This is a genomic window from Flavobacterium mesophilum (assembly GCF_039581405.1).
Taxonomy (GTDB): domain Bacteria; phylum Bacteroidota; class Bacteroidia; order Flavobacteriales; family Flavobacteriaceae; genus Flavobacterium.
Genome location: NZ_JBCPXZ010000004.1, coordinates 345,393 through 403,063, shown reverse-complemented (window position 1 = coordinate 403,063; position 57,671 = coordinate 345,393). Strand labels below are relative to the sequence as shown.

Annotated in this window: 55 protein-coding genes (2 of these 55 cut by a window edge); all 55 read left to right on the top strand. The window is 30.2% G+C overall.

The features are described from left to right. On the top strand, window positions 1-1,102 hold the 3' portion of the coding sequence (locus AAYQ19_RS15005; protein WP_343537325.1) for a UDP-glucose 6-dehydrogenase. The gene continues 290 nt to the left of window position 1, outside the view; 1,102 of the gene's 1,392 nt are visible here — the last part of the coding sequence; its start codon lies off the left edge, out of view; it ends in the stop codon at window positions 1,100-1,102. A gap of 85 nt (window positions 1,103-1,187) precedes the next feature. Beyond that, the gene (locus AAYQ19_RS15000; protein WP_343537324.1) at window positions 1,188-1,652 is read left to right on the top strand and encodes a UpxY family transcription antiterminator; all 465 of its coding nucleotides are present in this window, start codon (window positions 1,188-1,190) and stop codon (window positions 1,650-1,652) included. A 288-nt stretch (window positions 1,653-1,940) separates the two neighbouring features. Continuing rightward, window positions 1,941-3,224, top strand: a complete 1,284-nt coding sequence (locus tag AAYQ19_RS14995) for a nucleotide sugar dehydrogenase (RefSeq protein WP_343537322.1) — start codon at window positions 1,941-1,943, stop codon at window positions 3,222-3,224. A gap of 30 nt (window positions 3,225-3,254) precedes the next feature. After that, window positions 3,255-4,262 (top strand): mannose-1-phosphate guanylyltransferase, encoded by a 1,008-nt coding sequence (locus AAYQ19_RS14990; RefSeq protein ID WP_343537321.1) that lies wholly within the window; start codon window positions 3,255-3,257, stop codon window positions 4,260-4,262. A 14-nt stretch (window positions 4,263-4,276) separates the two neighbouring features. Continuing rightward, on the top strand, window positions 4,277-5,323 hold the full coding sequence (gene rfbB, locus AAYQ19_RS14985; protein ID WP_343537320.1) for a dTDP-glucose 4,6-dehydratase: 1,047 nt from the start codon (window positions 4,277-4,279) through the stop codon (window positions 5,321-5,323). Window positions 5,324-5,360: 37 nt separating this feature from the next. Continuing rightward, window positions 5,361-7,811 (top strand): SLBB domain-containing protein, encoded by a 2,451-nt coding sequence (locus AAYQ19_RS14980; RefSeq protein ID WP_343537319.1) that lies wholly within the window; start codon window positions 5,361-5,363, stop codon window positions 7,809-7,811. Between the two features lie 8 nt (window positions 7,812-7,819). Beyond that, window positions 7,820-8,893, top strand: coding sequence for a Wzz/FepE/Etk N-terminal domain-containing protein (locus tag AAYQ19_RS14975; protein ID WP_343537317.1), 1,074 nt, complete (start codon window positions 7,820-7,822; stop codon window positions 8,891-8,893). Next, the gene (locus AAYQ19_RS14970) at window positions 8,887-9,855 is read left to right on the top strand and encodes an SDR family oxidoreductase (RefSeq protein ID WP_343537316.1); all 969 of its coding nucleotides are present in this window, start codon (window positions 8,887-8,889) and stop codon (window positions 9,853-9,855) included. The genes AAYQ19_RS14975 and AAYQ19_RS14970 overlap by 7 nt, the downstream gene beginning before the upstream one ends. A 47-nt stretch (window positions 9,856-9,902) precedes the next feature. Beyond that, window positions 9,903-11,177 (top strand): nucleotide sugar dehydrogenase, encoded by a 1,275-nt coding sequence (locus tag AAYQ19_RS14965; protein ID WP_343537314.1) that lies wholly within the window; start codon window positions 9,903-9,905, stop codon window positions 11,175-11,177. Window positions 11,178-11,205: 28 nt separating this feature from the next. Next, entirely contained in the window at window positions 11,206-12,210 is a 1,005-nt protein-coding gene (locus AAYQ19_RS14960; protein ID WP_343537312.1) for a polysaccharide biosynthesis protein, read from the top strand. After that, window positions 12,203-12,613, top strand: a complete 411-nt coding sequence (locus tag AAYQ19_RS14955; RefSeq protein WP_343537310.1) for a WxcM-like domain-containing protein — start codon at window positions 12,203-12,205, stop codon at window positions 12,611-12,613. The genes AAYQ19_RS14960 and AAYQ19_RS14955 overlap by 8 nt, the downstream gene beginning before the upstream one ends. Continuing rightward, window positions 12,604-13,737 carry a non-hydrolyzing UDP-N-acetylglucosamine 2-epimerase gene (wecB, locus tag AAYQ19_RS14950; RefSeq protein WP_343537308.1) on the top strand — a complete coding sequence of 378 codons (1,134 nt, stop codon included), beginning with the start codon at window positions 12,604-12,606 and terminating at the stop codon, window positions 13,735-13,737. Before AAYQ19_RS14955 ends, wecB begins: the two co-directional genes overlap by 10 nt. 8 nt (window positions 13,738-13,745) lie before the next feature. Next, window positions 13,746-14,612: a sugar nucleotide-binding protein gene (locus tag AAYQ19_RS14945; protein WP_343537306.1), complete on the top strand. Its 867-nt coding sequence runs from the start codon at window positions 13,746-13,748 to the stop codon at window positions 14,610-14,612. A gap of 3 nt (window positions 14,613-14,615) precedes the next feature. Continuing rightward, window positions 14,616-15,509 (top strand): glycosyltransferase family 2 protein, encoded by an 894-nt coding sequence (locus AAYQ19_RS14940; protein ID WP_343537304.1) that lies wholly within the window; start codon window positions 14,616-14,618, stop codon window positions 15,507-15,509. A 13-nt stretch (window positions 15,510-15,522) separates the two neighbouring features. Next, window positions 15,523-16,833 carry a flippase gene (locus AAYQ19_RS14935; RefSeq protein ID WP_343537303.1) on the top strand — a complete coding sequence of 437 codons (1,311 nt, stop codon included), beginning with the start codon at window positions 15,523-15,525 and terminating at the stop codon, window positions 16,831-16,833. A 104-nt stretch (window positions 16,834-16,937) separates the two neighbouring features. After that, window positions 16,938-17,996 carry a glycosyltransferase family protein gene (locus AAYQ19_RS14930; protein ID WP_343537302.1) on the top strand — a complete coding sequence of 353 codons (1,059 nt, stop codon included), beginning with the start codon at window positions 16,938-16,940 and terminating at the stop codon, window positions 17,994-17,996. An 86-nt stretch (window positions 17,997-18,082) separates the two neighbouring features. After that, window positions 18,083-19,138 carry an EpsG family protein gene (locus AAYQ19_RS14925; protein ID WP_343537301.1) on the top strand — a complete coding sequence of 352 codons (1,056 nt, stop codon included), beginning with the start codon at window positions 18,083-18,085 and terminating at the stop codon, window positions 19,136-19,138. Next, entirely contained in the window at window positions 19,135-20,178 is a 1,044-nt protein-coding gene (locus tag AAYQ19_RS14920) for a glycosyltransferase family 4 protein (RefSeq protein ID WP_343537299.1), read from the top strand. Before AAYQ19_RS14925 ends, AAYQ19_RS14920 begins: the two co-directional genes overlap by 4 nt. Further along, complete coding sequence (locus AAYQ19_RS14915) at window positions 20,171-21,067, top strand: glycosyltransferase family 2 protein (RefSeq protein WP_343537297.1); 897 nt, start codon at window positions 20,171-20,173, stop codon at window positions 21,065-21,067. The genes AAYQ19_RS14920 and AAYQ19_RS14915 overlap by 8 nt, the downstream gene beginning before the upstream one ends. A gap of 7 nt (window positions 21,068-21,074) precedes the next feature. Further along, window positions 21,075-22,949 (top strand): asparagine synthase (glutamine-hydrolyzing), encoded by a 1,875-nt coding sequence (asnB, locus tag AAYQ19_RS14910; RefSeq protein WP_343537296.1) that lies wholly within the window; start codon window positions 21,075-21,077, stop codon window positions 22,947-22,949. Then, a complete protein-coding gene (locus AAYQ19_RS14905) occupies window positions 22,942-24,105 on the top strand; it encodes a glycosyltransferase family 4 protein (protein WP_343537295.1) in 1,164 nt (387 codons plus the stop codon). Before asnB ends, AAYQ19_RS14905 begins: the two co-directional genes overlap by 8 nt. Then, the gene (locus AAYQ19_RS14900) at window positions 24,098-24,703 is read left to right on the top strand and encodes a sugar transferase (RefSeq protein ID WP_343537294.1); all 606 of its coding nucleotides are present in this window, start codon (window positions 24,098-24,100) and stop codon (window positions 24,701-24,703) included. The genes AAYQ19_RS14905 and AAYQ19_RS14900 overlap by 8 nt, the downstream gene beginning before the upstream one ends. After that, entirely contained in the window at window positions 24,690-25,307 is a 618-nt protein-coding gene (locus AAYQ19_RS14895; RefSeq protein WP_343537293.1) for an acetyltransferase, read from the top strand. The genes AAYQ19_RS14900 and AAYQ19_RS14895 overlap by 14 nt, the downstream gene beginning before the upstream one ends. After that, complete coding sequence (locus tag AAYQ19_RS14890) at window positions 25,300-26,442, top strand: DegT/DnrJ/EryC1/StrS family aminotransferase (RefSeq protein ID WP_343537291.1); 1,143 nt, start codon at window positions 25,300-25,302, stop codon at window positions 26,440-26,442. Before AAYQ19_RS14895 ends, AAYQ19_RS14890 begins: the two co-directional genes overlap by 8 nt. A gap of 11 nt (window positions 26,443-26,453) precedes the next feature. Further along, window positions 26,454-27,002 carry a dTDP-4-dehydrorhamnose 3,5-epimerase gene (rfbC, locus tag AAYQ19_RS14885; RefSeq protein ID WP_343537289.1) on the top strand — a complete coding sequence of 183 codons (549 nt, stop codon included), beginning with the start codon at window positions 26,454-26,456 and terminating at the stop codon, window positions 27,000-27,002. Then, window positions 27,002-27,847, top strand: coding sequence for a dTDP-4-dehydrorhamnose reductase (rfbD, locus tag AAYQ19_RS14880; RefSeq protein ID WP_343537287.1), 846 nt, complete (start codon window positions 27,002-27,004; stop codon window positions 27,845-27,847). The genes rfbC and rfbD overlap by 1 nt, the downstream gene beginning before the upstream one ends. Window positions 27,848-27,874: 27 nt before the next feature. Continuing rightward, a complete protein-coding gene (gene rfbA, locus AAYQ19_RS14875; protein ID WP_343537286.1) occupies window positions 27,875-28,759 on the top strand; it encodes a glucose-1-phosphate thymidylyltransferase RfbA in 885 nt (294 codons plus the stop codon). A gap of 84 nt (window positions 28,760-28,843) precedes the next feature. Beyond that, window positions 28,844-30,811 carry a polysaccharide biosynthesis protein gene (locus AAYQ19_RS14870; RefSeq protein ID WP_343537285.1) on the top strand — a complete coding sequence of 656 codons (1,968 nt, stop codon included), beginning with the start codon at window positions 28,844-28,846 and terminating at the stop codon, window positions 30,809-30,811. A 229-nt stretch (window positions 30,812-31,040) separates the two neighbouring features. Next, entirely contained in the window at window positions 31,041-31,886 is an 846-nt protein-coding gene (locus AAYQ19_RS14865; protein ID WP_343537283.1) for an ABC transporter permease, read from the top strand. 2 nt (window positions 31,887-31,888) lie between these two features. Then, a complete protein-coding gene (locus AAYQ19_RS14860) occupies window positions 31,889-33,088 on the top strand; it encodes an ABC transporter ATP-binding protein (RefSeq protein WP_343537281.1) in 1,200 nt (399 codons plus the stop codon). Between the two features lie 17 nt (window positions 33,089-33,105). Next, the gene (locus AAYQ19_RS14855; RefSeq protein ID WP_343537280.1) at window positions 33,106-33,852 is read left to right on the top strand and encodes a cytidylyltransferase domain-containing protein; all 747 of its coding nucleotides are present in this window, start codon (window positions 33,106-33,108) and stop codon (window positions 33,850-33,852) included. After that, window positions 33,849-34,883, top strand: a complete 1,035-nt coding sequence (locus AAYQ19_RS14850) for an N-acetylneuraminate synthase family protein (protein ID WP_343537279.1) — start codon at window positions 33,849-33,851, stop codon at window positions 34,881-34,883. Before AAYQ19_RS14855 ends, AAYQ19_RS14850 begins: the two co-directional genes overlap by 4 nt. Window positions 34,884-34,947: 64 nt before the next feature. Continuing rightward, window positions 34,948-35,436 carry a 3-deoxy-D-glycero-D-galacto-nonulopyranosonate 9-phosphatase gene (locus tag AAYQ19_RS14845; RefSeq protein ID WP_343537278.1) on the top strand — a complete coding sequence of 163 codons (489 nt, stop codon included), beginning with the start codon at window positions 34,948-34,950 and terminating at the stop codon, window positions 35,434-35,436. Then, complete coding sequence (locus AAYQ19_RS14840) at window positions 35,430-36,809, top strand: hypothetical protein (RefSeq protein ID WP_343537277.1); 1,380 nt, start codon at window positions 35,430-35,432, stop codon at window positions 36,807-36,809. The genes AAYQ19_RS14845 and AAYQ19_RS14840 overlap by 7 nt, the downstream gene beginning before the upstream one ends. Then, window positions 36,810-37,517, top strand: a complete 708-nt coding sequence (locus AAYQ19_RS22045) for a CatB-related O-acetyltransferase (RefSeq protein WP_445709697.1) — start codon at window positions 36,810-36,812, stop codon at window positions 37,515-37,517. Further along, window positions 37,514-38,647 (top strand): glycosyltransferase family 4 protein, encoded by a 1,134-nt coding sequence (locus AAYQ19_RS14830; RefSeq protein WP_343537275.1) that lies wholly within the window; start codon window positions 37,514-37,516, stop codon window positions 38,645-38,647. The genes AAYQ19_RS22045 and AAYQ19_RS14830 overlap by 4 nt, the downstream gene beginning before the upstream one ends. After that, the gene (locus AAYQ19_RS14825) at window positions 38,647-39,741 is read left to right on the top strand and encodes a glycosyltransferase WbsX family protein (RefSeq protein WP_343537273.1); all 1,095 of its coding nucleotides are present in this window, start codon (window positions 38,647-38,649) and stop codon (window positions 39,739-39,741) included. Before AAYQ19_RS14830 ends, AAYQ19_RS14825 begins: the two co-directional genes overlap by 1 nt. Then, complete coding sequence (locus AAYQ19_RS14820; RefSeq protein WP_343537272.1) at window positions 39,738-40,655, top strand: glycosyltransferase family 2 protein; 918 nt, start codon at window positions 39,738-39,740, stop codon at window positions 40,653-40,655. Before AAYQ19_RS14825 ends, AAYQ19_RS14820 begins: the two co-directional genes overlap by 4 nt. Window positions 40,656-40,666: 11 nt before the next feature. Then, window positions 40,667-41,584: a glycosyltransferase family 2 protein gene (locus tag AAYQ19_RS14815; protein ID WP_343537270.1), complete on the top strand. Its 918-nt coding sequence runs from the start codon at window positions 40,667-40,669 to the stop codon at window positions 41,582-41,584. Between the two features lie 25 nt (window positions 41,585-41,609). After that, a complete protein-coding gene (locus AAYQ19_RS14810) occupies window positions 41,610-42,530 on the top strand; it encodes a glycosyltransferase family 2 protein (protein WP_343537268.1) in 921 nt (306 codons plus the stop codon). Between the two features lie 14 nt (window positions 42,531-42,544). Further along, window positions 42,545-43,438, top strand: a complete 894-nt coding sequence (locus tag AAYQ19_RS14805) for a glycosyltransferase (protein WP_343537267.1) — start codon at window positions 42,545-42,547, stop codon at window positions 43,436-43,438. Next, window positions 43,435-44,631 (top strand): hypothetical protein, encoded by a 1,197-nt coding sequence (locus AAYQ19_RS14800; protein ID WP_343537266.1) that lies wholly within the window; start codon window positions 43,435-43,437, stop codon window positions 44,629-44,631. The genes AAYQ19_RS14805 and AAYQ19_RS14800 overlap by 4 nt, the downstream gene beginning before the upstream one ends. Window positions 44,632-44,670: 39 nt before the next feature. Continuing rightward, window positions 44,671-45,675: a glycosyltransferase family A protein gene (locus AAYQ19_RS14795; protein WP_343537265.1), complete on the top strand. Its 1,005-nt coding sequence runs from the start codon at window positions 44,671-44,673 to the stop codon at window positions 45,673-45,675. Next, window positions 45,662-46,573, top strand: coding sequence for a glycosyltransferase family 2 protein (locus AAYQ19_RS14790; protein WP_343537264.1), 912 nt, complete (start codon window positions 45,662-45,664; stop codon window positions 46,571-46,573). The genes AAYQ19_RS14795 and AAYQ19_RS14790 overlap by 14 nt, the downstream gene beginning before the upstream one ends. A gap of 10 nt (window positions 46,574-46,583) precedes the next feature. Next, window positions 46,584-47,405 (top strand): glycosyltransferase family 2 protein, encoded by an 822-nt coding sequence (locus AAYQ19_RS14785; RefSeq protein WP_343537263.1) that lies wholly within the window; start codon window positions 46,584-46,586, stop codon window positions 47,403-47,405. 18 nt (window positions 47,406-47,423) lie between these two features. Further along, on the top strand, window positions 47,424-48,092 hold the full coding sequence (locus tag AAYQ19_RS14780; protein WP_343537509.1) for an acylneuraminate cytidylyltransferase family protein: 669 nt from the start codon (window positions 47,424-47,426) through the stop codon (window positions 48,090-48,092). 15 nt (window positions 48,093-48,107) lie between these two features. Then, the gene (neuB, locus tag AAYQ19_RS14775) at window positions 48,108-49,148 is read left to right on the top strand and encodes an N-acetylneuraminate synthase (RefSeq protein WP_343537262.1); all 1,041 of its coding nucleotides are present in this window, start codon (window positions 48,108-48,110) and stop codon (window positions 49,146-49,148) included. Further along, on the top strand, window positions 49,141-50,274 hold the full coding sequence (gene neuC / locus AAYQ19_RS14770) for a UDP-N-acetylglucosamine 2-epimerase (RefSeq protein WP_343537261.1): 1,134 nt from the start codon (window positions 49,141-49,143) through the stop codon (window positions 50,272-50,274). The genes neuB and neuC overlap by 8 nt, the downstream gene beginning before the upstream one ends. A gap of 14 nt (window positions 50,275-50,288) precedes the next feature. Next, window positions 50,289-51,188: an alpha-1,2-fucosyltransferase gene (locus tag AAYQ19_RS14765; protein WP_343537260.1), complete on the top strand. Its 900-nt coding sequence runs from the start codon at window positions 50,289-50,291 to the stop codon at window positions 51,186-51,188. Next, entirely contained in the window at window positions 51,189-52,586 is a 1,398-nt protein-coding gene (locus AAYQ19_RS14760; protein WP_343537258.1) for a CDP-glycerol glycerophosphotransferase family protein, read from the top strand. It begins immediately after the preceding gene. Then, window positions 52,579-53,664 (top strand): glycosyltransferase family 4 protein, encoded by a 1,086-nt coding sequence (locus AAYQ19_RS14755; protein WP_343537257.1) that lies wholly within the window; start codon window positions 52,579-52,581, stop codon window positions 53,662-53,664. The genes AAYQ19_RS14760 and AAYQ19_RS14755 overlap by 8 nt, the downstream gene beginning before the upstream one ends. 18 nt (window positions 53,665-53,682) lie before the next feature. Beyond that, the gene (locus tag AAYQ19_RS14750; protein WP_343537256.1) at window positions 53,683-55,116 is read left to right on the top strand and encodes an MBOAT family O-acyltransferase; all 1,434 of its coding nucleotides are present in this window, start codon (window positions 53,683-53,685) and stop codon (window positions 55,114-55,116) included. Then, window positions 55,116-55,997: a hypothetical protein gene (locus tag AAYQ19_RS14745; protein ID WP_343537254.1), complete on the top strand. Its 882-nt coding sequence runs from the start codon at window positions 55,116-55,118 to the stop codon at window positions 55,995-55,997. Before AAYQ19_RS14750 ends, AAYQ19_RS14745 begins: the two co-directional genes overlap by 1 nt. A gap of 4 nt (window positions 55,998-56,001) precedes the next feature. Then, entirely contained in the window at window positions 56,002-57,153 is a 1,152-nt protein-coding gene (locus AAYQ19_RS14740) for a glycosyltransferase family 4 protein (protein WP_343537252.1), read from the top strand. After that, window positions 57,150-57,671: the beginning of a glycosyltransferase family 2 protein gene (locus AAYQ19_RS14735; protein WP_343537250.1), read on the top strand. 1,020 nt of this gene lie beyond the right edge of the window; the window shows 522 of its 1,542 coding nt (coding positions 1-522); its start codon is at window positions 57,150-57,152; its stop codon lies off the right edge, out of view. The genes AAYQ19_RS14740 and AAYQ19_RS14735 overlap by 4 nt, the downstream gene beginning before the upstream one ends.

The following is a 57,671-nucleotide window of genomic DNA, read 5'->3' as shown; positions in this document are numbered from 1 at the left end:
TTACGGTAAGGGAAAAGGTATGGCGGCTGATTTAAAATATATCGAATTGTGCGCGAGACAAATCGCAAAAGTTTCAAAAGAAAACAAGATAGTTGTAGAGAAATCTACCTTGCCTGTAAGGACAGCGGAAGCTATTAAGAGTATTTTGGACAATACTGGAAATGGTGTTCAATTTCAAATTTTATCAAATCCAGAATTCTTGGCAGAAGGAACAGCAGTGACTGACCTGTTGAATCCAGATCGTATTTTGATTGGAGGAGACACAACACCAGAAGGAGAGAGTGCTATTAAAGCTTTGGTTGATGTTTATGCAAATTGGGTTGATAAAGATAAAATTTTGACAACAAATGTATGGTCATCAGAATTGTCTAAACTTACAGCAAATGCATTTTTGGCGCAACGTATTTCATCAATCAATGCAATGTCTGAGTTGTGTGAAAAGACTGGAGCCAATGTGAATGAAGTAGCAAAAGCAATAGGAATGGACAGTCGAATAGGAGCAAAATTTTTAAAAGCTTCAGTAGGTTTCGGAGGTTCTTGTTTTCAAAAAGATATTTTGAATTTAGTATATATCGCGAAATCTTACGGATTGAATGAAGTAGCTGATTATTGGGAACAAGTAATCATAATGAATGATCATCAAAAAAGAAGATTCTCTAATAAAATTGTTCAAACTTTATACAATACTGTTGCAGATAAGAAAATCACATTTTTAGGATGGGCTTTCAAAAAAGATACAAATGATACAAGGGAGTCGGCAGCGATATATGTTGCAGATGATTTAATTAATGAACAAGCGAATGTTTCAGTATATGATCCTAAAGTTTCACAAAGCAAAATGTTAAGTGATTTGGACTATTTGCAAACGCGATCAAGTGAAGAAAATAGCAAAGCAATAACTGTATACAATGATCCTTATGAGGCTTGTAGAGGCTCACATGCAATTTCAATTCTAACAGAATGGGACGAATTTATTACATATGATTGGCAAAAAATATACGATTCAATGCATAAACCCGCGTTTTTATTTGATGGACGAAATATATTAAATGGAAAAGAACTTGAGTCTATTGGGTTCATTTATAAAGGAATTGGTTCTTAATCAATAATTTATATTGGAGTGAAATTTAATGCAAAGTTAATAATGGAGATAATGTTGGGGATTTTATTTCAATAAATTAGAGTTTATGAATTGGTACGTGCTTTATACGAAACCCAAATGGGAAAAAAAGGTTGCAGAAAGATTGACGCAAATTGGTATTGAATGCTATTGCCCATTAATTACTCAAGTTAAACAATGGTCAGATAGAAAAAAAAAGGTCGAATTGCCTCTTTTTAATTCTTATGTATTTGTGCAACTAGCAGAAATAGACAGAAATTCTGTTTTTAATATTCCCGGGGTCGTAAGATATTTATTTTGGCTCGGAAAACCTGCAATAGTTCGTGATGAAGAAATAAATATAATTAAATCAAGTTTACAAGCTTCGAATGTTAGTGACATTTCGGTATCTTCGATACAAGTAGGGGACAAGATAAAATTGGAGTCTGGAGTATTTAGTAATCAAGATGCAATTGTGCAAGAAGTTTCAAATACACATTATATTTTGGTCCTAGAATCTTTGGGATGTGTATTAAAGATAAAATACAAGTAATTTTGTTTACAGAGAATATAAACAGAAGATAAAAATGCTCAATTTTGAGGTTTTTGTTTTCTGTTTTTTTTATAATGATTTTTTTTACATGCTGATAAATAGTTAGTTGGGTTTTTAAAAATTTTCTTATTTTTTTGTTTTAATAGTATTACGGGAAACCGTATTGAATAAATTGAGTTATTATCTTATATTTGCCGTGAATACACTTTTTTTAGTAAACCGAGCAATTAAATGGGACTTGGAATGGCGAAGCCATGTGTTGTTATGATTAATGCTAATATTTTTTAAATGAACGAAAACATAAAAATAGCTGTTATAGGTTTGGGTTATGTTGGTCTTCCTTTAGCACGTTTATTTGCTACAAAATATCAAGTTATTGGATTTGATATTAACAAATCGAGAGTTGCGAGTTTAAAATCTGGAATAGATTCGACTCTGGAAGTTGATCAAGAAACTTTGCAAAAAGTATTAATTGATAATCCTGAAAAAGAATCAGGGTTGTACTGTACAAATTTTTCTGAGGATATTGCAGATTGTAATTATTTCATTATTACAGTCCCAACACCTGTTGATAAAAATAATCGTCCTGATTTGACACCGCTTTATAAATCTAGTGAAACTGTTGGTGCTGTTTTAAAAAAAGGAGATATAGTTATCTATGAATCAACAGTATATCCAGGTGTGACAGAAGAACAATGCGTACCGGTTTTAGAACGAATTTCAGGACTTGAATTTAATGTTGATTTTTACGCAGGATATTCTCCTGAGCGTATCAATCCTGGAGATAAAGAACATACTGTTGAGAAAATTTTAAAAGTAACTTCCGGTTCTACTCCAGAAATTGGTTTAAGAGTAGATGCTTTATACAAATCTGTAATTACTGCAGGAACACATTTGGCACCTACAATTAAAGTTGCTGAAGCTGCCAAAGTGATAGAAAATTCTCAGAGAGACATTAATATTGCTTTTGTAAATGAGCTAGCCAAGATATTCAATTTGATGAATATTGATACTCAAGAAGTATTAGCGGCAGCAGCCACAAAATGGAATTTTTTGCCATTCAAACCTGGATTGGTAGGTGGGCATTGTATTGGGGTTGACCCATATTATTTGGCACAACGAGCTCAAGAGTTCGGATATCATCCTGAAATAATTTTAGCAGGACGACGTTTGAATGATAGTATGGGCGAATATGTAGCTTCGCAGATCGTGAAGTTAATGATAAAAAAAGGTATTTCTGTTAATGGAGCTGAATTGTTAATGCTTGGAATTACTTTCAAGGAGAATTGCCCTGACGTCAGGAATACTAAAATTGTTGATGTTGTAAAAGCTTTAAAAGAATATGGCATCTTAGTTACAGTATTCGATCCGCTTGCAAATGCAGATGATGTAATAAAAGAATATAATTTAATAACATTAAACACTATTCCAAGCAATAAATTTGATGCAATAGTTCTAGGAGTTTCACATGTTGAGTTTTTAGAGTTAGATTTTTCAAGCTTGCAGAAAGAAAAAAGTTTAATTTATGATATAAAAGGAGTTTTGGGTGCTATAGCTGACAATAGATTATAGTTTCCAAAATTCTTTTTTTTATTTAGAAATATGGGTACAAAAAAATTAATTACGCATGTAATTTTGACTGGTGGAGTAGGAAGCAGATTGTGGCCTCTTTCTCGTAAAAGTCAGCCGAAACAATATTTAGAAATATTTGAAGGGAAATCTTTATTTGAAATGACAGTCAATCGTAATAGTCATTTGGCAAATAAAGTTATGGTGGTAGGAAATGTTGACAATCATCATTTAAGTGGAAAAGTGATGGAAAAGGCTTCAACATTATATACAAATATTGTTGAAGCAACTCCTAGAAATACAGCTGCCGCGATTGCTTTTGCGGCATTTGCTTCAGATCCTGAAGATATCTTGATTATAACGCCATCAGATCATATTATTGATTTAATGGATAACTACAATAGTGCCATTAATGAAGCTATTTCAAAAGCAAATGATGGCTATATAGTAACATTTGGAGTAATTCCAACGAAACCTGAAACAGGATACGGCTATATCGAATCAAAAGGAGATACTGTAATATCGTTCCGTGAAAAACCAAATGAAACGACTGCAAAAGAATTTATTGCGAGAGGTAATTTTTTATGGAATAGTGGGATGTTTTGTTTTAAAGCTGGTGTTCTTTTAGAGGAACTAAAGCAATTTCAGCCTGATGTTTATGAAAAATCAAAAGCTGTTTGGGAAGCAAATAAAGATGGTTTTCTGGATCTGGATTTATCATTAGAAATACCTTCAATCAGTATTGATTATGCAGTAATGGAGCGTAGTAAAAAAATTAAAGTCGTGCCTGCTTCATTTTCTTGGTCAGATTTAGGATCGTTTGAATCGGTTTATGATTATTTAATTTCAAAAGGACATCCAGTTGATAAAAATGGAAATATGGTAATTGGATGTGATTTGCATACTACTTTTTTAGGATTAAAAAATACAATTTTTGTTCACACAGCTTCTGCTAATTTAATTCTGCAAAAAGAAAATTCACAAGATGTAAAAGATATTTACAGCGAGTTAGAAAAACAGAACTCAGAATTATTAAACTAAATCTAAATTTAAAAATGAAAAAAATACTTATAACTGGCGGTGCTGGTTTTATTGGGTCACATGTTGTAAGACGTTTTGTTAATAAATATCCAGAATATCAAATTTTTAATTTGGATGCTTTAACTTATGCTGGAAATCTTGAAAATATTAAAGATATTGAAAATCAACCTAATTATACTTTTGTAAAAGGTGATATAGTTGATGCAAATTTTATCGATAAACTTTTTTCTGAACATAATTTTGATGGTGTTTTGCATTTAGCTGCAGAATCTCACGTTGATCGTTCAATTGAAGATCCGCTTGCATTTGTGAAAACAAATGTTATTGGAACAATGAATTTGTTAAATGCTGCAAAAAATCAATGGAAAGGAAATTTTGATGGTAAAAGATTTTACCACATTAGTACAGATGAAGTATATGGCTCTCTTGGTGCTGATGGTTTATTTACAGAAACAACTCCTTATGATCCTAATTCTCCTTATTCTGCATCTAAAGCGAGTTCAGATCACTTTGTAAGAGCATATGGAGAAACTTATGGTTTGCCTTATGTTTTGACAAACTGTTCAAATAATTATGGATCATACCATTTTCCTGAAAAATTAATTCCGCTTTTTATAAACAATATCATAAACAATAAACCTCTGCCAGTTTATGGTGATGGTAATTATACGCGCGATTGGCTTTTTGTTGAAGATCATGCGATAGCGATTGATTTGGTATTTCATGAAGGTAAAAATCATGAAACTTATAATATTGGAGGTTTCAATGAGTGGAAGAACATTGATTTGGTAAAATTACTTTGCCATATTATGGATAATAAATTAGGAAGGGAAACTGGAACATCTGAAAAATTAATTACCTACGTAAAAGATAGACCTGGGCATGATTTGCGTTATGCGATTGATGCGTCAAAAATCAATAAAGAATTAGGTTGGAAGCCATCTGTGACTTTTGAAGAAGGTTTGGAAAGAACAATTAATTGGTATTTGGATAACGAGGAGTGGCTGAAAAATGTTACTTCAGGGGCTTATAAAGAGTATTATCAGAAGCAATACTCATAAATTACTAAATAATTTAAGATTATATAATTTATTCTATATGAAGAAAATAACTTACGTTCTTACTCTATTATTTGTTTTTGCATTTTCATTTAGTGTTCATGCGCAAGACTTGTTAAAATCAAAAGACTTAAGCACAGTAAAAGTTGACTATTTGTCAGATGATGACTTGGCTAAAATTAGCGCCCAATTAAAAAGTAATAATGCAACTCTTGATCAAGTTGAGCCAATGGCTTTATCAAAAGGTATGAGTCAAACTGAGTTTAATAAATTAAGAATTAAACTTGCAGAATACGAAAAGAAAATCGCTAAAGATTCTGATAAGAATAAAGATTCAGAGAAAGAAAATAAGTTAAAGAAAACTGATAAAGATTCTGAGTTTGGTCGAAAACAGGAAAAAATCAAAAATGATAAGGTAAAAGATTCATTAAATGCTTTGATTTTTGGTTCGGAATTATTTGATAATCCAACATTAAATTTTGAGCCAGATTTAAAATTAGCAACACCAATGAATTATGTTTTAGGTCCTGGTGATGAATTACAAGTTAGTGTCTATGGAGTTCAGGAGTATAATGCTAGTATTCCAGTAAGTGTTGAAGGCAGAATAACAATTGATTATGTTGGTCAAATTGCGGTTTCTGGAATGACAATAGAAGCAGCTACTCAAAAGATCAAAGCAGCAATTGCAAGAGTATATAGCACAGTAAGATCTGGACAATCGCAAGTTAGTGTTAGTTTGAGCGGCATTAGAACTATTAAAGTTACTATTGTCGGCGGAAAACAACCTGGGAATTATTCAATTTCATCACTAGCGACTGTTTACAATGCATTGCATTTAGCTGGTGGTCCAGGAAAAAATGGAAGTTATCGAAATATTGAGTTGCTAAGAAATAATAAAGTTTATAGAAATATTGATATTTATAAATTTTTAGTAAAAGGAGATCAATCTGATAACGTAACATTAAAAGATAATGATGTCATTAGAATTCCTTCTTATACAGATAGAGTTGTAGTTGAAGGAGAAGTAAAGCGCCCTGGAATTTTCGAAATGAAAAAAGGCGAAAAATTCTCTGATTTATTAAATTTTGCTTCAGGATTTAATGAGTTCGCCTATACGGCTTCTGTAAATGTTTTGCAAAAAACAGGAAAAGAATTTAAAGTTCATGACATTAACGAAAGCGAATATGGCCAGTATATTCCACAATCAGGAGATGTCTTTAAGGTTACTAAGATTTTAAATCGTTTTGAAAATCGTATTAAAATTGAAGGAGCAGTTTTTAGACCAGATTATTACTCTTATAATGAAGGAATGAGAATTTCTGATCTGATTACCAGAGCAGAAGGACTTAAGGAAGATGCATACACAAAAAGAGCAAGAATTATTCGATTAAAAACAGATTTAACTACTGAAATTGTAAATGTAGATTTAGCAGGTGCATTATCAGGAGATCTAAATTCGGATATTGAATTAAAGAGAGAAGATATTGTAACGGTATATTCTATTCTAGAGTTCAGAGAAGAATATAAAGTAACAATTGACGGCGAAGTAAAAAATCCTGGTGAATATGAGTATTTTGAAAATTTGACTTTAAACGATTTAGTAGTTCAAGTAGGTGGTCTTACCGGTTCAGCATCAAAAAGGGTTGAAATTGCTAGAATGGTAAAGTCTGATGTTATTGATGATGCCGATCCAAAACGCGTTGAATTAGTTGAACTTGAAATTACAGCAGATAACAATGAACAAGTTAAAAACTTTCTTCTAAAACCTTTTGATGTAATTAACATTCGTAAAATGGCTGTATATGAAAAACCACAGATGGTTTTAGTTTCAGGAGCAGTTGGATATCCGGGTAAATATGTTTTGGCCAATAAAAAAGAAACGGTTTATAATGTTGTTATGAGGGCAGGAGGTTTGACATCGATAGCAAATTTGGATGGAATGAAAATTAAGAGACCCATCAAACAAGAACAGATTGAAAAAATTGAAAGTATAGATTTGAATTTATCTAAAAATGATACTTTAAAGGAAAAGTTGACCAAAAAATTAAAGGAAGATTTGAAATATGCAACAATTCCAGTGAACTGGGAAAAAATTGTAAAAGATAAAAATCATTATTCAAATGTCACGTTATTTCCAGGTGATGAAATTGAAGTTTCGATTTACAATGAAGGAGTTAAAGTCACAGGAAATGTATTGTTAACTTCTGAAATTCCTTATCGAAACGGTAAAGGGTTCAAATATTATATAGATGCAGTTGGCGGCGTGGATCATAAAGGATGGAAGAAAAAAGCATATATAATTTATCCTAACGGAAAAGCATCAGTTACAAAATCATTTTTATTTTTTAGGTCTTATCCTACTGTTCAGCCAGATTCTCAAATTGTTGTTCCTGAAAAACCAGAAACTAAAAAGATGAGTACGGGTGAATGGGTTAGTATCGGTAGCGTACTTACAAGCTTGGCGTTATTAATAGTAACTGCTTTTAAATAATTTTCTTTATGGAAAAAAGAATTACAGAAAATAATGAAATTTCGATAAAGGAATTGATTAACAAAGGAAAAGAATGGTATACTTATTTGCTTTCTAAATGGAAAATTATTGCATGTGCAGGAATTATAGGAGCAACATTAGGATTAACATATTCACTTTTTAAAAAACCAATTTATACTGCAACGCTTTCTTTTGCATTAGAAGATGATAAATCTGGCGGAGCTAATATAGGAGGAGCTTTAGGTTTAGCAAGTTCTTTTGGTTTAGATTTAGGAGGAAGTGGTGGTGGAATATTTACGGGTTCTAATTTAGCAGAATTGTTCAAATCGCGAACTATGGTAGAGAAAACATTATTGTCTCCTGTTAAGTTGAATGGGAAAGATATTTCTATCGCTGAATTATATATTCAAAATAATAATTGGCGTGAATCTTGGAATAACAACCCATCTTTAAATAAGATCCAGTTTTCACCATTTGCAGATCGAAAAAACTTTACAAGGGTTCAGGATAGTATTTTGGGAATAATGTATAATAATTTATCGAAATCAGGTTTGTCAGTCTATCAAAAAGATAAGAAAATTTCGATTATAACTATGGATGTTAGTTCTACTAATGAATTTTTTGCAAAAATATTTTGTGAAACATTGGCTAAGCAAGTAGGTAAATTTTATATAGAAACTAAAAGCAAAAAAGCTCGAATGAATATGGCTATTTTAGAGCATCAGGTTGATTCTATACGTAGTGAGCTTAATAGTGCCATTAGTGGGGTAGCTATCGCCAATGATAATACTTTTAATTTGAACCCTGCACTCAATATCCGTAGAGCCCCATCAGTTAAAAGACAAGTTGATGTTCAGGCAAATACTGCAATTTTGACGGAATTAGTCAAGCAAGCAGAATTAGCTAAAGTAACTTTGCGTAAAGAAACTCCTTTAATTCAAGTTATTGACAGGCCTATTTTACCGTTGTCAAAAGAGCGTGTAGGTATGGCAAAAGGTATGTTCTTTGGAGGTCTTGTTGCGGCAGTTCTAACTCTGTTGTATTTAGTGGTTAGAAGAATTTTAAAAAATATAGAATGTTGAGAATACTTATTACAGGAGGTGCTGGTTTTATAGGATCTAATTTATCAGAATACTTTTTAAACAAAGGATATAAAGTAACTTGTCTTGATAATTTTTCGACAGGACATAGGCATAACATTTTGTCTTTCTTAGAAAATCCTAATTACAATTTGATTGAGGGGGATATTCGTAATTTATCAGATTGTGAAAAGGCCGTTGAAGGAGTTGATTATGTATTGCATCAAGCAGCTTTAGGGTCTGTCCCACGTTCAATCAATGATCCAATTACAACCAACGATGTAAATGTTTCAGGTTTTTTAAATATGCTCACTTCTGCTCGTGATGCTAAAGTTAAACGTTTCATATATGCTGCTAGCTCCTCTACTTATGGAGATTCTAAAGAATTGCCAAAAATTGAAGATGTAATTGGGAAACCGCTTTCTCCATATGCAGTAACTAAATATGTTAACGAATTATATGCTAATATTTTTAGTAGCACTTATGGTTTGGAAGTTATCGGACTGCGTTACTTTAACGTATTTGGAAGGAAACAAGATCCTAAAGGTGCTTATGCCGCAGTTATACCGAAGTTTGTTATGCAATTTATGAATTACGAAAGTCCTGTTATTAATGGTGATGGAAATTATTCAAGAGATTTTACATATATTGATAATGTGATTCAAATGAATGAGCTAGCGATAGAAACGAAAAACCCTGAAGCTATTAATACAGTTTACAATACTGCTTTTGGCGACCGTACAACATTATTGGAGTTGGTTGGTTATATAAAAAAATATTTATCTGATTTTGATAGTAAAATTGATAATGTTGAAGTTTTACATGGACCGGACAGAATTGGAGATATTCCTCACTCATTAGCCAGCATTGAAAAGGCAAAAAAATTATTAGGATACGAACCAAAGTTTTCTATTCAAGAAGGATTGAAAGAGGCTGTAACTTGGTATTATAATAATTTAAAATAAAATAAAATTAATCTTTTTAGGGATTATTTAATACTTAAATTTTTAAAATGAAAAAAATTGCCATTATAGGGCTAGGTTACGTAGGACTTCCTTTAGCTAGATTATTTGCAACTAAATATCCTACTGTGGGATTTGATATAAATAAGACTAGAATCGGAGAATTAAATACTGGATACGATAGTACTTTTGAAGTTGATTCTAATGAGTTAAAAGAGGTTTTGATGACTGAATCTTCTAATGAAAAAGGACTTTTTTGCACAGACGATTTATCAATTTTAAAAGAATGCAACATATATATAGTTACTGTTCCTACTCCAGTAGATAAGAATAACAGACCAGATTTAACTCCATTATATAAAGCTAGCGAAACTGTTGGAGCTGTTTTGAAAAAAGGAGATATTGTAATATATGAATCTACTGTATATCCAGGTGTAACAGAAGAAGAATGTGTACCTGTCCTTGAAAAAGTATCTGGATTGAAATTTAATATTGATTTTTTTGCAGGATATTCTCCAGAAAGGATTAATCCTGGAGATAAAGAACATACTGTCGAAAAAATTTTAAAAGTTACTGCAGGTTCCAATCCTGAAATTGGAATTGTTGTAGACGAGTTGTATAAAAGTGTTATTACTGCGGGTACGCATTTAGCACCCAGTATTAAAGTAGCTGAAGCAGCTAAAGTTATCGAAAATTCCCAACGTGATATTAATATAGCATTTGTCAATGAGTTAGCCAAGATATTTAACTTAATGAATATTGATACGCATGCAGTTCTTGAGGCAGCGAAAACAAAATGGAATTTTTTACCTTTTCAACCTGGACTAGTTGGTGGACATTGCATTGGAGTTGATCCGTATTATTTAGCACAACGTGCTCAGGAGTTTGGATATCATCCAGAAATAATATTAGCAGGTCGAAGGCTAAATGATAGTATGGGAGAATATATTGCGTCAAGGGTTGTTAAGTTGATGATAAAGAAAGGTATAACAGTAAATGGTGCAAATCTTTTAATGCTTGGAATTACTTTTAAAGAAAATTGCCCTGATGTACGTAATACCAAAATTGTAGATATGGTTGGTGCTTTGGAAGATTATGGAATTGCTCTTACTATATATGACCCTTGGGCTAGCCCCGCTGAAGTAAAGCATGAATACAATATTGTAAGTACACAGTCATTGCCTGACCAACAATTTGATGCTGTCGTTTTGGGCGTTGCTCATAAAGAATTTCAAAATCTTAATATTAGTAAGCTTCAGAAAAAAACAGCTGTTGTTTATGATGTAAAAGGGATTTTAAAGGAACAAGTTGATGGACGGTTGTAAGTTTAATTAATATATTTAAAAGATATAGATGTTTAAAGATAAAGTTTTATTGATTACAGGAGGTACTGGTTCATTTGGTAGTGCTGTTTTAGATCGTTTTTTACATACTGATCATTTTAGAGAAATTCGCATATTTTCTCGCGACGAAAAAAAACAAGATGATATGCGTAATTTTTATAAAAATGATAAAATTAAATATTTTATAGGCGATGTTAGAGATTATGATAGTATAGAATATGCAATGAGGAATGTTGATTATGTTTTTCATGCAGCAGCCTTAAAACAAGTCCCGTCTTGTGAGTTTTTCCCTATGCAAGCAGTAAAGACCAATGTGGAAGGAACTCATAATGTAATTCGTGCAGCTTCTTCGAATAAAGTAAATAAAGTTATATGTTTATCAACTGATAAGGCTGCTTATCCTATTAATGCTATGGGGATCTCTAAAGCAATGATGGAAAAGGTAGCTATTGCAGAGGCGCGAAATTTGGTAGACACCACGGTTTGTTTAACCCGTTATGGAAATGTAATGGCATCAAGAGGCTCTGTAATTCCATTGTTTTTATCTCAAATCGAAAAGGGAGAAGTGTTAACCTTAACTGATCCAAATATGACACGTTTCTTGATGTCCTTGGAAGAAGCTGTTGAGTTAGTTTTATTTGCATTTGAACATGGTAACGCTGGTGATTTATTTGTTAATAAAGCTCCCGCCGCGACAATCGGAGATTTAGCAGAAGCGATTTGTCAATTGAAAAATGTAAAAAATCAGATTAAAATTATTGGTACAAGGCATGGCGAAAAGCTGTACGAAACCTTATGTACTCGTGAAGAAATGATGAAAGCAGAAGACATGGGAAATTTTTATCGTATACCTGCAGACAATAGAGATCTCAATTATGCTAAATATTTTTCTGAAGGAAAGGAAATTCAAGCTGAAATTGAAGATTATAACTCTCATAATACAAAACGGGAAAACGTTGAAGGAGTGAAAATTTTGTTGAATAAACTAGAAATATTTAAGAATAAAAATGTTTAGTAAAATAATTGGGGATTTTTATTCAGATGAAAGAGGAAAATTACTATTCAATAATGAACTCAATCTTTCCGAAGTAAAACGAATGTATGTTATCGAGAATAAAGATTTGGAGACAAAGAGAGCTTGGCAGGGGCATCAAATTGAAAAACGATGGTTTGTTGCAGTTAGTGGTAAATTCTTAATTAAATTAGTTAAAATTGATGATTTTGAAAATCCGCCTGTAAATGCAAAAATTATGTCCTTCGAAATTGATTCAATTAACTTAGAAGCATTAACTATTGATGCTGGACATGCAAGCTCTATTCAAGCTTTAGAGGAAAATTCTAAATTACTTGTTTTCTCAGATTATATGATAGGAGAATCAAATGATAATTATAAATTTAATTCAACAAAATGGGAATAAACAATAATCAAAAACTAAAAGTTGTTACAATTTTAGGAACTCGTCCCGAAATTATCCGTTTAGCTGAATGTATAAAAAAATGCGATACGTATTTTAATCATATTTTAATTCATACTGGTCAAAATTATGATTATGAATTAAATGAGATTTTTTTTGAAGATTTAGATTTACGAAAACCGGATTATTTTCTAAATGTAGTTGGAAATCATTTAGGAGAAACGATAGGGAATGTAATTTCAAAATCATATGAAATTTTGTCTGAAATATCTCCAGACGCTTTGCTAGTACTAGGTGATACAAATAGTGTTTTAAGCACTATTGCCGCAAAACGTCTTAAAATTCCAATTTTTCATATGGAAGCTGGTAACAGATGCTTTGATCAAAATGTTCCAGAAGAAATTAATCGTAAAATTTCGGACCATATTAGTGATATTAATCTGACTTATACTGAAAATAGCCGTCGATATTTGCTAAGTGAGGGTTTTAGAAAAGATCATGTCTTTGTGACAGGATCGCCTTTAAAGGAAGTATTGCTAAAGTACAATGATGAAATTGTTAATAGCGATGTTGTTTCTCGTTTAAATCTAGAAGATTACAAATATATTGTAGTAAGCGCTCATCGTGAAGAAAATATTGATTTGGCTAATCACTTTGAAATTTTGGTGGAATCTCTAAATCAAGTAGCTGAAAAATATAATATGCCAATAATTTTTTCGACTCATCCTAGGACTAAAAACCGCATTGAGAAAAATAATATAAAATTCCATCCATTAATTTTAAACGTTCCCCCATTGGGCTTTTTTGATTATGTCAATCTTCAAAAAAAAGCTTTTATTGTACTCTCAGATAGTGGTACAATTAGCGAAGAATCTGCCATGATGGGATTTCCAGCAGTAAGTATTAGAACAAGTACAGAAAGACCAGAAGCAATTGATGCAGGAACAATTGTTCTAGGAGGAATAAGGCCTCAACAAGTTTTAAATTCTATTGAAATAGCAAAAGGGCTATTTGATTTTGATATTGAATTACCAAAAGAGTATTTAGTTAGTAATACATCTGATCGTGTAGTCAAAGCAATTCAAAGTTATACTTCAATTATTAATAAAGTTATTTGGGATAAATAATTTATCATATGAAAAAAATATTAGTTATAGGTATTAAAGGGATGGCTGGTCACATGATTTATCATTTTTTTTCTGAAAACAAAGGATACGATGTTTATGGTTTGGCTAGAAATGTAGAATCTAAAGCAAAATTATTTGATATTGACGTTAGTGATACAATGACATTATCTTCTCTTTTAAAAGAGCATAATTTTGATTATGTTATCAATTGTATCGGAATATTAAATAAGGATGCCGAGGATAATCCTGCAAAAGCAGTTTGGTTCAATAGTTTTTTTCCTCATTATTTAGAAGAAATTACAAAAGAGTCTCAAACTAAAGTAATTCATATAAGTACTGATTGTGTCTTTTCTGGAAAAAAAGGAGCTTATACTGAAAATGATTTTAAAGATGGTAAAGGATTCTACGCACAGTCTAAATCTTTAGGAGAATTAGATAATCAAAAAGACGTAACTATTCGAACATCTATTATAGGGCCTGAAATAAATCAAAACGGTATTGGCTTGTTCCATTGGTTCATGAGTCAAAAAGATGATTTGATATTAAAGGGATTTACGAATGCTTTTTGGACAGGTCTAACAACTTTGGAATTATCAAAGGTGATTCATGAAATTATTGAACAAAAAATTACAGGTTTGATTCAAGTCGTTCCAACTTATAAAATTGACAAATACAGCCTAATATCGTTGTTTAATTCTATTTACAAAAACAATAGTATTACAATAGAACCCAATGGTGATTATTTTGTCGATAAAAGTTTATTGAGTTTAAGATCAGATTTTGACTATGATGTTCCAAATTATGATGTAATGTTAGAAAACCAGAAAAAATGGATTTTAAGTCATTCTAATCTATATTCTCAATATATAAGGTAATTTATGATTTCAATTGTAACAGCGTATTATAATCGAAGACCATTATTTATTCGAAGCTTAAATAGTATAAAAGAATATCAAAATAATATTGATTTTGAGGTTATCGTGGTTGACGATGGTAGCGATGAAGAAGAACGATTAGAAGATTTACAGGAAATTTTTTCCTTTTTAAAAGTTATTCGTTTAGAAAAAAAAGATAAATGGTATAGTAATCCATGTATCCCTTTTAATATTGGATTTGAAGCTGCAACTGGAGATAAAATAATTTTGCAGAATCCAGAATGTTATCATTTTGATAATATTATTAATCATGTGGATAAACATCTGAAGTCGAACGATTATTTAAGTTTTGGATGTTTTTCTTTAGATAAAAAAAATACAGATGATGACAGTCTTTTTTTCGACAGAAATAACATCTCTTCCTTAATGGAGGAGAATAAACATGGTGTAAAAACTGACGGTGGTTTAGGGTGGTATAATCATTCAAAATACCGTCCAGGAGCTTACCATTTTTGTACAGCTTTAATGACGAAAGATTTAGTAGATTTAGGAGGCTTTGATCCTCGTTATGCTCTGGGACATGGCTATGATGATGATGAATTTGTTTTTAGAGTTAAACAAAAAGGCATGAACATTAAATTTATAGATGATCTTAAGATAATTCACCAGAATCATTATATTGAACAAATTTCTGTTGACGAGCAAAAAGAGAAATATATTAATCAGCGCGCTTTACGAAACAAAAGTATATTTGACAGTATAACAAAAAATTCGTCTAATTATAGAGCTAATTTTATTACGATTGCAGGTCATAACCAAAATGATAGGCTTGATTTTTTACAAGGGATTAAAAATTTCTGGTTAAACTTTAAATATAAAATTATTAGAAAATTTTAAAATCATCTTTTTTATGTCGTCTAAAAATAGAACACTTCTAAAGAATATAGCCTCTTTAGGTGTTGTTCAAGTGGTGAATTACATTTTTCCCTTACTTACCATACCTTACCTTTCAAGAATAATCGGCCCTGATGGTTTTGGCATTATAAATTACATTACCGCTTTTGTTAGTTACTTTGTTTTAGTAATTAATTATGGTTTTGATTTCACTGCTACAAGAAAAATAGCTGTTGATCCAGACAGTTTTGAAGTCCGTTCTAAAGTTTTTTCTGAAGTGACTTGCGCAAGATTTTTGCTGCTATTGGTTTCTTTAATATCGTTTCTGGTTTTTATTAGTTTTATACCACTTCTTAATAAAAACATAGAGCTTTCTTTGATATTATTTTTAAATGTTTTTTCAGCACTTTTGACTCCTCAGTATGTCTTTCAAGGCTTGCAGAAATTACCTGTTTTAAGTATAACAAATCTACTAAAAGGCATAATAAATACAATACTAATATTTATGCTTATCTCAAAAAAAGGGGATTTAATATTATATGCTAGTATAGGTGTTTTTAGTAATTTTATAATTAGTTTAATTTCACTCTTATATGTAATTTTTGTTATAAAAATTAAATTTGCTTTTTATTCGATTAAGCATTCTCTTAAACTCCTGAATGAAGCAAAATCAGTTTTTTTTTCTTCGATAGTATTCTCGTTATATACAACTACTAATATTATTATTTTAGGTTTGTTTGAACAAACAAAGACCATAGGGTATTATACAACAGCCGTTAGTTTTATAATTATTATCCAAAGTGTAGTTAATATTCCTCTTTCATCATCGCTTTATCCATATATTGGAAGAGCATTTTCAGAAAGCCAAGAAGATGGTGTAAATAAGTTAAGAAGAATTGTTCCATTAATTTTTTATTTCACAGGCTTTATATGTTTTGGCATTTTAATATTAGCACCTTTTATTATAGTACTAATTTATGGTGATAAATTTGCTGGTTCAATCATTAGTGCACAGATTTTAAGTTTTCTGCCTTTAATTTCAGCAATGAGCAGTTTAATGGGAATTCAAACAATGCTCAACTTAAAAATGGATAATTTGTTTTTGAAAATTACTAGTGTTGGAGCTTGTTTCAGTGTAATTTGTAATTTAATTCTTGGCTACTTTTTTAGTTATGTAGGAACAAGTATTAGTTACCTTTTAACTGAACTCTTAATTTGTATTTCGTTTTATATTGTTTTGATTAATAGAGGATTAATTTTATTTGAAAAAGACAATTTTAAATTCAAAAATGTACTGCGTCAAATTAGAAATCTTAAAAATGTATAGATTGAATGTCTGTATTTTTTGAGATTGTCAAAATAAATTTGAAAATTTATTTTGATCTAGTAAAGAGTCGGTAACTATTTTTTAAAATCTTAATTAATTCATTAATGAATAAAACATACTATATAGGGCATTTTTTGAAAGATTTTAATGATGGGGGACAATCTCGAAATAAGGCATTTAGAGATTATTTTGTAAAGCAGAATGCAATTATTCCACTTATTTATAGCAAAAATCCAATAATTCGCTTAGGTTATTTATTAAATTTTTTGAAAGTGATTTTATTTTCAAAAAACAATAAGTTTTTTATTCATCAAGGAACATTATTAGTTTTATTTCCTATCCCTGTTTTAAAAATTAATTTCATTAGAGAATTTATATTTCGACGTTTACAATATTTGTCAAATCATAATGAAGTTACTATTGAAGTTAATGATTTGCCTTATGAGCAGTCAAAAGATTTGGAATTGCCTGTTGATGAGATCTATAAAGTTTTTCAAGATAAGCTATATACTTTACGAAATACAAAGTATGTATTTGCTTCTCATGAAATGGGGAAATACGTGAATAGTAATTTTAATTTAAGTTATGATGTTATCATTAATGGTTCAAACATTGTAGAAGATTTTTCAAAGGAATTCTCTTTAAATGAATGTTTTTTATCTAATCAAACAAAATATATATATGCAGGCGGTTTAAATAAAGGACGCCAAATAGAATCTCTAATATCGACATTCTACAATAGAGAAGAAATTTTAATATTAATTGGCGAATGGGGCGATTGGCTAAAAGATTATAATTTGTCTAAAAACATATTTTATCTTGGAAAATTCGAAGAAAAATATGCACAATATTTATCTTCTAAATGTGATATCGGGATTATCCCTTATAATGATAACAGGTTTTACTATAATATCTGTTATCCAACAAAAGCTTCATTTTACATAACGGCGGGTATACCTTTTTTGTCTACTCCTTTGCTCGAATTGAAAAATGTTTTTGATCCATTAGAAATGGTATTTTTTGTTGCTTACAATGACTGGAAAGTGTTTATGGATAATTTTGATAAGACTAGTTTGAGTGCTGTTAAAGAAAAAATTCAAGCGGAGAATTATAAGTTTTGCTGGGATGAATTGTTAGAGAATTATTTTAAAAATAATAATTAAAAATGTATTTCTTTATTAGTTTTATACTTTTAATTCTTTCATATTTAGAATTTTATCTCAGTAAGAGTCGTGTATTAAAAATACTAATGGTGACCTTTGCAGGATTATTCTTTTTTATACTGTTAGGATTTAATTCATTTTCTCCAGATCTGGATAATTACAAGATTCATTTTCAGGATCTTGATCAGGATTATATAAAACTTGCAGTAGAACCTTTTATATTTTTTATAATGGAAACTTGTAAAAATATGGGGTTGAGTTTTGAAGGTTATCAAATAATGTTTTCGTTATTAACTTTTTCGCTATTTATATTTTCAATATATAAGTATAGTCCCCTTCCTGTTTTTGTTTTATTGAATTTTTATTTCATACCATTTTTTCCAGATATAACTCAGATTAGGTTTTTTCTTGGATTTACCTTCTTTTTATTTTCGCTTCAATTTTTTAATAAAAGGAAATGGGTTTTTTACAGCCTAATTATAATTGCCATTTTATGTCATCTTTCAATGGTAATGATGATTTTATTTTTGTTGTTAAGAAAATTCCAATTTTTTAAGAATCAATTCAAATGCAATGTTATTATTACGGTAGGTACATTTTTACTATTATTTATACCTAAAAGCATCGTAAATCCACTGTTGAATTTTATTGATCCAAAATTACTTATTTATGCGGAGTTAGATATTGTAGGTACTTTTGCTGGTACAATTGTATTATTTTTTCCTTTTTTTATTATTAATAATGGGATTATATATTTTCACAAAAAGTATTCGGCAGTATATTTTTCAAATTTAGAGGAGAAATATGCCAAGAATATTGATCTATTTATTGACCTTATTCAGTTTTCGAACTTTTTAATATTGTTTCAGTATTTTATACGTGATTTTTCAAGAATTAATCAAAATATACATATTATTGCAATTATCTATATGTCAATAATTGCTTATGTTTTTATTAAAAGAAAATTTTTTTTTACCGCAGAATTAATTATTGGGTCTGTAGTTTTTTGTAATCTAATTCTTTATTACATACAGTTTTTAATGGTTAATAATTTTGAATATTTTGATGTAATAAATAAAACTTTCACTAGTAATCATTTGTTTGATTCCCTTATTAATATTTTCAAATTTAATAAATTATGAAAGTTTTATTTTTGACAAAATATGGTGATGCAGGACCGTCGTCAAGATATAGGTTTTACAATTATCAACCGTATTTTGAGGAAGCCGGAATTAGCTGTTGTTTTAAACCATTACTTTCGAATGATTATGTTTATAGTCTGTATAAAAAGCAAAAAGTAAAAGCATTAGTTAAAAGTCTATTTTCAGTTTTTAAAAGAATATTTTTTTTATTGTTTAATTTAAAAGAATATGATTTAATTATAATTGAAAAAGAATTGTTTCCTAATGTGCCATATTTTGTAGAGGCTTATCTGCTTAAATCTAAATTGTATGCATTAGATTTTGATGATTATGTCGCAACTTCATATAAAGAAAATAAAATCAAAAGCTTTTTCTTCGAGAATAAAATACAAAATCTAGTTGCAAAAGCAAAGTTAGTTACCGTTGGAAACCACTGGTATTTTGAAGAGCTTAAAGGTGATAATTTAAGATATCTACCAACAGTTGTAGATTTGGAAAAATATGCAAAACCAAAGCAATATAATGAAGTTGATATTTTAACAATCGTTTGGATTGGTTCTCCTAGTACCGCAAAATATCTTCAATTAGTTGCATCTGCATTGGAAAAGCTAGCAGAAAAATATACAATAAAATTGAAGATAATAGGCGCGAACATCAATATTGAAAAAGTTGAGCTTGAACTTGTATCTTGGGACTCTACTACAGAGGCTGAAGAGTTATTGAGTGCTGATATTGGAATAATGCCATTGACAAGGACAATGTGGGAAAATGGAAAATGCGGTTTCAAGCTTATACAGTACATGGCATCTGGTCTTCCTGTAGTTGCAACTTCAGTGCCTGCTAATGAAGAAATTGTAGAAGATGATATTAATGGATTTATCGTTAATAATGATGAAGATTGGTATAATAAATTAGAAACACTTATTGTTAATAGAAATTTAAGAGAACAATTTGGAAAATCAGGAAGAGACAGAATCGAAAATTATTATTCATATCAAGTATGGGGTAATAGATATGTAAATATTATTAAAAATGGATAAAGTTGACATATTGTTGCCAATATATAATGGAGAAAAGTTTTTAGAAGAACAGATAAAATCTTTACTAAGGCAAACACATAAAAATATTAGCATCCTCGTAAGAGATGATGGCAGTACAGACCAATCAAAAGATATAATTGACAGTTTAGCTAAAGCTGATAGTAGGATAATTGTCGTTAATGATGAAAATGGAAATTTAGGGCTCGTTGCGAACATTAATTTTTTGCTTGGAATTAGTGATGCTGATTACATAATGTATTGTGATCAGGATGATGTTTGGTTTGATGACAAGATCGAAATTCTAATGAGAGAAATGCAGAAGAGAGAATTAGATTTAGGTAAACAAATGCCAATTTTAGTTCACTCTGATTGTTATATAACTAATGAAAATTTAGAGATTAGAGGTCGCTTTAAAGGAACTAAAGCTTTAAAGTATGGTTTAGAAAAGTCTTTGTTTAAATTTTATGTTCAAGGTGCTTCTGCTCTTTTAAACAAGGCTTTAATGAGAGAAATTTACCCATTTATCAACAATGTATATTTGCATGATAGATACACACATCTTTGTGCAGAGATAGCTGGAAGAAGATTTTATTTAAACTCCCCACTAATGTATTACCGTCAACATTCTTCAAATTTAGTAGGAAGCTCAAATTTAATGACGAAACTTAAAAATATTTTTTCACCTAGTAGATTTGTTTTTTTTCAAATTCAAGACAGAAAACTTATAGAATCGTTATCGAATGAAAAATATGTAAATAATGATCTACTTAAAGCATATCTTGAAATTACTTCTGATAAAACTTCTTTGTTTGAAAAACTTAAGATATTGAGGTTTTATAATATTAGTATGAGATTGAAAGAATTCTTTATTATGAGTGTAAAATTTTAGTTTTTGTATGTGTGGGATTAATGGAATTATAAGTTCGAGTCAAAATAATGACTTAGCAAATGTGTTGTCAAATATGAATGATTTAATTATTCATAGAGGACCTGATGAAGACGGATTTTTTAATTATGAAAATCGCATTTTCATGGCAATGCGCAGATTGTCGATTATCGATCTTGGCACTGGTAAGCAGCCAATATCAAATCATGATGAAAGTATAACTATTGTATTTAATGGAGAAATATATAATTATATTGAACTGCGAAATAAATTGATTTGTAATGGAGCTGTTTTTAAAACAAATTCAGATACTGAAGTCGTTTTAAAAATGTATGAATTTTATGGGAAGGATTCCTTTGGTGAGTTGGATGGAATGTTCGCATTCAGTATTTATGATAAAACATTAAACAGCGTTTTAATTGCGAGAGATTTTTTTGGAGAAAAGCCATTGTATTATACTCAAAACAAGGATAATTTTATCTGGGGATCAGAATTAAAGTCAATTATTAAAGCATTACCAGCAAAACCAGCTATTAATAAATTAAGTTTAAATTTATTTTTTACATTAACATATATTCCTGCTCCATATACTATTTATGAAAATATTCACAAATTAGAAGCAAACCATTATATAGAATTTAATTGTAATGATTTTGTTTTTCAAATTCATGAAATAGCACAAAAATTTAGAACATATCCAAAAATTTCAAAATCGGAGGCAAAAAAAATGACTCACGATATGGTTCAGGAAAGCGTATCATCTAGATCAATTGCAGATGTGTCATTAGGTACATTTTTATCAGGAGGTGTAGATTCCTCAATAATTTCTTTGTGTTTAGCACAGCAATCAAGTACCAAAATAGAAACTTTTTCAATTGGGTTTGATGAAAAATCTTTTGATGAAAGCGAAAAATCAAGAACAGTTGCAAATCTTATAAATAGTAATCATCATGAATTTATTATTTCTGAGAAAGATTTAACTAATAATATTGATCAAATTATTTTAAATTTTGATGAACCCTTTGCAGATTCTTCAGCCCTTGCAAGCTATTTAGTATCTGAAAAAACTAAAAAACATGTTACAGTTGCATTAACTGGAGATGGTGGCGACGAAATTTTTGGCGGTTATAATAAATATCATATTGGGGAATTAAACGAAAAATATACTAGTATAATTCCCAAATCTTTACATTCAAATTTTTCTAAAATATTAGAAAATTTATTACAAATAAAAAGTGATAAAAGAGGTAAAAGATTTCAAATAAATAAATTACTAAAATCGATAAATTATGAAGGCGACTTTTATTATAATATTATTTCATTGGGATTCCACGAAAATGAAATAAAGGAAATTCTAAATTTAAATGCTTATACCGAAAACCCTTTATTGTATTATAAAAATATAATTAAAGGAAATAATAAGACATTAAATGATTTTCGCAATATTGATAAAATTATAAGTCTGGAAGGTGATATGTTAGTAAAGGTTGATAGAACTAGCATGCTAACTTCTTTAGAATGCCGAGCCCCATTCCTGAATAAGGAATTATGGAATTTTGCAAATCATTTGCCACAAGAATTTCTGATAAATAGATGGGATAAAAAGCATATTTTGAAAGAATCATTTAAGGAGTATTTTCCAAAAGATTTTCTTAATAAATCAAAGAAAGGGTTTGGTGTTCCTGTTGGTAATTGGTTGAGATCAAATTTAAAAAAAGAATTATGTTCTTATATCGATAAGGGATTTATAGAAAAACAAAATATTTTCTGCTATGAAACAATTTCTAATTTGGTAAATAATCATTTAGAGGGCAAAAACGATAATACTTTTAGAGTATGGACATTCTATTGTTTTCAGAAATGGTATAAATATACTTATGAATAGTAAAGCTAAACTGGTTCGTATAACTACAGTTCCTATTTCCTTAAAGGTTTTATTAAAAGGTCAGCATCATTTTATGTCAGACTATTTTGAAGTAATAGGAATTTCTGCAGAAGGTAAAGAACTTCATGAAGTTCGAGATAATGAAGGCATTAGAGTTTTGCCTGTTCACATGACTAGAGCAATTTCTCCTTTTGCAGATCTTAAATCATTATGGGAGTTATATAAAATTTTAAAAAAAGAAAAACCCCTAATAGTTCACTCACATACCCCAAAAGCAGGTATTGTTGGGATGCTTGCTGCAAAGCTTGCAAGGGTTCCACACCGAATACATACAGTGGCAGGTTTACCACTTATGGAAACACAAGGTAACAAAAGAAAACTGTTACAAGCTGTAGAAAAACTAACATATAGTTGTGCCACAAAAGTATACCCAAATTCAAAAGGCTTATATGATTTTATTTTAGCAAATAATTTCACAAAGCAAGATAAATTATCTGTTGTAGGAAATGGAAGTTCTAATGGAATAAATACAAATTACTTTGATCCTGCTTTGTTTTTAAATGAGGAGAAAGAAAAAATTCGAAAAAACTTAAATGTTAATAGCGAAGACTTTGTTTTTATTTTTGTGGGACGATTAGTTGGTGACAAAGGGATTAATGAGTTAATCAAAAGCTTTGATAAACTTAGCGAAGAAAATAAAAATGTTAAATTGTTACTGGTAGGATCGTTGGAGTCTGATTTGGATCCGTTATTTTCTGAAACTTTAGAGAAAATAAATTCTAACGATAATATACTTTCTGTAGGTTTTCAAAACGATGTGCGTTCTTTTTTTGCAATTGCAGATGTTTTAATTTTTCCTAGTTATCGAGAAGGTTTTCCAAATGTAGTGATGCAAGCAGGAGCAATGGGACTTCCTTCAATTGTTAGTAACATTAACGGCTGTAATGAAATTATAGAGAATGAGACTAATGGATTAATTATACCAGTTAAAGATAGTGAGCATATTTATTTAGCCATGCAAAAAATGATTAAAGATGATTTTTTAAGAGAAAAAATGAAAAAAAATGCTAGGCAAATGATTGTTGCGAGATATGAACAAAAAAAAGTTTGGAGTTTGATTTTAGAAGAATATAATAAACTTGTACAAGATGTATAGTCTTTATTTTAAAAGATTAATTGATTTTATTTTTTCATTCTTTGGATTGTTATTATTAAGTCCATTAATAATTATTGTTATAATTTGGTTGTTTTTTGCTAATGATGGTAAACCTTTTTTTTGCCAATTACGTCCAGGTAAAAATGAAAAAATTTTCAAGATTATTAAATTTAAGACAATGAATGATAAAAAGGATTTGTCGGGAGAATTATTATCGGATGAAAAAAGATTGACTAAAATTGGAAAATTTGTCAGAAGTACTTCACTTGATGAAATACCGCAATTGATTAATGTTTTAAAAGGAGACATGAGTTTGATAGGTCCCAGACCTTTATTGCCAGAGTATTTACCTTTATATAATAATGAGCAAAAAAAAAGACATTTAGTTCGACCAGGAATAACAGGTTGGGCACAAATAAATGGTAGAAATGCGATTTCTTGGGGACAAAAGTTTGAATTTGATACGTGGTATGTTGATAATATGTCATTTATTTTAGACCTTAAAGTAATTTTTAAAACTTTTATAAAAGTGATTAAAAGTGAAGGAATTAATTCGGCTAATGCCGTAACGACAGAAAAATTTAATGGAAAAAACTAAATTTTTATATGGAGCAAGCGGTCATTGTAAGGTCGTTTTAGATATATTAAAAAATAATAACATTAGCGTATTAGGGATTCTCGATGATAATCCTAAATTTGACTTTATTGCTGATGTGCCAGTATTTGAAACTCGTGAAAAGATAATTTCTCCTTCGGACGAGATTTTAATTTCAATAGGTGATAATAAAATTAGAAAGGAAATATCAACTAAAATTAATGCTAGTTTTTTTAAAGCAATACATAATAGAGCAATAATTTCTGAGACCAGCGAAGTAAATGTTGGTTCAGTAGTTATGGCTGGCGCAATAATAAATGCTAGCGTAAAAATAGGGAAGCATTGTATCATTAATACAGGAGCAATAATAGAACATGATTGTGAAATAAGTAACTATTGTCATATTTCTCCAAATTCATCTTTGGCTGGGAATGTCATGATTGGAGAAGGAACACATGTAGGAATCGGAGCTTGTTTAATACAAGGTGTGAAAATTGGTAAATGGGTTACTATAGGTGCTGGATCTGTTGTGATAAATGATATTCCTGATTTTGCAGTTGTTGTAGGAAATCCTGGAAGAGTAATAAAATATAAACATAATGAATAATTCAAAAATATGGCTGTCTTCTCCTCACATGGGAGGGAATGAAGAAAAATATGTTAAAGAAGCTTTTGATACAAATTGGGTAGCACCTTTAGGTCCAAATGTTAATGGTTTTGAAGATGATTTAGAAAAATACTTAAATGAAAATGTTCATGTCGGAGCATTAAGCTCTGGAACGGCCGCTATTCATTTGGGGCTAATTTTATTAGGTGTAAAGGAAGGCGATGAAGTTATTTGTCAAAGTATGACGTTTTCGGCGTCAGCAAATCCAATTATGTATTTAGGAGCTACTCCTATATTTATTGATAGCGAGCTTGATACTTGGAATCTTTGCTCAAAGGCATTAGAAAATGCTATTATTGAAAGAATTTCTATTGGAAAAAAACCTAAAGCAATAATTGGCGTTCATCTTTACGGTATGCCTTACAATATTGAAGAAGTTGCTAAAGTGGCAGAAAAATATGATATTCCAATTCTTGAAGATAGTGCTGAAGCATTAGGTAGTTATTATAAAAATCAAAAGTGTGGAACATTTGGAGAAATTGGAGTGCTTTCTTTTAATGGAAATAAAATCATAACAACTTCAGGAGGTGGTGCCATTGTAACAAAAAATAAAGAAACAAAAGATAAAGCTGTATTTCTTTCAACACAAGCTCGAGATAATGCGCCACATTATCAGCATAGTCATGTAGGATATAATTATCGAATGAGTAATATTTGCGCAGGTATTGGAAGAGGACAAATGGAAGTTTTAGATGCTCATATCCAGTTGAGAAGAAATATGCATGAATTCTATTCAAATTATTTTAAAGATATTGATGGAGTAAATATTTTGATAGAACCAAATGAAAATTATTTTTCAAATCATTGGTTGTCGGCAATAGTAATTGACCCTGAAAAAACAAATGGTAGAACAAGAGAAGACTTACGTTTAGCATTTGAAGCAGAAAATATTGAAAGTAGACCTCTTTGGAAACCAATGCATTTACAGCCTGTTTTTGAAAAATTTCCTTACTATGGACAAAATGTTGCTGAAAAATTATTTCAAAACGGATTATGTCTGCCTTCCGGATCTAACACAACAGCAGAGGAGTTAAATAGAATTAAAAACGTTCTGGATATTTTCTTCCAAAATTAAAAATACCTTATATGAAAATCGAAAACACATTTATAAAAGATTTAGTAATTGTAGAACCAACAGTTTTTGGAGACGAAAGAGGTTATTTTTTTGAATCTTATAGCAAGACCAAATTTGAGGATTTGGGAATTAATATTGATTTTGTTCAAGACAATCAATCCTTTTCGAAAAAAGGAACTTTAAGAGGTTTACACTATCAAAACCCACCTTTTGCTCAAACAAAACTAGTTCGTGTTTTAGAAGGAGAAATTATTGATGTCGCTGTAGATTTAAGAAAAGATTCTCCGACTTATGGCAAAGCATTTAGTGTTTTATTATCAGCAGAAAATAAAAAACAGCTATTAGTTCCTCAAGGATTTGCTCATGGTTTTTCAGTTATTAGCGAGACAGCATCTGTTATGTACAAGTGTGATCAATTTTATAACAAAGCTTCTGAAGGCGGAATTAAATATGATGATCCGTCTCTAAATATTGATTGGGGAATGGATTTAAAGGATGCAATTGTTTCAGAAAAAGACCAGATCCTTCCATTTATTGAAAATTGTAATAGTTTGTTTTAATGAGGAAAATTTTAGTAACAGGAGCTACAGGACAACTAGGTTCAGAATTAAAAGTTTTATCCGAAAACCATAAACAATTCGAATGGGAGTTTGCTGATCGTACCAAAATATCGTTGGATAACATAGAGTTGCTTAAAAAGCAATTAAATGAGATTAATCCTGATATAATCTTTAATTGTGGAGCTTATACAGCAGTTGACAAAGCTGAGAGTGATAAAGAAACTGCATTCACAGTTAATCATTTGGCAGTTGAAGAAATTGCGAAATATACCTTTGAAAATAAAGCTAAACTAATACATGTTTCTACGGATTATGTATTTGATGGAACTTCTTCTACGGCGTTAAATGAAGAAGCTATTACACAGCCGATAAATGTATATGGAGAAAGCAAATTAGCAGGTGAAATTTCATGTATAAAAGAAAACCCGGATTCTATTATTATTAGAACATCATGGGTATATAGCAAATTTGGAAACAATTTTGTCAAAACCATGCAACGATTAATGCAGGAAAGAGATTCAATTAATGTGGTCAATGACCAGATTGGTTCGCCAACTTATGCCGCTGACTTGGCGCAAGCAATGATTTCTATTATAGAATCTTCAAATTGGGTTCCGGGTATCTATAATTATTCAAATGAAGGTGAAATAAGTTGGTATGATTTTGCGTTGAGCATAAAAGAATTTGGACAATATGAATGTAATGTTGGCGGAATTCCATCAGCATCATATCCTACTCCAGCTAAACGCCCAGAGTTTTCATTATTAGATAAAAAGAAAATAAAAGAAACTTATAATTTGCATATTCCTAATTATAGAGAAAGTTTACAAGTAATGTTTAAATAAAGAGAGGGTCTAAAAAAAATAAGAAGTATGAAAGGAATTATATTAGCGGGAGGATCTGGGACAAGATTGCATCCATTAACTTTGGCGGTTAGTAAACAATTAATGCCCGTATATGATAAGCCAATGATTTATTATCCATTGTCAACTTTGATGATGGCGGGAATAAATGAGATATTGATTATTTCAACTCCTCATGATTTACCTCACTTTAAGAAACTTCTCGGAGACGGAAGCTCAATTGGTTGTAAATTTAGTTATGCTGAACAACCAAATCCTAATGGTTTGGCGCAAGCTTTTGTTATTGGTGAAGAATTTATTGGCAATGATAAAGTAGCTTTAGTTCTTGGGGATAATATTTTCTTCGGAACAAATATGCAACAATTATTAAAAGATAATGCAGATCCAGATGGAGGTGTTGTTTTTGCTTACCATGTTTCTGATCCTGAAAGATATGGTGTAGTTGAGTTTGATGAAAACAAAAATGCTATTTCTATTGAAGAAAAACCTTTGGAACCAAAATCTAATTATGCTGTTCCGGGGCTTTATTTTTATGACAATTCAGTGGTAGAAATCGCAAAAAATATTAAACCAAGTGCACGTGGTGAATATGAAATTACAGATGTTAACAAGGTTTATCTTGAAGAAGGGAAACTGAAGGTAGGTATTTTAAGTAGAGGAACCGCATGGTTGGATACTGGAACTTTCAATAGTTTAATGCAAGCAGGACAATTTGTTCAAGTACTTGAAGAAAGACAAGGGTTAAAAGTTGGTTGTATTGAAGAAATTGCTTGGAGACAAGGATTTATCAATGATGAACAATTAGAAGAACTGGCAACTCCTTTAGTTAAATCTGGTTATGGAGCTTATTTAATGGAATTTTTAAAACAAAAGAAAAAAGGGCATAAATTTTAATTTATCCTACAGAAGTAACTTTTTAAACCGTTTAATTTGTATTTTTGTAAGACCTACAAATTTGCAGAATCAAAATCATTGAAATTGAATACCGAAAAACAGACCAAAGTAGCCGATTTTTTGCATAATTCATTATCTCCTAGAAATCTAAGGGCACATATCAATAACCTTAGTTATTTGCCTAGGTGGATTATTGTTGCAATAGATGTAATGGTCTTGATTTTTTCGTTTACATTTACTTACATGTTGTTTGAAGGTACAGCTTTAGGGTACATTATTACTTCACATGATTTTTATTTTGTTTCGAGTCTTATAACTATAAATATATTTTTCTTTTGGTTATTTAGAACCTATTCTGGAATTATTAGGCATTCATCTTATATTGACGCCATAAAACTGTTGTTTTCTCAAATGTCAGTTTTAGTGTTCTTTTTGTTCTTTAATTTAGTTTTTGAATTATATACCGGACATAAAGCATTTTTGAATACCGCTCTTTTCATCAATTTGGTTTTGTCATTTTGTGGTTTGTTTTTATATCGTGTGATTGTAAAACAAACCTTTGAATTGTATTTTTCAGAAAAAGCAAACACAAAATTGATCAGAACGGTAATTTATGGTACAGATGCAAACGCAATTTCTGTTGCGAATGCATTAAAATTTGAAACGCCTTCTCGATTTAAAATTGTCGGGTTTGTTGACAAAAACAATCAGAATGCATCTAAAAGAATGCTCGATTTGCCAATCTTGATTCTTCGTAAAAAATTGCCAGCATTAATGCGATCTGTAGCGGCAGAAGGAGTTATTATTGCTGATAAAAGTTTGTCAAAGGATGAGCAATTAATTATTGTTGATCAATGTTTGGAATTCAATTATAGAGTTTACACAGTTCCGCTTATCTCAGATTGGGAAAATCAAAAGGAAATTTCTCAAAAAGTTAAAAACATTCAGATTGAGGATTTATTAGAAAGAAAACCTATCGTTTTAGATAGTAAATCTATTTCGAAACAGTTAAAAGACAAAACAATTCTTATTACGGGTGCAGCGGGATCTATCGGTAGTGAAATCGTTAGACAAGTTCTTGGCTTTAATCCTAAAGTTGTAATTATTTTGGATCATGCAGAAACTCCTCTACATAATTTATGTTTAGAGACTTATGCAATGAATTCTGAAACTAAAATAGTAGCCGTAATTGCTGACGTAAAAAGCAAAAAAGCATTAGATAAGGTTTTCAAAAATTATAGCCCACACGTTGTTTTTCATGCGGCAGCATATAAGCACGTGCCTTTGATGGAAGAAAATCCGTCACAAGCAATTTTGACAAACATTAAAGGAACAAAGAATCTGGCAGACTTATCTTGTAAATATCGTGTCAAAAAATTTGTTATGGTCTCTACAGACAAAGCTGTGAATCCTAGTAATGTTATGGGAGCAAGCAAACGCATTGCAGAAAAATATGTACAATCATTGTTTTTGAAAAATCAAAGAGAAAATAATGAAGTAAATACAAAATTTATTACAACGCGTTTTGGAAATGTATTAGGGTCAAATGGTTCAGTAGTTCCTTTGTTTACAAAGCAAATTGCTGAAGGTGGGCCTGTAACCATAACACATCAGGATATCATTCGTTATTTTATGACTATTCCTGAGGCTTGTCAATTAGTGTTAGAAGCTGGGGCAATGGGTAACGGAGGTGAGATTTATATTTTTGATATGGGCAAACCCGTTAGAATTATAGATTTGGCAAAAAAAATGATCAAACTTGCCGGCTTTATTCCAGATAAAGAGATCAAAATAAAAATTGTTGGTTTACGACCTGGAGAAAAACTTTATGAAGAATTATTAAACGATACTTCCAAAACGTTGCCAACTTATCATAACAAAATTATGATTGCTCAAGAGATTCAAGATGAATATGAAAATTTACATAACGATATTGACGAACTTATCGGTATAGCGGATTTCTATGACAACGATGATATTGTAGCAAAAATGAAAAAAATTGTTCCAGAGTTTAAAAGTATGAATTCTGCTTTTGAGGTTTTAGATAAATAATTTTCTCACAATAGATTAAGTTTAAATTCAAAATAATAACAAAAAGGTGTTTCTTAAAAAAACACCTTTTTGCATTTTAAGGAATTTATTAGCGACTAAAAATCTTGTTAAATTAACAAAGAGTCTTTTGAGTTTAAATTATGGTAAAAAAAGATTTAACTGTATTTCAAAATGAAAACATTTTGTCTATTATTGAACAAAATATAAAATACTATTTTAATCAGTATAAATGGAATTAAAAACTACTGTTTACCAAAAAACAAACAAAAAAAAAATAGGTAAACTTTTACGAGAAAGTCTTACAGATATGTATAGTTCTCGTTTCTTAGCAAAACAATTAGCGATACGTGATATCAAAGCCCAATATCGTCAATCTTTTTTAGGTATTTTTTGGGCGTTTATTACACCATTATCGACAGCCTTAATTTGGATTATTTTAAGCAAATCCGGAACAGTGAAATTATCTGATACAGGCGTTCCTTACCCTGTTTTTGTTTTTGCAGGAACACTTCTTTGGTCAATTCTTGTAGAATCGATTAATGCACCAATGGCAAATACAAATGGAGCAAGATCAATGCTCTCAAAAATTAATTTTCCTAAAGAAGCTTTAATTTTATCTGGCGTTTACAAACTCATTTCAAATAGTCTTATAAAAATAGTTTTATTATTAGTTTTTATAATCGTGTATGGTGTAGGTTTTCATACTTCTATTTTATTATTTCCTTTCGCTTTTTTAGGAATAATTTTTTTTGGAACAACTATTGGGTTGTTTATAACCCCAATTGGAATGCTTTATAATGATATTGCAAAAATAATTACTGTGGGACTTAGTTTTTTGATGTATGCGACTCCTGTTGTTTATGTCGTTCCCAAAACGGGATTATTAAAAGCTTTAATGGAAGCAAATCCATTAACACCTTTGTTGTTAACTACCAGAAATTTATTGTTTGGGCAGCATATAGAATACTTGGTTTATTATTTTGGAGTATTTGCTGTCTGTATTCCTTTATTTTTTTTAGGATTAGTCTTTTACAGAATTTCTATTCCAATAATTGTTGAACGTATGAGTGCATAATTATGAATGAGAATGAAGTTTTAGTAAAAGTCGAAAATCTTTCGAAAAAGTTTTGTAAAGATTTAAAAACGAGTCTTTGGTATGGCGTCAAGGATTTGGCAACCAATGTTTTTGGTAATAAAAATGAAAATTCAGAAGTATTACGACCAAAGGAATTCTGGGCCGTTAGGGATATTAATTTCGAATTAAAACGAGGTGAATGTCTTGGTTTAATCGGACACAACGGTGCAGGAAAATCGACATTGTTAAAAATATTAAATGGATTAATCAATCCTGATGAAGGGAAAGTGACCATGAAAGGGAGGGTTTGCGCCTTGATTGAACTTGGTGCTGGTTTTAATCCTATTTTGACGGGGCGAGAAAATATTTATAATAACGGTGCAGTTTTAGGTTTTTCAAAAGCAGAAATTGATTCTAAAGTTGAGGAAATCATTGATTTTGCAGAAATCCGGGAATTTATTGACATGCCTGTCCAAAATTACAGTAGCGGAATGAAAGTGCGCTTGGGATTTGCTGTCGCAGCTCAAATGGAACCAGATGTATTAATTATTGATGAAGTACTTTCGGTAGGTGATTTGGGTTTTAGAGTGAAATGCATGAATAAGATTACAGATTTGTTGGCAGATTCTGCTGTTATATTTGTGTCGCATTCAATGGCACAAGTGACGACAATTTGTAATGAAGCCATGCTTTTAGAACGAGGGGAATTAGATTTTTATAGTAAAAATGTGGGCGAAGTTGTTGAAAAGTATTTTTTCAAATTCCAAACTAGCGATGAGCAATTAATTGGAGATGGAAGCATAAAATTAACTGAATTTAGCTTTATTGAAAATTCAAAAAAAGTTGCTGAAACCGCAATAAAAAGTGGAGAAGATTTAAAAATTGAATTTGAAATAGAAGCGATAGAAAATATAAAAAAATTAAACTTTAGGTTAGGCTTTTTTAATATAGAATACAAACTTTTGGCAGAGGTAGATTCAGATTCAGTGAATTTTGTTGGAGAAGTGGTTGACGGAAAAATTAAGGTGACTACTATTGTTAAAGGGCTAAATTTAAAGTATGGAAAATATAGCATTCATTTACATGTGACAGATTTAGACACAAATAAAAAAATATTGAGACAAAGTAATATTGGTCATTTTATTGTAAAACCTACAATTACTATCGGAGCAGATTTTTTACTGCCTAGTGAATGGAGTTAATATTTTAATTTTCTAGAATGACACATATATTTCTACAAGCAAGAACTAGTTCGACAAGACTTCCTAACAAGGTTTTATTGCCTTTTTATAATGATAAGAATATTCTAGATATTATTGTAGAAAAGCTTCAAAAGCATTTTCCTTTAATTCCAATAATAGTTTGTACTACGAATAATAAAAGAGATAGTGAAATAATAAAATTTTGTGAAAAAAGAAATCTAAATTATTTTAGAGGCGATGAAAAAAACGTTTTAAAAAGATTTATAGATGCGGGTCATTATTATAAATGTCAAAACATAATTAGGATTTGTTCTGATAATCCTTTTCTTGATATAAACTTTTTAAATGAATTGATTGCATTTCACAATGAAAATCCTGAGGCTGATTATTGGAGTTTCAAAAATGGTAAAAATATTCCCGTAATTAAAACACACTTTGGCTTTTTTTGCGAGATAGTAACTTTAAAAGCTTTAGAAGATGTAGCTTCAATTACTTCAGAATCTATATATTTAGAGCATGTTACAAACTTTATTTATGAAGATAAGAGGTTTAAATGTGAGTTTAAAACATTACCAAACTTTTTAAAAGATAGAAATGATTTGCGTTTTACTATTGATGATATTTTTGATTTTGAGATGCTTCAAAAAATATACACATATTATAAAGAATTTAATGAAGATATCATGAAAACGATTTTTTTCGTAGAAAAAAATCCATCATTATTAAAGCATATGATTACAAATATTAACAAATATTCGAAATGACTTATATAATAGGCGAAATAGGACAGAACCATAATGGCTCTGTTGAATTGGCAAAAGTAATAATTGATTTAGCATCAAGAGAGATTAAAGATGAGGTCTTTGGAAATGTGCTGAAAGGAATGGATGCTGTAAAATTGACTAAACGTGATTTGAAGCAAGAATTATCACAATCTCAGATGGCAAGAATTTATGATTCGCCACATTCTTTTGGGAAAACTTATGGAGAACATCGAGAAAAGCTTGAACTTTCTGACGAAGAACATTTTGAAGTATATAAGTATGCAAAATCGAAAGGCTTAGATTTTGTTGATACAATTTGTGCAGTTGGATGTTTGTCAATTTTGAAATTATTTATCCCTGATAAATTAAAAGTTGCAAGTAGAGATTTAACTAATTTGCCCTTACTGGAAGCTTTAGCGGAAACTAAAATTCCAATTATTATCTCTACAGGGATGGCAGGAAAAAAAGAATTAGATGATGCTATTGATGTCATAACAAAATATCATAATGATTTATCAATACTACATTGTGTTTCTCAATATCCTACTGAACCCAAAAATGTTAACCTGAATACCATTAAGTATCTACTGGATAATTATAAAGATTTTGTGATTGGTTATTCTGATCATACAATAGGAATTTCTACTCCAGTAGCAGCAGTTGCGATGGGAGCGAAGATTATAGAAAAACACATTACACTTGATCGAAGAATGAAAGGAACTGATCAAGCAGGTTCTTTGGGGCCTGATGGTGTTTATAGAATGGTTAGAGATATTAGAATCTTAGATCAATCAATGGGAATTGAAGATATTTTTATTGTTCCTGAAACCGCAGTTGCTAAAGAAAAATTGGAACGTTCAATTGCAACAAATAAACGTTTAAAATCAGGAACAATAATTACTGAAGCTGATATTCATATGCTTTCTCCAGGAGATGGTTTTAAGTGGACTGAAAAAGACTTTATTTTAGGTAAAAAAGTTAAAAATGATATCGCTGAAAATGAGGTAATTTATAAAGATAATCTTCTATAATAATTGAAAAATATAGAAGGTTTTAAAGTAATATCTTATTCTTGAAAATTTAAAAAGATACAAAATGAATTTGCCAAAATTAATCTTAACAGACATTGATGGTGTTTGGACTGATGGTGGAATGTATTATGACCAAACAGGAAACGAATGGAAAAAGTTCAATACATCAGATAGTGCAGGGGTTCTATTTTGTAAAAAAATAAATATTCCTGTTGGAATTATAACAGGAGAAGATACCGAAATTGTAAAACGACGAGCAGAAAAATTGAAAATAGATTTTTTGTATCAAGGAGTGTCAAATAAAGTAGCCATTGCTAGTGAAATTTGTGAAAAATTAAAGATTTCGCTAGCTGAAGTAGCCTACATTGGAGATGATTTAGGGGATATAGAATTGTTGACTAAAGTTGGAATTAGCGCCGCACCAAAAAATGCGCCCGAATATGTTAAAGTCAAGGTGAATTTTGTAACTACAAAAGAAGGAGGAGAGGGAGCATTTCGTGAATTTGTAGAAACTATTTTCGGAGAAGAACTTATTTTGTCATTACTATGTTAGACCATGAAATTTTTATAAAGGCTTATGAAAATCACGAATTTAATTTTTGTGGTATAAATTGGTGGCCACTTATAAAAATTCAAGTTTCGTATCAAATTCATTTGAAAAATGCTAATCTGTTTAAAATAAGTGATGTAAGCAAGCCTTTTAATGAAATCGACACACACACAACTTTAAAAGATAACTTACGATTTTACATTCAAAATTTCAAAAAGCCAAAATCAGTTAAGACCTTAATTGTTACAGATAGTTCTAATGCACATAGCAGTGCGACAGAAAAAAGTATTTGTAGCCACCCTTATACAGATCCGTTTATTTACTACTTTCAAAAATTAAAAATTGAACACATTGTTTTTGATTATAAAAAAGAGCAATGCTTATTGAATTATGATTTAAAAGTTTTAAAGAAAATATATCTCAAACAAGTTAAGAATAATTTTAGCAAGGATGATACAATTAAATTACAGTTAGTTGAACTCTGTGATTTTTTATTGCAAAATTATGGTGATGATTTTAAATTATATAATTATCTCGTACAGAATATAATAAATAATCAAACAGAGTTTCTGATGTTCTATTTCGTTTTGAAAAGGGTAGATGTGAAAAATATTCTTCTGTATTGTTATTATAATAATACGATGATGAGTATTATAAGAGCAGCAAACTTATTGAAAATTCAAACAATAGAATATCAACACAGTCAAGTAACATCAAATCATTTTGCTTATAGTAGCTGGAAGGCTCTTAAAGAAAAAAGTAAAATTTTTTTTCCGTCAAAAGTTTGGGTATGGAGACAAAATGATGCTGAATATCTAGAAAAGAACTTTGTAAGTGCGAAAAAAAATAATTATGTAGTAGGAGGTAATCTTTTCTTGAGCTTGTTAAAAATTAAAAAGAGTAAAAAAGAAGACGGAAAGACCAGAATATTAGTTACTTTGCAAGGGCAAGGCTTGCCAGATTACATAATCGAGTATTTAGATAATAACCCTAATTTGATACTTTATTTAAGGATACATCCACGCTATTTTCAAGACAAAGAAATTTGTGAAAAGCTTAAGTCAAAGTATACAGCACAAATTGAAATTGAAGATGCAAATTCATTAACATTACATGAACTTTTTAATTTTGTTGATTATCATTTGACTAATTTTTCAGGAGCAGCTATCGAAGCAGAATACTATGATTTAACAAATATTATTTATGGCGATAAAGGTTATATATCTTATGAAAATGAAATTAAGAGTGGTAAATATTTGTTTATAGAATGTCAAGATGATTTAGATAAAATAGTAAAGCAAGGATTAAAACATAAATCAGACTCAAAAGAAGAGAAAAAAGATATTCATAAATTGATTCTTGAAAATTTTAATTAAATGATAGTACTTAAAAGACTATATAAAAAATTAAAAAAAGTTATAATTAGTAAGCCTTCTAAAAAGGATACTAACAAAATAATTTCGTCGAAAATTCAATGTATAGAATTAATCGATGAAAGCGCGCAAATACAATTTTCGGAATTAAGAGGAAATGTGAAAATTGGTGCAAGGAGCTTAATTAATAAAGTGCTATTTGATGGTAAAATCATCATTGGGTCTAATACTACAATTAATGGCCCTAATACAGAGTTTTATGCTTTAGATTATCCAATAAAAATTGGAAATTTTTGTTCAATAGCGCGAGGGACTAATATCCAGGAGCATAATCATGATATAAATTGCACAACAACTTACTTTATTAAATATAGAGTTTTCAATGATAAATATGGTTCGGATGCTGTTTCTAAGGGAGCTATTGAAATTGGAAATGATGTTTGGATTGGGACAGGTTCTACCATACTAACTGGAGTTAAAATTGGAGACGGGGCCGTAATCGCTGCAAATGCAGTGGTAACAAACGATGTACCACCCTATGCGATAGTGGGAGGAACGCCAGCAAAAGTTTTGAAGTATAGATTCTCTGAAGAAATTATAAATGAATTGCTGAAAATTGAATGGTGGAATTGGGAAATAGATAAAATTAAAACCAATAAAGAATTGTTTTATGGCGATTTAACAATGGAAAAATTGCAAAAATTGAAATGATTAAAAAACAGAGAATATTAGTATTAGCCCATGAACAATATTTAAATGGAGCATCACATTCTCTAATTGCTATTTTAGACGGACTAAAATCAAAATATGATTTTTTGGTAATTGTGCCAGCTAATGGCTTAATGGTGGACGAGCTTAACAGGATAGGGATAAATTATAGATTATTAAATCTGCCAAGATGCGGTTATTTTAATTATACTTCGTTTCAAAATCACTTAAAACGGACAGTAAACTATTATAGAAGCAAAAGAGTATTAACAAAAAGATTATTTCTAATCGCAAAAGATTTTGATCCCGATTTAGTCTATACAAATACTTCTGTTTTATCTGTCGGTTATGACTTGTCGAAAAAAATAAAAAAGCCTCACGTGTGGCATATTAGGGAATATGGAGATAAAGACTTCAATATTTCATACATTCCTTCTAGGAACACAATTATAAATAAAATTAAAAACAGTACTGTTTCAATTTTTACAACACATTTGCTTAGAGAACATTGGTTTGGCTCAAGAAAAATTAACTCCGAAGTTATTTATAATGGTGTTTTAGAGCACAATATTGATTATGTCAAAGAAAAAAATAAAGATATAATTACAATTGGAATTGTAGGTGTAATTATGACTGCAAAGAATCAAGATTTTGCATTACATGTATTTAAAGAATGTTTTAAAAAAAATAAAAACGTAAGATTAAATATTTATGGAGCAATTTCAAATCATGATTATTATCTAAAAATGAAGGAAATTATTGAGGCTAATAAATTGACTGATTGTGTTAATTTTTTAGGATATGTACCTAATATAGAAATTTATAAAGAAATAGATGTGTTAATGAGTTGCGCTCAAGATGAAGCATTTGGCAGAACATTAATAGAAGCAATGAGTTATAAAATACCAGTATTGGCTAAAAATAGTGGGGGGCCATCTGAAATTCTAAATGATAATTACGAATTATCTCTATACAATACTCTTGATGAAGCAATAATTAAAATGAATAATTTGTTGAATGATTCAAGTTTGTACAAAAAATCCTCAGAAGAAGGATACAAATTAGCGATAGATTATTTTTCTAAAAGTGCTTATATAAATAATGTTGCTTCTGTTTTTAATAAAGTATTATAATGAATAAAGTTAAACCGATAGCTATTCATCTTCCACAATTTCATCCAATAGCTGAAAATGATTTATGGTGGGGAAAAGGCTTCACAGAATGGACCAATGTAACTAAGGCACAGCCAAGATTTAAAGGGCATTATCAGCCTCATTTGCCAGCAGATTTAGGCTTTTATGATTTGCGATTAGAAGAAGCACGTCTAGCTCAGGAAACATTAGCCAAGCAATATGGTGTTTATGGATTTTGTTATTACCATTATTGGTTTAACGGCAAACGTATTATGAACGAACCAATTGACAGAAAAATGAAAAATCCCAAAGAAGATTTTCCTTTTATGTTTTGTTGGGCAAATGAAAATTGGACCAGAGCTTGGGATGGTAGTATAGATGATGTTTTGTTACAACAAAATTATTCGACAGAAGATGACCGAGAGCATATAAAGTTTTTATTGTCTTTTTTTAAGGATGAAAGATATATACGTGTAAACAACAAACCATTTTTTATTTTCTACAAACCTGATTTGTTCCCAGATATGGCAAACACTATTGCTGTTTTTAGAGAAGAAGCAAGAAAAGAAAATATCGAACTTTATTTGGGATGCTTTGAACGTTGGATTGGATGGGATAAAGAAAGATTGTCGACATTTGATTTTGATGCTATAATTGAATTTCAGCCCTTGTCAAGATCGATGAAGAATTTTAGAACCCAAATTGAAAATAGAAAACAAAGTCTCGTAAAACGAATTGAGAATAAGCTGCGTAAAAAATTCAAATTGAAAAGTAAAGTTGCTAGCAAAGATTTCAGAGTTGATTATAAGAGCTTTATAGAATATGATCTTCAAAATGTGACTAAGGGAGTATATCCGGGAGTCACACCAATGTGGGATAATTCATCTCGACGCAATGGGCAAAATGCAATTATGCTTGATGATAGCACTCCAGAATTGTTCAAATATTGGTACAAAAATAAAACTACAGCTAAAAATTTTGAAGGCTTGGATGATTCCTTTGTCTTTATTAATGCATGGAATGAATGGGCAGAGGGAAATCATTTAGAACCATGCCAAAAATGGGGAAAATCTTACCTTGAGGCATTAGTATGAAAACAGCAGTTGTCATAGTTACATATAATCCTTTAAAATGGATTGAAAAATGTTTAGATAGTTTGATTCAGAGTACAATTCCAGTTGAGATTCTGATTGTAGATAACAATTCTACTGATGGTTTTCAAGAAATTTTAAAATCGAAATATCAACAAATAACACTTCTACAAAGTTCATCTAATTTGGGCTTTGGGGCAGCCAATAATTTAGGAATCCGAAAAGCGTATGATAATAATGCAGATTTTGTGTTTTTATTGAATCAAGATGCTTGGGTGGAATTTGATACAATTGAAAAATTGATTTCTGCACAAAAAAATGAGCCAGAATACGGAATTGTCAGCCCAATACATCTGAATGGCAAAGGGGATCGCTTGGATTATAATTTTTCTAATTATATTATTCCTTCTCAATGTAAAGGATTGTATTCAGATATTTATTTAAACAAAATAAAACCAAGTGTTTATCAAGTAAATTTCGTAAATGCTGCAGGATGGCTATTATCGCGCAAGTGTATCGAAACTGTTGGGGGATTTAATCCTTCCTTTTTTCATTATAGTGAAGATGATAATTATGTGCAACGAGTTCATTTTCATAAACTTAAAATAGGGATTCTAGCTACGGTAAAGTTGTTTCACGATAGAGAAGACCGTAGTGAAAATATTTATTATGCAGACTCACAACAGGTTTATAAACGAAGAATTATATTAAAAGCTTCAGACCCATATGAGCATTTTTCATTTCAATCGGAAAACAAAAAGCTATTAGGATTTGCTCTAAAAGCTATATTGTCATTTAGATTTAAACTTTTTTCAAAAATTATTTTGCAAATGAAAACGCTAAATAACTTGGATAAAAAAAATGTAATCAGTAGAAGAAATGAAAGTAAAACGTCTAATCCTACATTCTTAAACTAATGTTGTCGGATATGAATAAACCTCTTTTCTCAATTTTAATTGCTAATTATAATAACGGGCATTTTTTTAAGGACTGTTATGCTAGTATAATTAATCAAAGTTATACTAATTGGGAAGCAATTATTGTTGATGATGCTTCTACAGACAATTCAATAGAAATAATAAAGCAACTAATTGGAGAAGATAAACGTTTTAAGTTATTTATAAATGAAGAAAATAAAGGCTGTGGCTACACAAAAAACAAATGTGCACAGTTAGCAAACGGAAAAATTTCTGGTTTTCTAGATCCTGACGACGCTTTAACAACAGACGCGATAGCGATTATGTCAGAAGCACATTGTTTAAATAATGAAGTTGCCATAATTACCTCAAAATATGAGTTTGTAGATTTAGAAATGAATTTTAAAGAAGCAAGTAGTCAAGGTTCTTCTTTGCCTTCTGGAAAATCATATCTCACTTATGGACGTGGTGCATTCACTCACTTTGCGACTTTTAAAAATAGTTTTTATTTGAAGTCTATTGGAATTGATCCTAAAATGAAAAGAGCTGTAGATCAAGATTTATATTTTAAGCTTGAAGAACAGGGTGAACATTTGTTTATAAACCAAGTGTTGTATCGATATAGAATTCATCAGGATAGTATTTCATGCAATGAAAATTCGTATAAAGCAAAGTACTGGCATTTTTATGCAATAAATGAAGCATATCACAGAAGAAGAAAACAAAAATTAGGAGTTAATAACTTTACACATAAACAAATAAAAGTTATTCGTTCTGATTATTATTTTTCAAGGTTTGTTCTTTTAAAATGTTCAAAGAAAAATACGCTTAAATTTTATTTTTTAGGTAAAGCTTTTTTTGCTTGTCCTTTACACAATTTAAAATTAAAATTTAAAAGTTTGATATTAGTATTAATGGGTCGGATATAGATGTTGTAAAAACTAATTTTATTAAATGAGTAATAATTTAATTTCAATAATAGTCCCATGCTATAATCAGGGCCAATTTTTAGACGAAACTCTACTTTCGGTCTTTAATCAAACTTATGCCAATTGGGAATGCATTATTGTAAATGATGGAAGCAAAGACAATACAAAAGAAATTGCTGAAAATTGGATTAAAAAAGACAGTCGATATAAGTATTTTGATAAAGAAAATGGAGGATTGAGCAGTGCAAGGAATCTTGGTTTGGAAAATGCCAAAGGTGATTTTATTCAGTTTTTAGATTCTGATGATTGCATTGAGAAAACAAAATTTGAAAAATCCTTAAATGAATTAAAATCGTCTAAAAATACGGATGTAAAAGTTGTCGTTTCAAACTTTAGAATGTTTACTGATAATATCAATAATACATCGGAGCCCTATTGTAATTTGAAGGCAGAAGTACTAAGTTTTGAAAATTTGCTATACAATTGGGATGAATCTTTCACCATTCCAATTCACTGTGCCTTATTTGATTCTTCATTATTTAATAAATTTAGGTTTCCTGAACATTTGAAATCCAAAGAAGATTGGGTAATGTGGGTAAGTTTATTTCATAATAATTGCAAAGGAATTTTTATAAACGAGACCTTGGCTTTTTATAGAATAAATTCAGCGAGCATGACAAAGACAAAAGATATGCTTCCGGATTTTATAAAAGCGTATGAGCATTTTAAATTTTTTTTGACGGAGGAAGAATATTTTAATTTTTCTGTTTTGCTCATCTCTAGATTTTATCGCGCAAATACTTCTTTAAAATATAGATTGCGAATTACTAAAGAGTCAAATACTTATCAAACAGGTCTACTAATTAAAAAAGTCTTGAAAAAAATGAGAGTTTTGAAGTTAGCTAAACATTTTTTTCCTACCATTTTAAAATTAAAATCTAAATAGTCAAGTTTGATTCTATGTTAGCTATAGTTATTCCATACTATAAGATTGATTTCTTCGAAGAAACTTTAAAATCGTTAGCAAACCAAACGAATAAACAATTTAAAGTATATATTGGTGACGATGCAAGTCCGAATTATCCAAATTTGTTATTAGAAAAATATATAAACAGATTTGATTTTATTTATCATAGATTTGAGCAAAATTTAGGAAGAAAATCGTTAGTCAGACAATGGAACAGATGTATCGATTTTTGTGCAGATGAGGAATGGATCATGATTTTAGGAGATGATGATGTTTTAGCAAATAACTGTATAGAAGTTTTTTATAATAATTTAAAAGAAATAGAAAGTCTGGATGTTTCTGTAGTGCGTTTTGCTACACAAATTATTGACGAAAATGATACTGCAATTTCAAACATTTATGAGCATCCAAAAATAGAAAAAGCAACAGATTTTTTAATACGTAAATTCAAAGGTGGTACTAGAAGTTCATTAAGTGAATATGTTTTTAAAAAAAAGATAGTAGACACTATAAAATTTAAAGATTTTCCATTAGCTTGGTCTACTGATACTCTCGGAGTCGTAGAGTTTTCAAAAGGGAGAAATATCTTTACCATAAATAATGCTTTAGTATATTTTAGATTGAGTGGTAAAAATATTACGAGCCAGGAAGATTCAATTGAAAAAAACATGGCTTGGTTTCAATTTTATTATCATTTGATTTCAAACTATGGAAAGCAATATCCGAAAGAGTTGACCGATACACTTTTTGATAGAATTGAAAAAGTACAATTAAATAATAAAAAAACGCCTATAAGATGGATCAAGCTAATTTGGTTATATCTTGTTTTTCATCAGTTTTCAAGATTTTTGCCTTTGTTTAAGAAAATAAAAAACAGTATTCAATGAAATTTTTAGTGATAGTTCAAGACTTAAGAGTGTCTGGGACAAGTGAAGGAATAGTTTCGAGATCCTTTATTGCAAGATTGCGAAAGTTGTATCCAGAAGCTACAATTGACCTTCATTATTTTATGGGTTATCATCACGACTATCAGAAAGAATTACTCAAAGCAAACTCTATATCAGAATATTTGATAAAACGAAAACCTCCTTTGTATATCAAATTATCAAATGCAATTTATCGAAGACTGTTCACTAAATCAATTTATAAGACACATTACTTAAATCAATTTAAGAAAAGAATTGCGGCTATATCGTACAAAGATTATGATAAGATTTTTATAAGAAGTTCAGGTTTAGAATATGAAACCATTTTAGCCTCAAAAGATTTGCCTATATTAAAAGAAGCGATTATTAATTTTCATGATCCTTATCCATTTTTCTTTGATACAAGTTCCAATAAAAATCTAACGAAACGTGAACTTTTGGATTTTCAGGAAATGTATAAAATAGTGCAGGCATCTAGAATTTGTATGGCACCATCATCATTATTAGCCAAGGATTTACAAATTATTTACGGCAATCATAAAAGGTTTTATAATTTACCACATCAATATGACTCCAGTGCTTTTGAATTGTTAGATAATTCGGTAGTGCGAAAAAAACAAAAGGCTATTTCAATATCATACCATGGAGGACTGCAATTTGGACGAAATGTCGATATTTTATTGGATGTTTTTGCACAATTATGTTCTGAAAATGATTTTTTTAAAGAAAATGCAGAAATCGTTTTTAGATTAAAAAGTTCTGAAACCAATCGATTAAAAAATAAATATAAAGAATGTAGTAATATACATATTTTAGAAGGCTTAGATTTTTCTAATTCAGCAAATGAACAACAAAATGAAGCAGACATAATATTACTTCTTGAAAGTTATTTAAACTACAGCAATATATTGCTAGGAAAGGCTCCATTTGTGGCATCACTAAATAAGCCAGTTTTTGCGCTATTGCCTATTGAGTGTGAATTGCGTAAAATAATTAAGAACGATAAATATATTGCGACTTCAAATAATTCAATTGAAATAAAAGAAAAGCTACAAAATATAATACTTGATTTTTCAAATTCAAAACATGAAAATCCTTTTGGAGATTATTTTTCAATTGAGGAGTTTCAAAATAATCTGATGCAATTTTTTTGATATTGTTTTGACTTATTAATAGAAATTTAAAATATAAAAATGAGAATAGGAATGAATCCTCAAAAAGAGGAAAAAAAAGTAATATTAAATACTCACCATAGAATAATTATAGTTGTATATATTCCTAATGAAGAAGGATTTTACAAGGATTCTTTTGATGTATTTAAAACTTGCTTGGATTCATTGATTTCAACAACAAATTCAAATATTGCAATAACTGTTGTCAATAACGGATCTTATAGTAAGGTTGGGGAGCTATTGGAATTGTATTATCGTGATAAAAAGATAGATACAGTTATTTCTCATAATGTAAATATTGGTAAGATAGATGCACAAATTGGGGCAGCTCGAGGAGCAAGAGAAAAATATATCACACTTACCGACGCCGATATATTATTTGTAGATGGCTGGCAAGAAAAAGTTGAGGAAATTTTTTCTTCTTTTAAAAATGTAGGTTCAGTTTCTCCAATTCCAATTCGTACAGGTTTATATGCAGGTACAAGTTCTACATTGAAGCAAATTTTACTTAGAAGGGTTAAATTTAGCTTTGTTTCGTTGCCTGAAAACCTTGAAAATTATAATAAATTTTTGTCAAGTATAAATTGGGAACTAGAAACAGATAAGAATAAAAAATGGCCAGTTTTAGAAAGCAATGGAGTGAAGGCAATTATTGGCAGTGCCCATCAAGTATTAACAATTGACAGAGATATTCTATTTACAGTATCTCCATCAAATCCTTCTTTGACTCTTGTGGGCGGGAATTCAGAGCATAATTATGTAGACGTTCCGGTAGATAAAGCGGGTAAGCTTAGATTGGCAACTTTAAATAACTATGCATTCCATATTGGAAATAAGTTAGAAGATTGGATGATTAAAGTGCAGGAAACCAATGTTAATACTAACAAAAACAGTGAAGTTCTGAAAAATGAATCAGATTTTTCAATATCGCGTGATTTGTTTAATTCTAAAATAAGCTACAAATTGTACCATGCGAGAAAGCGATTTATTAAAAAAGTATTTTCTCTAATGTATGGAAAAGAATAAGCCGATTTTTTCAATTCTTATCACGACTAAAAATCGACTTTCAGATCTAAAGTTTACTTTAGTTAAAATTCACCATTTATTGCTTCGAAGTGATGTAGAATGTATCATTTTCGATGATGGGTCTAATGATGAAACTAGTTCATTTATCCAAGAGCATTATCCCGATATAATTTTATTTAGAAATCACATTTCTAAAGGATTGATATATTGCCGCAATAAAATGTTGAATTATACGGCGGCAAAATATGCAATTTCGCTCGATGATGACGCTCATTTTGAATCTGAAAATGTACTTGAAAATATAGAGCAACATTTTATTTCTAATCCAAAATGTGGAGTCATTGCTTGCAGTATATTTTGGGGGCAAGAATTTCCTAAAACAACATTTACACACGAAACTGTGGAGAGAACAAAAGGATTTGTTGGATGTGGCCATATTTGGAATATGAAAGCATGGCAGGATATTCCGGATTATCCCGACTGGTTTGTTTTTTATGGTGAAGAAGATTTTGCTGCATTTCAATTATTTAAAAAGGACTGGGAAATTCAATATCTGCCAACGATTTTAGTTCATCATCGCGTGGATGTAAAATCACGCAGGAAACAAAATGATTATCAAATTCGTTTAAGGCGTTCCTTAAGAGCTGGTTGGTATTTGTATTTTTTGTTTTATCCAATAAATCAAATTCCTAGAAAGCTTGTTTATACCCTATGGGTGCAAATTAAAAAGAAGGTTTTAAAAGGAGATGTTAAAGCTGCCTTTGCTATTTTGCAGGCACTAGGCGACGTTATGTTTAATTTTCCAAAATTATGGAAACAATCAAATCGTTTAAAAATGTCTGAGTTTAAAAAATTTAACAATTTGACTGAAACAAAAATATATTGGCAACCTAAATAAAACCGTGAGATTGAAAAATATTGCCCTATACAGACGCGTCCGATATCTGTTTTATCGACTAGAAATTAGAGTTCGAGTGTTTTTAATTACTTATTTATATGCAAAATTTAGTAAGACCGTCAAAAAACAGTTAATAGATTTCAAAACAATACCAATCATAATTGTCAATTATAATCAATTAGAAACTTTAAAATTATTATTAGATTACCTACTTGAAAACGATTACAAAAATCTTCATGTTATTGACAATAATTCAAACTATCCGCCACTTTTGAGTTATTACAAAATCATTAGCAATGATGTTAATGTAATGTTTAATGATAATAATGATGGACACATGGTTTTTTGGGAAAAAGATATTTTCTTTAAAAAATTTTCAAAGGGATACTATGTAATAACAGACCCAGATGTACTTCCAATAATAGATTGTCCAAATGACTTTTTAAAAGTTTTTTTAGATTTGCTAATAAAATCAAATACAAGATATAAAGTTGGTTTCAGTTTAAAAATAGATGATATTCCAGATTATAATCCAGCGAAACAAAAGATTTTGAATTGGGAAAGTCGATTTTGGAAGATGAAAACGAGTGAAGGACATTTCTTTGCAGATATCGATACAACTTTTGCTTTATATAGGCCAAAATTAAGAAGCAGGAAGTTTTTTTATACAGGATTAAGAACTAAGTATCCTTATATGGCAAAACATTTTGGATGGTATATTGATCCAGCTAACTTAACAAATGAACAAGAATTTTATAAAAAAAGCGCTAGTGATTCAAGTTCATGGAAAGTAGATGAAAATGGCAATTTGTCAAGTGCATTTTATAAATAAATAACGTTAGTAAAAATGTTGAAGACTATAGTGATAATTCCAGCTCGCGGAGGATCGAAACGTTTGCCTCAAAAAAATATTCTTTCATTAGGCGGAATCCCGCTTATTGCACATAGTATTTTATACGCAAAAGCCAATAATGCAATTATTGATGATATTTATGTTTCGACTGATGACGCTGAAATCAAAAAGGTGGCACTGGAATTTGGAGCAAAAGTAATTGACCGACCATTAGATATTTCAGGTGATTTAGAGCCAACGGTTTCGGCGTTGAAAAATGTTTTGGAACAAATTGAAGACAAAGTTGAAAATATAGTTTTACTACAGGCTACAAATCCTTTGAGGCCGCAAAATTTATTAAAAGAGGCTTTTGATTTATTTATTGATCAAAATTGCGATAGTTTATTTGCAGTTTCTCAGAATCACCAAAAATTTGGCAAAATTGAAAATAATAAATTTATTCCTTTCAATTACAAGATTGGTCAAAGAAGCCAAGATTTAGAGCCCTTGTTTTATGAAAATGGACTACTGTACATTACAAAAGCCAATTTAATACTTGATGATATAATTATTTCAGAAAATGCTTTTCCATTCAAGATTAATCATATTTTTGCCGATGTAGATATCGACACAAAAGATGATTTTGAGTATGCCGAATATTTATACCAAAAACATATAAACCCCTAATTCATAACCTACTTTATGAACCCATATATTGAAATTGCAGGAAGAAAAATTGGACCAGATTTTCCACCCTTGATTATTGCCGAAATCGGAATTAATCACGAAGGCTCTTTGCAAGTAGCCAAAGAAATGGTTGATGCAGCAAAACGAGCAGGAGTTGAGGTTGTTAAACATCAAACACATATTGTTGAAGATGAAATGTCTGGCGCTGCCAAAAAAGTAGTTCCAGGAAATGCAGATGTTTCTATTTACGAAATCATGGAACGTTGTTCTTTAAATGAAGCCGAAGAATTAGAACTCAAAAATTATGTAGAAAGTCAAGGCATGATTTTTATTTCAACACCATTCTCGCGTGCCGCCGCCGAAAGATTAAAAAAGTTTGATATTCCAGCATATAAAATTGGTTCAGGAGAATGTAATAATTATCCGTTATTAGAACATATTGCTTCTTTTGGCAAACCAGTGATTCTTAGCACAGGAATGAATACTATTGAAAGTGTAGGCAAAGCTCTTGCTATCTTTGACAAACACAATATTCCAGTAGCAATTTTGCACACTACAAATTTATATCCTACCCCAATACATTTAGTACGTTATGGTGCAATGGTAGAATTGCATGAAGCGTTTCCAGATAAGGTGTTTGGTTTAAGTGACCATACCTTAAATAATAATGCATGTTTAGGGGCTGTTGCTCTTGGTGCAAGTATTCTTGAGAGACATTTTACAGATCACATGCAGAGAACTGGTCCAGATATTGTTTGCAGTATGGATGAGACAGCATGCCAGGAATTAATTATTTCAAGTGCCGAAATTGCATTAATGAGAGGAGGAACTAAAAAGCCTGCATTAGAAGAGCAAGTAACAATTGACTTTGCATTTGCAACTGTTTGCGCTATTTCCCCAATTAAAAAAGGAGAAGTTTTTACTAAAGAAAATATTTGGGTAAAACGTCCTGGAACTGGCAAAATTTTAGCAGAGAAATTTGATGAGGTTTTAGGCAAAAAAGCGACAAGAAATATTGAAAATGATGAGCAATTAGATTTTTCTGATTTTGAGTAATCTAACAAAAAAAATTCTTTTCCTTACTGGGACACGTGCTGATTTCGGCAAAATAAAATCATTGATCTCAATTCTGGAAAATCAACCAGAATTTGAAGTCTTTGTATTTGTGACCGGAATGCATTTGCAGGAAATCTATGGTTATACTTTAATTGAAATCGAGCGTTGTAATTTTAAGAATGTATTCACTTTCGAGAATCACACGCATGAAACGACAATGGATTTAACCTTAGCGAAAACAATTGAAGGATTGTCAAACTATTGTAAAGAAATAAATCCCGATATGATTGTCGTACACGGTGATCGTGTCGAAACACTGGCAGGAGCAATTGTAGGATCGCTCAACAATATTTTGGTGTCCCATATTGAAGGTGGAGAAGTATCTGGAACTGTAGATGAATTAATTCGTCATAGCGTTAGTAAACTAAGTCATGTTCATTTTGTCTCAAATAAGCAAGCAGCAAAAAGACTCATCCAAATGGGGGAAATAAAAGAGTCTGTTTTTGAGATAGGTTCGCCAGATATTGATATTATGTTTTCTGATCAATTACCAGAGTTGGCTGTAGCAAAATCATATTATAAAATTGATTTTGAGAAATATGCTATCGTAATGTTCCACCCTGTCACCACCGAAATTAAGGAAATGCAACAGTACGCAGATGCGTTTGTTAACTCGCTATTACATGACAATCATAATTATATAGTGATTTTCCCAAATAATGATTTAGGAAGCCAATACATAATAGAAGCTTACGAGAAGTTAAGAGAAAATCCAAGATTTAGAATTTTTCCATCATTACGCTTCGAATACTTTCTGACTTTATTAAAAAATAGCCAGTTTATTATAGGAAACAGTAGTGCTGGAATCAGAGAGGCTCCGTATTACGGAATTCCAATTATCAATATTGGAACTCGTCAGCAAAATAGAGCGCTTCATGCTAATATTATAAATTCAGATTACGCTGAAGATAGTATTAATAAATCTCTTTCTTTAATAGATTCTCATAAAGTACAAGTTGTTCAAGATGATTTCGGGCAAGGAAATAGTAATGACTTATTTTTGAAATGTCTTCAAAAAGATAGCATTTGGCAATTAAACCATCAAAAGCAATTTAGAGATTTTTGATTAAATAAATTTAAATGATTACATTTTCTAAACTTGGAAAAAAAGGAAATTTAGGAAATCAGCTTTTTCAAATTGCCTCGACCATTGGAATTGCTGATAAGTATGGTCATGAATATTTTTTTCCAAATTGGGAGTATGCCAACTATTTTGAGAATCAATTTCAGGTTTCTACTCCAGATGAAAGCTTTCAAGTAATAAATGAAAAATCATTTAACTATTACGATTGGGATTTAGGTTCGGGAAATTACGATTTAAGCGGTTGGCTTCAATCTGAAAAATATTTTAATCGTGAGAAGACTAAGAAGGTTTTTCAATTTGCCAATTTCAGTCAAGATTTATATTTAAAATATAATATTCTTTTTGATAAAAAGAATATCCTTATATCAGTTAGAAGAGGAGATTTTGTTAATCATCCCTTTTATTTTCAATTGTCATACTCCTTTTATTTTAAAGCGCTGATCGAAAATTTTCCAGATTGGAAAGATCGAAATTTAATTTTTACAAGTGATGATTTAGAATATTGCAAGTATCATTTTTCATTTCTAGAAAACAGTTTTTTTTTAGATGATTTAACGGCAATTGAACAGCTTGCTCTCGGATCAAAATGCAATGATTTCATAATTAGTAACTCAACTTTTTCATGGTGGATTGCATGGCTGGGAGAAAAGAATGAATCAAAAATCATTAGGCCCATCAAAAATTTTAGAGGTGAATTTGCAAAGCAAAATAATGAATGTGATTATTTCCCAGAAAGATGGATTGGTTTTGACGATGATAAGTTTGGTTTTGATAAAAAATATTGGGCTTTAATTATAAAAGGAAGCATTTATGAGTTTTTTGTTAATGTGAAATTTTGGCATTACCAAAAGAAAAAACAAATTAAAAAAAGAATAAAAAGCATTTTTAGATTTTAAATGAAAAAGTTAGGAATAGTAATAACAGATGGGGTTGGATTCAGAAATTTTGTAATGAGTAATTTCATTTCAGAGGCAATGTCGCAATTTGATAAAATTGTCATTTATTCAGGTTTGCCAGAAAGTTGCTATAAGGATCTAGGGCGATTTAATTTAGAAATAAAAGAATTGCCAGTCTTTACTGAAAAGAAAAAAACATGGATATTCAGAAAATGGAAGGAATTAGGGCATTTACAGAAATATAAAAAGTTTCATGGAATGAACGATAATTTAGTTTCGGGTTATCCTAAAAAAAATACTGCTCGTTCATTAATTATCAAAGGAATTTATTTTTTCACAAAATATGTAAACTCAAATTCAAGTATTTTGTTTGCAGAACAACTTCAGTTTTTATCGTTTTCTAAAAATAAAATCACTAAAGAATACATTGAAATGTTGAAGGAGGATAGACCTTCTCACGTTTTTTTTACGCATCAGCGCCCTCCTTATTTGGCACCATTTTTATATGCGGCTATTAAACTAAAAATCCCTACAAGTACTTTTATTTTTAGTTGGGATAATTTGGCTTCAAAAGGAAGGATGTTGGGAACGTTTGACAAATTTTTAGTTTGGAGTAAATTAATGAAGGAAGAGTTGCTTTATTTTTATCCAAATGTTCAAGAAAAAGATGTTCAGATTGTAGGTGCACCGCAATTTGAACCTTATGTGTTGGATAAGTATAAATCTTCAAAAGAGCAATTTTTCGCAAAATTTAAACTTGATGGCAGTAAAAAGATAATCTGTTTCAGTTGTGCAGATGTTTCAATAGGTCCTAACGATCCTTTAGTTATAAAAACAATTATTGAGGCTATCCGAAATAAAGAAATAAATTGTGATGCACAACTTTTAGTTAGAACAAGCCCAGCAGAAGATGACAGCAGATTTAAAGATATTCGAGATGAATTTCCAGAGATTATTTGGAATGTACCAAAATGGGTCTTAACAAGAGAAAATCATCAAGAAAGCTGGTCACAACGAATTCCAAGCGAGGAAGACATTATAGATTTAAGAGCGTTGTTAGAAAATGCAGATCTAAGTATCAATATGTGTTCAACAATGAGTTTGGATTTTATGCTTTTTAATAAGCCCGTAATTAATACTGTTTTTGGAAATCTAGAAAATGGTTTATATAACGATCAAAGGTTTTTAAATTATGATCACTATAAAAAAGTTATTGACGGGAAAGCAGTAACAATTTCTAAAGATAAAAAAGAACTTATTGCACAAATCAATCAGGCATTGAACAATCCTAATGAAAGAGAACAGGAAAGGAAAAAAATGATTGAACTTCAGATTGGACAGTCTTTAGAAGGAACCAGCAAAAGAATTGCTTCAACATTAGCATTTTTCAATGATTAATAAAATAGCTATAATTTGTAATTATGAATTGCTTCCACAACGAGTAGGAGGTATGGATTATTTTTTCTGGGATTTTGATAAAAAATGCAAAGAAAATAATATTGAAATTGATTGGTTTTTTCCAAATATTTCGGACCATGGAAATTATTCTGAATTAACAATTCATAAAGCTGGAGAATTAAGTTTAGAAAACAGTTTTTTGAAATTCCTTGAAAAGGATAAATCCAATTATTCTCACATAATTACTCATTTTGTTGAACTTTGTACACCATTCTTTTCTAAAATTAAAAAAATATCTAAGGCAAAAATTATTGCTGTCGATCATAATCCAAGACCTTTAAACGGCTATTCGTTTAAAAAGAGAATGAATAAAAAAGTAAAGGGACTTTTTTATTCAAAAAATATTGATCTCTTCATCGGAGTTTCAGATTATACAGTAAATGAGATCTTAAAAGATTTTGGGAGTCATTTAAAATCTAAAACCAAAACAATTTATAATGGAGTTGTTATTGATAAAATTTTAGTGCGAGAAAATAGGAATACTCTAAAACCAACTTTTTTAGTCGCATCGCATTTAAGAGAATCAAAAGGAATTCAGGATTTAATTGATGCGGTAGCATTTCTTTCAGAAGAAATAAAAAAAGACATAAAGATTGATGTCTATGGTGACGGGCCTTATAAAAATCAATTACAGGAAAGAGTTGAACGAAATTCCCTTAAAAATTGCTTTTCTTTTAAAGGAAGTAAAGGCAATTTGAATGAAATATTTTTTCTCTACGATTACATGTTACAGCCCACGCACATGGAATGTTTTAGTTTATCCATTTTAGAAAGTCTGGCTGCAAATGTTCCTGTTATTACGACAAATGTTGGCGGTAATGCCGAAGTTATAACAAATGAAAAAAATGGATACATTATTGAAGCTAAAGACATAAAAGCTTTAACTCAAATCTTGGAAGATGTGTATTTAGGCAACAAAAAGATATCTATAAATACACGGGAATTAATTGCCAATTCCTTTTCTTTGCCAAAAATGATAGAAGATCATTTCCAATTGCTAAAAAGCAACAAATTTTAAAATTTAGAAATACCTTAAATGTTTTTTAATTCATTAGCATTCGCTATTTTTTTACCGATTGTTTTTTTCTTGTATTGGTTTGTTTTCAATAAAACCAAGAGCACGCAAAATGCTTTATTAATTGTTGCCAGTTACTATTTTTATTCTTGTTGGGATTGGAGATTTTTGTTTTTACTGGTTTTCTCAACATTTTTGGATTATTATACTGGGATTCAAATTGAAAAAGGAAAATCTGAAAACAACCGAAGATTCTGGTTTTGGTTAAGCATTGTGGTCAATCTGGGATTTTTAGGGATTTTTAAATACTATAACTTTTTTGCTGTTTCATTTGCTGATTTATTAAATACACTAGGATTTAAGGCAAGTCCTATTTTATTGAAAGTGATATTGCCCGTTGGGATTTCATTTTATACTTTTCATGGACTTTCGTATGTAATTGATATCTATTACAAAAGAATCAAGGCCGAATATAATTTTATTGACTATTCGCTTTTCGTTAGCTATTTTCCACTTTTGGTTGCAGGGCCAATTGAAAGAGCAACTCATTTATTGCCAGAAGTGAAAGTCAAAAGAGAGTTTGATTTGGAAAAAGCAAAAGATGGTGTTTATCAAATCATTTGGGGTTTAGTCAAAAAAGTAGTCATTGCGGATACCTGTGCTACTTATGCTAATGCCATTTTTGATAATTATACATCAATGAATTCATTTTCATTGATTTTGGGCGCCGTTTATTTTGCATTTCAAATTTATGGCGACTTCTCGGGATATTCAGATATTGCGTTAGGAGTTTCAAAATTATTCGGGTTGGATTTATTGCGAAATTTCAATTATCCTTATTTTTCAAGAGATATTGCAGAGTTTTGGCGTCGTTGGCATATTTCGCTTTCTTCTTGGTTTCGAGATTATCTTTATATTCCGTTGGGTGGAAGCAAAGGCGGGCTTTGGATGAAAATCAGAAATACATTTATCATTTTCCTTGTCAGTGGTTTTTGGCATGGTGCCAATTGGACGTATGTCGTTTGGGGACTAATAAATGCTATTTACTTTTTGCCTTTGTTGTTGTCAAAAAGCAATCGAAATAATATGGATGTTGTTCAGCTTCAATTTAATTTTGATTCGCTTAAAGTCGTACTAAGTATTTTGTACACATTTGCATTGACCTGTATTGCTTGGGTGTTTTTTAGAGCAAAAACAATAACAGATGCAGTTTTATATTTGAAACGAATTATTACGAATCGAGACTTTAAATTTCAATATCTGGATAATGAAAGATATAGTTACGAATTGCTCTTATTGATAGGATTATTTGTATTAGTAGAATGGTACAGTCGTGATAAAGTGGAGCCAATTTCAGGCAAGAAAAGCCTCCTGAAAATTGCACTAGCAATTACCGCTATTATTGCCTTTGGAACCTATTCTGATTATAAAGAATTTATATATTTTCAGTTTTAATGAAGAAGTTTTTAATTTATACAGCAAAAATTCTTCTGATCGTAATTTTAATTGCGATTGCTTTAGATGGACTTTACACTTATGTTTTTTTGAAATCTAAGAACAGAGGTAAAATAGAAACTGTTTTTAATTTAAGTGCTCAAAATTATGATGTGGTAATTTTAGGTTCTTCTAGAGCAAACAATCATTTTGTATCGCAAATGTTTGAAGACAAAGGATTAAAAGCATTTAATTACGGCATGAGTGGCGGACATTTGTTTGAAGCATCTTTAATGCTGAAATTAATGATTGAAAGAAAATATGTAATTAAAAATGTAATTCTGGAAGCCGACTTAAATCTTTCTAATGATAAAGAATCGGAAGGAGTGTCTGCAAAATTTTTGCCTTATATACATAATTCAGAGGTTATAAAAAAACATTTTGAAATACAGGAAAATTTTAATGAACTGTATTATATTCCATTTTATAGATATATAAAGTATGACTCAAAAATTGGTTTTAGAGAAGTGTATAAAATCGCAACAAATGAAACTACTAATACTTTAGATAATTTAGGATATTATCCTTTGCAGAAGCATAAAAATGGCAATATGAAAAATAATATTGTCAATTTAAATCCGCTTCCTCACAATAAATATTATGAAGAAATAAAAAGCATCTGTAAAGCGAATAACATAAATTTTACTGCAGTAATGACGCCAATGTGCGAAAACGTAGTTGGAATGAATTATTTTGAAAAGGTGAAAAAAGCATATCCTGAAATTCATAATTACGAAAATGTCGTTATTGAGAATAAGTACTTTTCATCATGTGGACATATGACAGATGAAGGAGCGAAGCTTTTTACTGCAAGAATTTTAAAAGATTTTTTCAAAAAATAAGACTATGAAAGTTGCTTTTTTAACACCAGAATATCCACATGCAAAAACAGGTATTTCAGGAGGTTTAGGAACCAGTATCAAAAACTTGGCAATAGGACTTTTAGCACAAGGCGTTTCTGTGCGAGTACTTGTTTACGGACAAAAGGAAGATAATTTTTTTGATGATAATGGTGTTTTAATTCAGCAAATCAAGAATGTTAAAGTTAAAGGATTGTCATGGTGGTTTACCAGAAAAAAACTGGAGCGAATTATTAATGACTTATATTCTAAAAAAGAAATAGATATTGTTGAGGCAACAGACTGGACAGGAATTACCTCTTTTATTAAGCCAAAAAAATGTCCGCTAATAATTAGATTAAATGGTTCGGATACTTATTTCTGTCATTTAGATAATCGCCCTGTCAAATGGAAGAATAAGTTTCATGAAAAAAGAGCATTACAAAATGCCGATGCACTATTATCGGTAAGCCAGTTTACAGCAGATAAAACGAATTCTGTTTTTGGTTTAAATAAGAAATTCGGAATTATCCCAAACCCTATCGATTCGAAACTTTTTCACACGAATATGCAAAATGACAAGACAAGTCTAAACATTTTGTATTTTGGAAGCCTTATTCGTAAAAAAGGACTTTTAGAATTGCCATTGATTTTTAATAAGGTTGTAGAGCGTAATGCTGCAGCAAAATTAATTTTAGTTGGAAAAGATGTTCCAGATATTATTTCTGGTAATTCGTCAACTTGGGCAATGATGCAAGATCTCTTTTCTGAAAAAGCATTAAAAAATGTGGAATATCTTGGAGGAGTTCCTTATAACGAAATAAAAGAAAAAATCCAACAGTCAAGAATATGTGTGTTCCCTTCTTTTGCTGAAGCTTTTCCAGTTTCGTGGCTTGAAGCAATGGCATTAGAAAAACCAATTGTTGCTTCAGACGTTGGTTGGGCAAGTGAAATGATTGATAATGGAACAAATGGTTTTTTGGTGGATCCTAAAGATCATGGATTGTATGCAGAACGAATAAGTGAGTTTTTAGAAGATGAGACTTTATGTCTGAAAGCAGGAAAAGAAGCTAGAAAAAAAGTCGAAGAATTTTTTGATATTGAAGTTCTGGCCAAAAAAAATATTGAGTTTTATAATAAGATAATAGTTACGCTGTGATAGTAATCTACCATGATCATCATAAGGTCGTTAAAATTGATGCGCTGACAAATGAAATTTTGTCTTTTAATAAAAAAGGCACTATATCATCAGTTCTAATAGAAACGGCTATAAAATATCCAGAATCAAAAATAGTTTGGTGTGATCAAAAATTTGAAAAACTACTAGATCTTGATAGTTTAAATAATGCTTTTCATCATGACAAAATGATGCTAAGTTATGATCCAAATACCTTTGGTTTTTTTGGCAACGAAATTGGATATGTCGATGAATCTGTATTTATCAAAGTGAATAAGGAAGTAACATATCCAACTTGGCAAATGAGTAGTACAGTTGGAACTATTCATGCTAAATCTTTATTGATGATTAAAGATAAAATCAAACAAGATCACAATTTTGATTATTATTTGAGTTCGATTGCTAAACTATGTATGCCATTAGGGCTTTTATGCTATTCTGAGCCTTCATTGCTGAAAAAACACTCTACAATTGAAAAAACTGGTGCCAATAGATTTGTT

What these genes read in the sequence shown, in the direction of transcription:
- AAYQ19_RS15000 (WP_343537324.1), top strand. Translation starts at nt 1,188, where the DNA reads ATGAATTGGTACGTGCTTTATACGAAACCCAAATGGGAAAAAAAGGTT.
- AAYQ19_RS14790 (WP_343537264.1), top strand. Translation starts at nt 45,662, where the DNA reads ATGGAAAAGAATAAGCCGATTTTTTCAATTCTTATCACGACTAAAAAT.
- AAYQ19_RS14990 (WP_343537321.1), top strand. Translation starts at nt 3,255, where the DNA reads ATGGGTACAAAAAAATTAATTACGCATGTAATTTTGACTGGTGGAGTA.
- AAYQ19_RS14955 (WP_343537310.1), top strand. Translation starts at nt 12,203, where the DNA reads ATGTTTAGTAAAATAATTGGGGATTTTTATTCAGATGAAAGAGGAAAA.
- AAYQ19_RS14800 (WP_343537266.1), top strand. Translation starts at nt 43,435, where the DNA reads ATGAAATTTTTAGTGATAGTTCAAGACTTAAGAGTGTCTGGGACAAGT.
- AAYQ19_RS14830 (WP_343537275.1), top strand. Translation starts at nt 37,514, where the DNA reads ATGATTAAAAAACAGAGAATATTAGTATTAGCCCATGAACAATATTTA.
- AAYQ19_RS14965 (WP_343537314.1), top strand. Translation starts at nt 9,903, where the DNA reads ATGAAAAAAATTGCCATTATAGGGCTAGGTTACGTAGGACTTCCTTTA.
- AAYQ19_RS14810 (WP_343537268.1), top strand. Translation starts at nt 41,610, where the DNA reads ATGAGTAATAATTTAATTTCAATAATAGTCCCATGCTATAATCAGGGC.
- AAYQ19_RS14805 (WP_343537267.1), top strand. Translation starts at nt 42,545, where the DNA reads ATGTTAGCTATAGTTATTCCATACTATAAGATTGATTTCTTCGAAGAA.
- AAYQ19_RS14920 (WP_343537299.1), top strand. Translation starts at nt 19,135, where the DNA reads ATGAAAGTTTTATTTTTGACAAAATATGGTGATGCAGGACCGTCGTCA.
- AAYQ19_RS14840 (WP_343537277.1), top strand. Translation starts at nt 35,430, where the DNA reads ATGTTAGACCATGAAATTTTTATAAAGGCTTATGAAAATCACGAATTT.
- AAYQ19_RS14740 (WP_343537252.1), top strand. Translation starts at nt 56,002, where the DNA reads ATGAAAGTTGCTTTTTTAACACCAGAATATCCACATGCAAAAACAGGT.
- AAYQ19_RS14755 (WP_343537257.1), top strand. Translation starts at nt 52,579, where the DNA reads ATGATTAATAAAATAGCTATAATTTGTAATTATGAATTGCTTCCACAA.
- AAYQ19_RS14970 (WP_343537316.1), top strand. Translation starts at nt 8,887, where the DNA reads ATGTTGAGAATACTTATTACAGGAGGTGCTGGTTTTATAGGATCTAAT.
- AAYQ19_RS14865 (WP_343537283.1), top strand. Translation starts at nt 31,041, where the DNA reads ATGGAATTAAAAACTACTGTTTACCAAAAAACAAACAAAAAAAAAATA.
- AAYQ19_RS14975 (WP_343537317.1), top strand. Translation starts at nt 7,820, where the DNA reads ATGGAAAAAAGAATTACAGAAAATAATGAAATTTCGATAAAGGAATTG.
- AAYQ19_RS14930 (WP_343537302.1), top strand. Translation starts at nt 16,938, where the DNA reads ATGAATAAAACATACTATATAGGGCATTTTTTGAAAGATTTTAATGAT.
- AAYQ19_RS14820 (WP_343537272.1), top strand. Translation starts at nt 39,738, where the DNA reads ATGAAAACAGCAGTTGTCATAGTTACATATAATCCTTTAAAATGGATT.
- AAYQ19_RS14860 (WP_343537281.1), top strand. Translation starts at nt 31,889, where the DNA reads ATGAATGAGAATGAAGTTTTAGTAAAAGTCGAAAATCTTTCGAAAAAG.
- AAYQ19_RS22045 (WP_445709697.1), top strand. Translation starts at nt 36,810, where the DNA reads ATGATAGTACTTAAAAGACTATATAAAAAATTAAAAAAAGTTATAATT.
- AAYQ19_RS14995 (WP_343537322.1), top strand. Translation starts at nt 1,941, where the DNA reads ATGAACGAAAACATAAAAATAGCTGTTATAGGTTTGGGTTATGTTGGT.
- AAYQ19_RS14900 (WP_343537294.1), top strand. Translation starts at nt 24,098, where the DNA reads ATGTATAGTCTTTATTTTAAAAGATTAATTGATTTTATTTTTTCATTC.
- AAYQ19_RS14845 (WP_343537278.1), top strand. Translation starts at nt 34,948, where the DNA reads ATGAATTTGCCAAAATTAATCTTAACAGACATTGATGGTGTTTGGACT.
- AAYQ19_RS14750 (WP_343537256.1), top strand. Translation starts at nt 53,683, where the DNA reads ATGTTTTTTAATTCATTAGCATTCGCTATTTTTTTACCGATTGTTTTT.
- rfbA (WP_343537286.1), top strand. Translation starts at nt 27,875, where the DNA reads ATGAAAGGAATTATATTAGCGGGAGGATCTGGGACAAGATTGCATCCA.
- AAYQ19_RS14795 (WP_343537265.1), top strand. Translation starts at nt 44,671, where the DNA reads ATGAGAATAGGAATGAATCCTCAAAAAGAGGAAAAAAAAGTAATATTA.
- AAYQ19_RS14960 (WP_343537312.1), top strand. Translation starts at nt 11,206, where the DNA reads ATGTTTAAAGATAAAGTTTTATTGATTACAGGAGGTACTGGTTCATTT.
- AAYQ19_RS14895 (WP_343537293.1), top strand. Translation starts at nt 24,690, where the DNA reads ATGGAAAAAACTAAATTTTTATATGGAGCAAGCGGTCATTGTAAGGTC.
- AAYQ19_RS14945 (WP_343537306.1), top strand. Translation starts at nt 13,746, where the DNA reads ATGAAAAAAATATTAGTTATAGGTATTAAAGGGATGGCTGGTCACATG.
- AAYQ19_RS14980 (WP_343537319.1), top strand. Translation starts at nt 5,361, where the DNA reads ATGAAGAAAATAACTTACGTTCTTACTCTATTATTTGTTTTTGCATTT.
- AAYQ19_RS14935 (WP_343537303.1), top strand. Translation starts at nt 15,523, where the DNA reads ATGTCGTCTAAAAATAGAACACTTCTAAAGAATATAGCCTCTTTAGGT.
- AAYQ19_RS14905 (WP_343537295.1), top strand. Translation starts at nt 22,942, where the DNA reads ATGAATAGTAAAGCTAAACTGGTTCGTATAACTACAGTTCCTATTTCC.
- AAYQ19_RS14855 (WP_343537280.1), top strand. Translation starts at nt 33,106, where the DNA reads ATGACACATATATTTCTACAAGCAAGAACTAGTTCGACAAGACTTCCT.
- AAYQ19_RS14850 (WP_343537279.1), top strand. Translation starts at nt 33,849, where the DNA reads ATGACTTATATAATAGGCGAAATAGGACAGAACCATAATGGCTCTGTT.
- asnB (WP_343537296.1), top strand. Translation starts at nt 21,075, where the DNA reads ATGTGTGGGATTAATGGAATTATAAGTTCGAGTCAAAATAATGACTTA.
- AAYQ19_RS14925 (WP_343537301.1), top strand. Translation starts at nt 18,083, where the DNA reads ATGGTGACCTTTGCAGGATTATTCTTTTTTATACTGTTAGGATTTAAT.
- rfbB (WP_343537320.1), top strand. Translation starts at nt 4,277, where the DNA reads ATGAAAAAAATACTTATAACTGGCGGTGCTGGTTTTATTGGGTCACAT.
- wecB (WP_343537308.1), top strand. Translation starts at nt 12,604, where the DNA reads ATGGGAATAAACAATAATCAAAAACTAAAAGTTGTTACAATTTTAGGA.
- AAYQ19_RS14890 (WP_343537291.1), top strand. Translation starts at nt 25,300, where the DNA reads ATGAATAATTCAAAAATATGGCTGTCTTCTCCTCACATGGGAGGGAAT.
- neuB (WP_343537262.1), top strand. Translation starts at nt 48,108, where the DNA reads ATGAACCCATATATTGAAATTGCAGGAAGAAAAATTGGACCAGATTTT.
- AAYQ19_RS14765 (WP_343537260.1), top strand. Translation starts at nt 50,289, where the DNA reads ATGATTACATTTTCTAAACTTGGAAAAAAAGGAAATTTAGGAAATCAG.
- rfbD (WP_343537287.1), top strand. Translation starts at nt 27,002, where the DNA reads ATGAGGAAAATTTTAGTAACAGGAGCTACAGGACAACTAGGTTCAGAA.
- AAYQ19_RS14825 (WP_343537273.1), top strand. Translation starts at nt 38,647, where the DNA reads ATGAATAAAGTTAAACCGATAGCTATTCATCTTCCACAATTTCATCCA.
- rfbC (WP_343537289.1), top strand. Translation starts at nt 26,454, where the DNA reads ATGAAAATCGAAAACACATTTATAAAAGATTTAGTAATTGTAGAACCA.
- AAYQ19_RS14815 (WP_343537270.1), top strand. Translation starts at nt 40,667, where the DNA reads ATGAATAAACCTCTTTTCTCAATTTTAATTGCTAATTATAATAACGGG.
- AAYQ19_RS14745 (WP_343537254.1), top strand. Translation starts at nt 55,116, where the DNA reads ATGAAGAAGTTTTTAATTTATACAGCAAAAATTCTTCTGATCGTAATT.
- AAYQ19_RS14760 (WP_343537258.1), top strand. Translation starts at nt 51,189, where the DNA reads ATGAAAAAGTTAGGAATAGTAATAACAGATGGGGTTGGATTCAGAAAT.
- AAYQ19_RS14915 (WP_343537297.1), top strand. Translation starts at nt 20,171, where the DNA reads ATGGATAAAGTTGACATATTGTTGCCAATATATAATGGAGAAAAGTTT.
- AAYQ19_RS14940 (WP_343537304.1), top strand. Translation starts at nt 14,616, where the DNA reads ATGATTTCAATTGTAACAGCGTATTATAATCGAAGACCATTATTTATT.